At 72.6% G+C, this 57,491-nt stretch carries 45 protein-coding genes and 5 pseudogenes (1 of these 50 running past the window's edge); 28 read left to right on the forward strand and 22 right to left on the reverse strand.

The features are described 5' to 3' along the window. Together thrS and AB0A94_RS18370 are read left to right on the forward strand one after the other, a co-directional pair. A pseudogene (thrS, locus tag AB0A94_RS18365) lies at positions 1-49 on the forward strand (threonine--tRNA ligase) (its annotated part extends 1,175 nt beyond the left edge of the window); the annotation flags it as partial. A gap of 38 nt (positions 50-87) precedes the next feature. After that, positions 88-1,068 carry a nucleoside hydrolase gene (locus AB0A94_RS18370; protein WP_361745459.1) on the forward strand — a complete coding sequence of 327 codons (981 nt, stop codon included), beginning with the start codon at positions 88-90 and terminating at the stop codon, positions 1,066-1,068. Positions 1,069-1,093: 25 nt separating this feature from the next. Here the strand turns inward: AB0A94_RS18370 and AB0A94_RS18375 are convergent, their stop codons facing one another. Beyond that, positions 1,094-1,627, reverse strand: a complete 534-nt coding sequence (locus tag AB0A94_RS18375; protein ID WP_361745460.1) for a copper chaperone PCu(A)C — start codon at positions 1,625-1,627, stop codon at positions 1,094-1,096. Positions 1,628-1,832: 205 nt separating this feature from the next. Between AB0A94_RS18375 and AB0A94_RS18380 the strand changes: the two genes are divergently transcribed. Together AB0A94_RS18380 and AB0A94_RS18385 are read left to right on the forward strand one after the other, a co-directional pair. Beyond that, on the forward strand, positions 1,833-3,518 hold the full coding sequence (locus tag AB0A94_RS18380) for a glycoside hydrolase family 13 protein (protein ID WP_361745570.1): 1,686 nt from the start codon (positions 1,833-1,835) through the stop codon (positions 3,516-3,518). 335 nt (positions 3,519-3,853) lie between these two features. After that, complete coding sequence (locus AB0A94_RS18385; RefSeq protein ID WP_361745462.1) at positions 3,854-4,663, forward strand: Ig-like domain-containing protein; 810 nt, start codon at positions 3,854-3,856, stop codon at positions 4,661-4,663. A 13-nt stretch (positions 4,664-4,676) separates the two neighbouring features. On the opposite strand, the gene AB0A94_RS18390 is transcribed toward AB0A94_RS18385, so the two are convergent. Further along, the gene (locus AB0A94_RS18390) at positions 4,677-5,048 is read right to left on the reverse strand and encodes a DUF6479 family protein (RefSeq protein WP_361745464.1); all 372 of its coding nucleotides are present in this window, start codon (positions 5,046-5,048) and stop codon (positions 4,677-4,679) included. Between the two features lie 623 nt (positions 5,049-5,671). Here AB0A94_RS18390 and AB0A94_RS18395 point away from each other — a divergent pair. The 4 genes and pseudogenes from AB0A94_RS18395 (at position 5,672) to bla (ending at position 8,102) form a co-directional block, all read left to right on the forward strand. Further along, positions 5,672-6,052 (forward strand): MerR family transcriptional regulator, encoded by a 381-nt coding sequence (locus AB0A94_RS18395; protein ID WP_361745466.1) that lies wholly within the window; start codon positions 5,672-5,674, stop codon positions 6,050-6,052. 240 nt (positions 6,053-6,292) lie between these two features. Then, positions 6,293-6,496 carry a cold-shock protein gene (locus AB0A94_RS18400; RefSeq protein WP_003969786.1) on the forward strand — a complete coding sequence of 68 codons (204 nt, stop codon included), beginning with the start codon at positions 6,293-6,295 and terminating at the stop codon, positions 6,494-6,496. 167 nt (positions 6,497-6,663) lie between these two features. Next, positions 6,664-7,101 (forward strand): annotated as a pseudogene (locus tag AB0A94_RS18405) (penicillin-binding transpeptidase domain-containing protein); the annotation flags it as partial. An 80-nt stretch (positions 7,102-7,181) separates the two neighbouring features. Next, complete coding sequence (bla, locus tag AB0A94_RS18410) at positions 7,182-8,102, forward strand: class A beta-lactamase (protein ID WP_361745468.1); 921 nt, start codon at positions 7,182-7,184, stop codon at positions 8,100-8,102. Positions 8,103-8,148: 46 nt separating this feature from the next. On the opposite strand, the gene AB0A94_RS18415 is transcribed toward bla, so the two are convergent. After that, positions 8,149-8,469, reverse strand: coding sequence for an antibiotic biosynthesis monooxygenase (locus AB0A94_RS18415; protein WP_361745470.1), 321 nt, complete (start codon positions 8,467-8,469; stop codon positions 8,149-8,151). Between the two features lie 77 nt (positions 8,470-8,546). Further along, positions 8,547-9,410 (reverse strand): hypothetical protein, encoded by an 864-nt coding sequence (locus AB0A94_RS18420; RefSeq protein WP_361745472.1) that lies wholly within the window; start codon positions 9,408-9,410, stop codon positions 8,547-8,549. A 234-nt stretch (positions 9,411-9,644) separates the two neighbouring features. Between AB0A94_RS18420 and AB0A94_RS18425 the strand changes: the two genes are divergently transcribed. Beyond that, positions 9,645-10,811 carry a substrate-binding domain-containing protein gene (locus tag AB0A94_RS18425; RefSeq protein WP_361745474.1) on the forward strand — a complete coding sequence of 389 codons (1,167 nt, stop codon included), beginning with the start codon at positions 9,645-9,647 and terminating at the stop codon, positions 10,809-10,811. Between the two features lie 65 nt (positions 10,812-10,876). Here the strand turns inward: AB0A94_RS18425 and AB0A94_RS18430 are convergent, their stop codons facing one another. Together AB0A94_RS18430 and AB0A94_RS18435 are read right to left on the reverse strand one after the other, a co-directional pair. After that, positions 10,877-12,454, reverse strand: a complete 1,578-nt coding sequence (locus AB0A94_RS18430; protein ID WP_361745476.1) for a carbohydrate-binding protein — start codon at positions 12,452-12,454, stop codon at positions 10,877-10,879. A gap of 344 nt (positions 12,455-12,798) precedes the next feature. Further along, positions 12,799-15,120, reverse strand: a complete 2,322-nt coding sequence (locus tag AB0A94_RS18435; protein WP_361745478.1) for an esterase-like activity of phytase family protein — start codon at positions 15,118-15,120, stop codon at positions 12,799-12,801. 240 nt (positions 15,121-15,360) lie between these two features. Between AB0A94_RS18435 and AB0A94_RS18440 the strand changes: the two genes are divergently transcribed. The 3 genes and pseudogenes from AB0A94_RS18440 to AB0A94_RS18450 form a co-directional block, all read left to right on the forward strand. Further along, positions 15,361-16,029 carry a DUF998 domain-containing protein gene (locus AB0A94_RS18440; RefSeq protein WP_361745480.1) on the forward strand — a complete coding sequence of 223 codons (669 nt, stop codon included), beginning with the start codon at positions 15,361-15,363 and terminating at the stop codon, positions 16,027-16,029. Between the two features lie 278 nt (positions 16,030-16,307). Continuing rightward, positions 16,308-17,501, forward strand: a pseudogene (locus tag AB0A94_RS18445) (RNA-guided endonuclease TnpB family protein); the annotation flags it as partial. Positions 17,502-17,594: 93 nt separating this feature from the next. Continuing rightward, a pseudogene (locus AB0A94_RS18450) lies at positions 17,595-17,771 on the forward strand (DUF4287 domain-containing protein); the annotation flags it as partial. Positions 17,772-17,800: 29 nt separating this feature from the next. On the opposite strand, the gene AB0A94_RS18455 reads toward AB0A94_RS18450, so the two are convergent. Together AB0A94_RS18455 and AB0A94_RS18460 are read right to left on the reverse strand one after the other, a co-directional pair. Further along, the gene (locus tag AB0A94_RS18455; protein WP_361745482.1) at positions 17,801-18,763 is read right to left on the reverse strand and encodes a sigma-70 family RNA polymerase sigma factor; all 963 of its coding nucleotides are present in this window, start codon (positions 18,761-18,763) and stop codon (positions 17,801-17,803) included. Positions 18,764-18,829: 66 nt separating this feature from the next. Then, positions 18,830-19,891: an acyltransferase gene (locus tag AB0A94_RS18460; protein ID WP_361745484.1), complete on the reverse strand. Its 1,062-nt coding sequence runs from the start codon at positions 19,889-19,891 to the stop codon at positions 18,830-18,832. Positions 19,892-20,156: 265 nt separating this feature from the next. Between AB0A94_RS18460 and sigJ the strand changes: the two genes are divergently transcribed. Both sigJ and AB0A94_RS18470 read left to right on the forward strand, forming a co-directional pair. Continuing rightward, complete coding sequence (gene sigJ / locus AB0A94_RS18465) at positions 20,157-21,101, forward strand: RNA polymerase sigma factor SigJ (RefSeq protein WP_361745486.1); 945 nt, start codon at positions 20,157-20,159, stop codon at positions 21,099-21,101. 100 nt (positions 21,102-21,201) lie between these two features. Then, positions 21,202-22,407, forward strand: a complete 1,206-nt coding sequence (locus tag AB0A94_RS18470; RefSeq protein WP_361745488.1) for an FAD-dependent oxidoreductase — start codon at positions 21,202-21,204, stop codon at positions 22,405-22,407. Positions 22,408-22,707: 300 nt separating this feature from the next. Here AB0A94_RS18470 and AB0A94_RS18475 read toward each other — a convergent pair whose 3' ends face one another. The 3 genes from AB0A94_RS18475 to AB0A94_RS18485 form a co-directional block, all read right to left on the reverse strand. Further along, complete coding sequence (locus tag AB0A94_RS18475; protein ID WP_361745490.1) at positions 22,708-23,058, reverse strand: MerR family transcriptional regulator; 351 nt, start codon at positions 23,056-23,058, stop codon at positions 22,708-22,710. Positions 23,059-23,756: 698 nt separating this feature from the next. Continuing rightward, positions 23,757-25,277: a DEAD/DEAH box helicase gene (locus AB0A94_RS18480; protein WP_361745492.1), complete on the reverse strand. Its 1,521-nt coding sequence runs from the start codon at positions 25,275-25,277 to the stop codon at positions 23,757-23,759. Between the two features lie 232 nt (positions 25,278-25,509). Further along, a complete protein-coding gene (locus AB0A94_RS18485) occupies positions 25,510-25,713 on the reverse strand; it encodes a cold-shock protein (protein WP_123453305.1) in 204 nt (67 codons plus the stop codon). Positions 25,714-26,253: 540 nt separating this feature from the next. Between AB0A94_RS18485 and AB0A94_RS18490 the strand changes: the two genes are divergently transcribed. Next, positions 26,254-26,409: a hypothetical protein gene (locus tag AB0A94_RS18490; RefSeq protein WP_361745576.1), complete on the forward strand. Its 156-nt coding sequence runs from the start codon at positions 26,254-26,256 to the stop codon at positions 26,407-26,409. Between the two features lie 66 nt (positions 26,410-26,475). Here AB0A94_RS18490 and AB0A94_RS18495 read toward each other — a convergent pair whose 3' ends face one another. Continuing rightward, complete coding sequence (locus AB0A94_RS18495; RefSeq protein WP_361745494.1) at positions 26,476-27,249, reverse strand: polysaccharide deacetylase family protein; 774 nt, start codon at positions 27,247-27,249, stop codon at positions 26,476-26,478. A gap of 647 nt (positions 27,250-27,896) precedes the next feature. Between AB0A94_RS18495 and AB0A94_RS18500 the strand changes: the two genes are divergently transcribed. Genes AB0A94_RS18500 through AB0A94_RS18510 form a run of 3 tightly spaced genes read left to right on the forward strand, consistent with a single transcriptional unit; the run spans position 27,897 to position 32,352 of the window. Then, positions 27,897-29,936 carry an FAD-dependent oxidoreductase gene (locus AB0A94_RS18500; RefSeq protein WP_361745496.1) on the forward strand — a complete coding sequence of 680 codons (2,040 nt, stop codon included), beginning with the start codon at positions 27,897-27,899 and terminating at the stop codon, positions 29,934-29,936. Continuing rightward, positions 29,933-31,783: a thiamine pyrophosphate-binding protein gene (locus tag AB0A94_RS18505; protein WP_361745497.1), complete on the forward strand. Its 1,851-nt coding sequence runs from the start codon at positions 29,933-29,935 to the stop codon at positions 31,781-31,783. The genes AB0A94_RS18500 and AB0A94_RS18505 overlap by 4 nt, the downstream gene beginning before the upstream one ends. Positions 31,784-31,842: 59 nt before the next feature. Next, entirely contained in the window at positions 31,843-32,352 is a 510-nt protein-coding gene (locus AB0A94_RS18510) for an inclusion body family protein (protein ID WP_217127261.1), read from the forward strand. A 151-nt stretch (positions 32,353-32,503) separates the two neighbouring features. Here AB0A94_RS18510 and AB0A94_RS18515 read toward each other — a convergent pair whose 3' ends face one another. The 3 genes from AB0A94_RS18515 to AB0A94_RS18525 form a co-directional block, all read right to left on the reverse strand. Continuing rightward, on the reverse strand, positions 32,504-35,782 hold the full coding sequence (locus AB0A94_RS18515) for an FG-GAP-like repeat-containing protein (protein WP_361745499.1): 3,279 nt from the start codon (positions 35,780-35,782) through the stop codon (positions 32,504-32,506). A gap of 344 nt (positions 35,783-36,126) precedes the next feature. Continuing rightward, a complete protein-coding gene (locus AB0A94_RS18520; RefSeq protein ID WP_361745501.1) occupies positions 36,127-36,363 on the reverse strand; it encodes a hypothetical protein in 237 nt (78 codons plus the stop codon). 58 nt (positions 36,364-36,421) lie between these two features. Next, positions 36,422-37,423, reverse strand: coding sequence for a TerC family protein (locus AB0A94_RS18525; RefSeq protein WP_361745503.1), 1,002 nt, complete (start codon positions 37,421-37,423; stop codon positions 36,422-36,424). Positions 37,424-37,538: 115 nt separating this feature from the next. Between AB0A94_RS18525 and AB0A94_RS18530 the strand changes: the two genes are divergently transcribed. Continuing rightward, a complete protein-coding gene (locus tag AB0A94_RS18530; RefSeq protein ID WP_361745505.1) occupies positions 37,539-37,874 on the forward strand; it encodes a PIN domain-containing protein in 336 nt (111 codons plus the stop codon). A 418-nt stretch (positions 37,875-38,292) separates the two neighbouring features. Here the strand turns inward: AB0A94_RS18530 and AB0A94_RS18535 are convergent, their stop codons facing one another. After that, positions 38,293-38,676 (reverse strand): hypothetical protein, encoded by a 384-nt coding sequence (locus AB0A94_RS18535; protein ID WP_361745507.1) that lies wholly within the window; start codon positions 38,674-38,676, stop codon positions 38,293-38,295. 42 nt (positions 38,677-38,718) lie between these two features. Beyond that, positions 38,719-39,624 carry a DUF3152 domain-containing protein gene (locus tag AB0A94_RS18540; RefSeq protein WP_361745509.1) on the reverse strand — a complete coding sequence of 302 codons (906 nt, stop codon included), beginning with the start codon at positions 39,622-39,624 and terminating at the stop codon, positions 38,719-38,721. A gap of 163 nt (positions 39,625-39,787) precedes the next feature. On the opposite strand from AB0A94_RS18540, the gene AB0A94_RS18545 reads away from it, so the two are divergent. The 7 genes and pseudogenes from AB0A94_RS18545 to AB0A94_RS18575 all read left to right on the forward strand — a co-directional run bounded on the left by AB0A94_RS18545 (position 39,788) and on the right by AB0A94_RS18575 (position 50,169). Further along, entirely contained in the window at positions 39,788-40,474 is a 687-nt protein-coding gene (locus AB0A94_RS18545) for a response regulator transcription factor (protein ID WP_004993338.1), read from the forward strand. Continuing rightward, the gene (locus tag AB0A94_RS18550) at positions 40,471-42,102 is read left to right on the forward strand and encodes a HAMP domain-containing sensor histidine kinase (RefSeq protein ID WP_361745511.1); all 1,632 of its coding nucleotides are present in this window, start codon (positions 40,471-40,473) and stop codon (positions 42,100-42,102) included. Before AB0A94_RS18545 ends, AB0A94_RS18550 begins: the two co-directional genes overlap by 4 nt. Then, complete coding sequence (locus AB0A94_RS18555) at positions 42,099-42,686, forward strand: hypothetical protein (protein ID WP_361745513.1); 588 nt, start codon at positions 42,099-42,101, stop codon at positions 42,684-42,686. Before AB0A94_RS18550 ends, AB0A94_RS18555 begins: the two co-directional genes overlap by 4 nt. Before the next feature lie 253 nt (positions 42,687-42,939). After that, positions 42,940-44,589: a helix-turn-helix domain-containing protein gene (locus tag AB0A94_RS18560; RefSeq protein WP_361745514.1), complete on the forward strand. Its 1,650-nt coding sequence runs from the start codon at positions 42,940-42,942 to the stop codon at positions 44,587-44,589. 213 nt (positions 44,590-44,802) lie between these two features. Further along, the gene (locus AB0A94_RS18565) at positions 44,803-46,104 is read left to right on the forward strand and encodes a diaminopimelate decarboxylase (RefSeq protein ID WP_361745516.1); all 1,302 of its coding nucleotides are present in this window, start codon (positions 44,803-44,805) and stop codon (positions 46,102-46,104) included. A 776-nt stretch (positions 46,105-46,880) separates the two neighbouring features. Continuing rightward, the gene (locus tag AB0A94_RS18570; RefSeq protein WP_361745518.1) at positions 46,881-48,851 is read left to right on the forward strand and encodes an Ig-like domain repeat protein; all 1,971 of its coding nucleotides are present in this window, start codon (positions 46,881-46,883) and stop codon (positions 48,849-48,851) included. Positions 48,852-49,506: 655 nt separating this feature from the next. Beyond that, positions 49,507-50,169 (forward strand): annotated as a pseudogene (locus AB0A94_RS18575) (hypothetical protein). Between the two features lie 324 nt (positions 50,170-50,493). Here AB0A94_RS18575 and AB0A94_RS18580 read toward each other — a convergent pair. The 3 genes from AB0A94_RS18580 to AB0A94_RS18590 form a co-directional block, all read right to left on the reverse strand. Further along, positions 50,494-51,579 (reverse strand): alkene reductase, encoded by a 1,086-nt coding sequence (locus AB0A94_RS18580; protein ID WP_361745572.1) that lies wholly within the window; start codon positions 51,577-51,579, stop codon positions 50,494-50,496. Between the two features lie 337 nt (positions 51,580-51,916). Then, complete coding sequence (locus tag AB0A94_RS18585) at positions 51,917-52,396, reverse strand: MarR family transcriptional regulator (protein ID WP_361745520.1); 480 nt, start codon at positions 52,394-52,396, stop codon at positions 51,917-51,919. A 36-nt stretch (positions 52,397-52,432) separates the two neighbouring features. Beyond that, positions 52,433-53,347, reverse strand: coding sequence for an NADP-dependent oxidoreductase (locus AB0A94_RS18590; protein WP_361745521.1), 915 nt, complete (start codon positions 53,345-53,347; stop codon positions 52,433-52,435). A 606-nt stretch (positions 53,348-53,953) separates the two neighbouring features. Between AB0A94_RS18590 and AB0A94_RS18595 the strand changes: the two genes are divergently transcribed. Next, positions 53,954-54,781, forward strand: a complete 828-nt coding sequence (locus AB0A94_RS18595; protein ID WP_361745573.1) for a DUF2182 domain-containing protein — start codon at positions 53,954-53,956, stop codon at positions 54,779-54,781. A 178-nt stretch (positions 54,782-54,959) separates the two neighbouring features. Here the strand turns inward: AB0A94_RS18595 and AB0A94_RS18600 are convergent, their stop codons facing one another. Next, positions 54,960-55,616 (reverse strand): DUF1326 domain-containing protein, encoded by a 657-nt coding sequence (locus tag AB0A94_RS18600; RefSeq protein WP_361745523.1) that lies wholly within the window; start codon positions 55,614-55,616, stop codon positions 54,960-54,962. 228 nt (positions 55,617-55,844) lie between these two features. Further along, on the reverse strand, positions 55,845-56,462 hold the full coding sequence (locus AB0A94_RS18605; RefSeq protein WP_361745525.1) for a TetR/AcrR family transcriptional regulator: 618 nt from the start codon (positions 56,460-56,462) through the stop codon (positions 55,845-55,847). Positions 56,463-56,570: 108 nt separating this feature from the next. Here AB0A94_RS18605 and AB0A94_RS18610 point away from each other — a divergent pair, with 108 nt between their 5' ends. Next, positions 56,571-57,488 (forward strand): alpha/beta fold hydrolase, encoded by a 918-nt coding sequence (locus tag AB0A94_RS18610; RefSeq protein WP_361745527.1) that lies wholly within the window; start codon positions 56,571-56,573, stop codon positions 57,486-57,488. The last annotated feature ends 3 nt before the right edge of the window (positions 57,489-57,491 follow it).

The following is a 57,491-nucleotide window of genomic DNA, read 5'->3' on the forward strand; positions in this document are numbered from 1 at the left end:
CGCGGAGCGGTCGGACCGGCGGGGCACCGCGCTCTGGGACCCCGCGTAGGGTCGGTGGTCACACACCCAGGCGGAAGGAGCCTCGCCGTGACCGACGGACAGCCCGTCCCGGTGATCATCGACTGCGACACCGGGGTCGACGACGCCCTGGCCCTGCTGTTCGCCGTGCGCCACCCGGGGATCGACCTGCGCGCGGTGACCTGCGTGGCCGGGAACACCGACGTGGACGGCGTCGTCCGCAACACGCTGACCGTGCTGGAACAGGCGGGCGCGCCGCAGGTCCCGGTGGCACGGGGCGCGGAGCGCCCGCTGATCGAGGCGGCGCGCTCCGCCCGCCACGTCCACGGCCACGACGGCATGGGCGACCTCGGCCTGCCCGCGCCGCGCCGCACCCCCGCCGGCGTGGACGCCGTGACCCTGCTGCGCCGGGAGATCCTCGCCTCGCCGCGCCCGGTCACGCTCGTGCCCACCGCCCCGCTCACCAACATCGCCCTGCTGCTGCGCACCCACCCCGAGGTCACCCGCAACATCGAGCGGATCGTGTTCATGGGCGGCGCGGCGGCGGTCGGGAACGCCACGCCGGTCGCCGAGTTCAACGTCTGGCACGATCCGGAGGCCGCCGCGATCCTGCTCACCGCCGGAGTGCCGATCACGATGTACGGCCTGGACGTGTTCACCCGGGTCGTCGTCCCGGCGGCGGACGTGCGCCGGCTGCGGGCGAGCGGTGAACCGGGCACCCGGCTGGCCGGCGAGCTGCTCGCGCACCGGCCGGCCGGCCCGGGCAGCCGCCCCGACGACCCCGCCGAGGACGCCGGCGGCCTCGGCGACGCGGGCGCGCTGTGCGCGGTCGCCGACCCGGAGGGCCTGACCACCCACCGGCTCCCCGTCGAGGTCTCCCTGGCCCCGGGCCCGGCCCGGGGCCAGACCGTGGTCGACCGCCGCGTCCGCGCCGGCGAGTCCGAGCTCCACGAGGGCACCCGCGAGCAGCCCCTGGTGGACGTCGGTCTGGACGTGGACGTGGCCCGCTACGTGAAGCTGTATCTGGCGACGGTCGAGCGCGCCTCGTAGGGGTCGTTCACCGGAGGCGGCCGGGTCACTGCTTCGGGCCGGGGCTCTCGTCGTACACGGGCGGCTGCGCCTGGATGCCGAAGGTGGTCGGTCCGGCGTCCTCGAACCGCAGGGTGATCCCGGTGGCGTCGCCGCCCCTGATCACCTGGCGCACGTCCCGCAGGACCAGGTGGTCCTTTCCGGGCTCCAGTTCGACCAGGTCGTTCTCGGGCAGCTCGACGCCGTCGGGCAGAGGCGTGCCGGCGGAGTCGACGACGTCGACGGACGCGGCCATCGGCGAGCTCGTGCCCACCAGCCGGTCGCTGCCGCCGCCCTTGTCGTGGAGCCATAGGTACGCGGGGACGTCGTCGCCCGGCTGCCAGGGACCGCCCGTCGGCTCGGCCAGGTGCGCGTACCGGATCATGAGGTCGCCGACGCGGGCGTTCTGCCCCGGCGCGTCCCGGTCCGGAAGGGAGAAGTCGTCGTCCGCGCCGCATCCGCCGCCCGCCAGGGCGAGGGTGACGGCGAGCACGGCCGCCGCGAGACCGTGCCGGGCGCGCGGTGCGCGGGGAAGAGCCATGATCGCTCCTCTCGCCGGCCGCCGGCCGCCGTCCTCCGGGCCGAGCGGCCCGGAAGGATTCCGGCAAACGGGATCAGAAAGTCATGACGCGCCCGCAGGGAATGGCTCCACGCTGCCGGTGCGTTCGCTTTTACGGTGTTCTGGACAGATTCTCTGCCGGTACCCGCACGCACCCAGAGGAGACCGCGTGACCGACCGCACCGCCATGCCCGACCCCCGGCCGCCGCACCCCGCCCCCGACGCCACGCCCGACCTCTCCTCCAAGGACCCCGACTGGTGGCGGCAGGCCGTCGTCTACCAGGTCTACCCCCGCAGCTTCGCCGACGCCGACGGCGACGGACTCGGTGACCTGCGCGGCATCACCCGGCGCCTCACCCACCTCGCCGCCCTCGGCGTCGACGCCCTGTGGATGAGCCCCTTCTACCCCTCCGAGCTCGCCGACGGCGGCTACGACGTCGCCGACCCGCGCGACGTCGACCCCCGCCTGGGCACCCTCGACGACTTCGACACGCTCGTCGCCGAGGCCCACCGGCTCGGCCTGAAGGTGATCGTCGACATCGTCCCCAACCACAGCTCCGACCAGCACGTCTGGTTCCAGGAGGCGCTGCGCGCCGGTCCCGGCTCCCCGGCCCGCGACCGCTACGTCTTCCGCGACGGCAAGGGGGAGCAGGGCGAGCTGCCGCCCACCGACTGGCAGTCCGTGTTCGGCGGCAGCGCCTGGCAGCGGGTGCCGGACGGACAGTGGTACCTGCACCTGTTCGCCGCCGAGCAGCCCGACCTCAACTGGGGCCACCCGGACGTCCGCGCCGACGTCCGCACCACCCTGCGGTTCTGGGCCGACCGGGGCGTGGACGGCTTCCGCGTGGACGTCGCGCACGCCCTCGCCAAGGACCTGGACGAGCCGCTGCGCGACCTCGGCGCCCCCGAGCTGAGCCGCGAGGGCGCCCTCGCCGACTTCCCGCCCGGCACCCACCCCTTCTACGACCGGGACGAGGTGCACGAGATCTACCGCGACTGGCGCAAGATCCTCGACGCCTACTCACCGCCCCGCATGGCCGTCGCCGAGGCCTGGGTCCCCGGCGCCCGGCGCGCCCTGTACGCCCGCCGGGACGAACTGGGCCAGGCCTTCAACTTCGAGTACCTGCAGGCCGCGTGGGACGCGGAGGAGCTCCGCCAGGTCATCACCGACTCGCTGCGGACCGCGCACGCCGCCGGCGCCTCGGCGACCTGGGTGCTCTCCAACCACGACGTCGTCCGGCACGCCTCCCGCCTGATGCTGCCGCCGGACACGGACGAGAACGCCTGGCTGCTGTCCGGCGGCCACGCCCCCGCCGTCGACCCGGAAGCCGGTCTGCGCCGGGCCCGCGCCGCGACCCTGCTGATGCTGGCGCTCCCCGGCTCGGCCTACCTCTACCAGGGCGAGGAGCTCGGCCTGCCCGAGGTCGCCGACCTGCCCACCGAGGTCCTCCAGGACCCGATCTGGGAACAGACGGGACACGTCCGCAAGGGCCGCGACGGGTGCCGGGTGCCGCTGCCGTGGACGACGACCGGTCCGTCGTACGGCTTCGGGGCGGCCGGTGCCTGGCTGCCGCAGCCGCCGTCCTTCGCCGCGTACGCCGTCGAGGCGCAGGACGGGGCCGAGGGCTCGACCCTGGAGTTGTACCGCGCGGCCCTGCGGACGCGCCGCAAGCTGATCGACGGCGAGGCGCTGAACTGGGCGGAGGAGACCCCGGCGGGGGTCCTGCAGTTCGACCGCGGCGACGGCTGGCGCTGTGTGGCCAACCTGTCCCCCGACCCGGTCTCCCTCCCGGCGGGCGAGGTCCTGCTGACCAGCGCCCCCCTGGAGGACGGCCGCCTCGGCCCGGACACCACGGCCTGGCTCGGCCGCTGACGCGCACACCGCCCCGGGCCCGTCCCGCCGGGCCGGGGCGGGCCCGTGGGGGACCCCGTGGGCGGCTTCCGCCGGAGGGGCCCACGGTGACGTCCGGGACGGTGCCGGCCCGCGGCGGGACCCGGCGGCGGTACGGGGCGACGGGGCGACGGGCTCCGGGGCGGTCGGCCCGGGGCCCGTCGCAGCACGCGGGACGGGCGCCGCCGGGCGGGTCCTGCCGCCGCGCCCCCGTCGGCCGGTCACCCGTACGGTCGTTCAGTACGGGCGGCCCGCGCGGACGCACCGGCAGAATCGGCTCCGGGGATGCCCGTGACGGCCGTACAGGGAGCCCGCCGATGAACAGGTCCAGCAGGACAGCGGCCGCCGCGCTGACGGCGGCCGGGATCCTCGCGGGTGCGTGGCCGGCGAGCGGGGCGCCCACCGCCGCTCACGTCCCGGCGGCACACGACCGGGGCGCTCCGGCGGCACACGACGGAGGCGCTCCGGCGGCGCACGACCGGGTGCTCTGGGGTGCCGTGACGATCCCGCCCGGCAGGGACGGCATCGTCGAGGCCGCCGGACTCGCGGGCCCCGCCCTGGGCGCCGGTTCCACACTGACCCTGACCGCCCCCGCCGGGACCCGGGTGACGGGCGTCCCCCTCGACGTCCCCGGCTACCGGGGCGCGGTGGCCGCCGACGGCCGCAGCGCCGTCTACACCGCCGTCTCGGCGGAGCGGCCCTGGCGGGCGGGCACCTTCCCCTTCGTGCTGGCGGTGCCCGCGGACGCGGTGCCCGGGACCCGACCGGGCGGATGCGTCCTGCGGCTCGCGGACGCGGACGGCACGCTCCGGGCGACCGGCGGCTGCCAGGTGACCGTGGGGCTGGCCGAGCCGGTCCTGACCCGCCCGGAGTCCGGTGTGGCGCTGGGAGCGCGGCCGGTGGTCGCCGGTACCGCCCACCCGGGCGCGCAGATCACCGTCTCCGACCAGGACGGCCACGAGGTGTGCGCCGACACCGCCGGGGCCGACGGCCGCTGGAGCTGCACTCCCGGACCCGCCCTCCCGGCCGGCCCCAACCGGCTCCAGGCCGTCGCCACCCTGAACGGCGTGGGCGCGCCGAGCGAACAGATCCAGATCACCGTGGGGGAGACCGCCCCGCCCCGCTGAGCCGGCGGCCGGGTCACACGTGCCCGGGGCCTCCGCTGCCGAAGGCGCCGCTGGACCCGGGCAGCCAGCGCCTGCGTTTCTGGTCCGCGCCCGTCCTGCTCGCGGAGTGATGGAGCTCGTAGGGCATGAGCCGTGAGCCGGTCCTCGACATGTCCGGCATCTCGTCCGGCTCCCGTATCTCCCGCATCTCGCGGACCGCGCCGCCGTCCGGCAGTCTCGGCTGGTCCTCCGCGGCGGGGCGGGGCTCCTCCTGGTCCATGTACCGCATGCCGACGCGTACGGCCCAGACCAGCGCGCCGGCCACGACCAGTCCGCCGATGAAGGCCGCGAAGACCGCCCACCGGTGCGTACTGGAGGCCAGAACTACAAACGTCGCCGTGTTCATGTTTCCGAGTATGGCCGAAGAAATGAGATAAATCGCCTGGAATGTCCGACCCTCGTCACGCCCGTGGCCCGTCCCGGCGGGCGGTCGCCCCCGTGCCGTGGCAGATTGCGGCCAGAGGAAGGCCGGGACGGGCCGTCGCGTCCCCACGTGTGCAGCTCGGGGCCCGGCCCCGGCCTTCCCACCTCCGCGGCCCCGTCCGACGGCGAGGGCGCCCCGTCGGGGAGTGTTACCCGTCCCGTACGGAGGGGCGAGGGGAGCGGACGCCCGCCGGTGAACAGCCCGCCGCCCGGCCTCCTCCCCGGCGGCGCTCCACCGCCCCTCCCCGGCGACGCCTCACCGGGGCCGGGCCCGGCGGCGTCCTCGGTGACAGGAACCCACTTCGCGCCACGCCGCACCACTTCGCGCCACGCCGCACCTCTCCACTCCACGCCCCGACACGCCGCGCCGCACCGCACCGCGTCCGCCCGCCCGGGACGCGGTGGCCGCGCGGTATCCCGCCGAGGAACGTGCGCAGGACATCTGTCGTCGCCGCGGCAGTTTTTCCGCCGGGCCGACTAGAGTTCCCCGTGGGGAACCCGTCCCCGTGGCGGACCGCGCCCACCGTGGTCCGCGGAAAGGTGCGTATGCCCTCGGAAAGTCAGCCGTCCGCCGACGGCCGGCAGCCGGACCAGGACCGGCTCCCCGTCGCCGACCGGCTCGACGACGACCATTTCCCGGCCTACACCATGGGCAGGGCCGCCGAACTGGTCGGAGCCACACCCGCTTTCCTCCGCGCCCTGGGCGAGGCGCGGCTGATCACCCCGACGCGCTCGGGAGGCGGCCACCGCCGCTACTCGCGCCACCAGCTGAGGCTGGCCGCCCGGGCCCGCGAACTGGTCGACCAGGGCACACCGGTCGACGCCGCGTGCCGCATCATCGGCCTCGAGGACCAGCTGGAACAGGCCGAGCGGGCCAACGAGGAACTGCGTCGGCGCGACGCGGGGGCGGTCCACGGACCCCGGTGAAAATCTGTCCCGGCCGAAACAGGATTTCCGCTCCCGCTGAACAAAATCTCTTTCCCTAAACGCCTTGACGGTGTTTATTCCAGTGATTTTCCTCGCTTGCCGCTGGCCTCTCCCATGCTAGGCTGACGCCAGTTGCAGTTGTGGTTGCCAGTTTGCTACCGGGTCTCCGGGCAGGTGATCATCGCGACGATGAAGGGATTCGTAAAGTGCGAGTCCCAGCACTGTCTCAGGAGAATTGATATGGCCACCGGTACGGTGAAGTGGTTCAACTCGGAAAAGGGCTTCGGCTTCATCGAGCAGGACGGCGGCGGCGCTGACGTGTTCGCCCACTACTCGAACATCGCCACCTCGGGCTTCCGTGAGCTCCAGGAGGGCCAGAAGGTGAGCTTCGACGTCACCCAGGGCCAGAAGGGCCCGCAGGCGGAGAACATCGTCCCCGCCTGACCTGTACGCAGGGATTCAAGAGCAGGGGTTCGCACTTCGGTGCGGGCCCCTGCTCTTTGTTTTCCGCCGCTTCCCGCCCTTTTCTGCCCGCATTTCGCGTGCGCGGGATCAACGTGACCGCAGCCCTTTCGCCCGCAGCGCGTCCACCGCGATCCGCGCGGCCGTGTTCCGTGCCGGTGCCCCGGGACGCGACGGAGAAGGCCGCGTCGATGATCGGGCAGGGACGGGTCCAGGCCAACCCGCTGATCATGGCGTCGGTCACCGCGACGGCCGTGTCCGGCACCTTCCACCAGCCCTCGCTCGTCGCCTGCACCGAGGACGAGACCACCACGACCCCGCTGCCGCCGGAGGTCGTGACCCAGCTGCGCGCACTGATGCGGGCGACCGTCACCGAGGGCACGGCGCGCGTACTGGCCGATCTGCCCGGCGACATCGGCGCCAAGACCGGCACCGCGGAGGTCTCCGAGGAGCAGGACAACAACGGCTGGATGGTCGCCCACCGGGGTGGTGTCGCCGTGGCCTGCGTGGTCGAGGAGGGCGTCACCGGGGGTGGCTCGGCCGGACCGGTGATCCGCTCCCTGCTGTCCGCCGTGCCCGAGTCCTGACCGCACCGTCCTGACCGCACCGTCCTGATCGAACCGTTCCGGCCGCACCGTCCTGACCGCATCGTCCGAAAGGCGATCCCGTGACCGCACATCCCTCCCGCCGCGCGCTCCTGCTGGCCGCGGCCCTCGTCCCCGTGGCGGGATGCGCCACCGGCACCCCGGAGCGCGAGCGCGGCCGGACCGGCCCGTCGGCACCGAGCCGCACCCCCACGCCCTCGCCGGTGGACCCCCGGAGCCTCACCGACCTCGAACGCGAGTACGGCGCCCGTCTGGGGGTGTACGCCCTCGCGACCGGGACCGGTGCCACCGTGATCCACCGCGCCGACGAACGCTTCGCGTTCTGCTCCACCTTCAAGACGCTCGCCGCGGCCGCGGTCCTGGACCGCCACCCGGTCGCCGGCCTGGACCGGCGCGTCACCTACACCCGGGCCGACCTCGTCGCCTACTCCCCGGTGACGGAGAAGCACACCGGGACCGGCATGACCCTCCGTGGCCTCTGCGACGCGGCCGTCCGGTACAGCGACAACACGGCCGCCAACCTGCTGCTGCGCGAGCTCGGCGGCCCGCGTGCACTCACCGCCCACCTGCGCGGACTCGGCGACCGGGTGAGCCGGCTCGACCACGCCGAACCCGAGCTGAACGGCAACCCGCCGGGAGACCCGCGCGACACCACGACCCCCCGGGCCGTCGCCGCCGACTACCGCGCCCTCGTCCTCGGCGACGCCCTGCCGGCCGCGAAGCGGACGCTGCTGACGGACTGGCTGGTCCGCAACACCACCGGCGACCTGCGCGTCCGGGCCGGTGTCCCCCGCGGCTGGAAGGTGGGCGACAAGACCGGCACCGGCGACTGGGGCCGGGCCAACGACGTCGCCGTCCTCTGGCCGCCGAGCGGCGCCCCGCTGGTGATCGCCGTGCTGACCGAACGGCCCGACCGCGAGGCCGCCCCCAGCGACGCCCTGGTCGCCGAGGCGACCCGCCGCGTGCTCGACGTCCTCGTCTGAGCCGGAGGGCGGCGGCTCCTGGCCTCCGAGGGGCGGCCTCGCGGCGTCAGTCCTGCTTGGGCGCGGCCTGCTGGACCACCTCGAAGGACCACAACGTGGCGTCCGTGGCCGCCGGCCGGGACTTCTCGCCCGGGGCCCCGCCGTGGGCGGCCTGGCCGCGGCCGGCCATCCAGCGCTGGAAGTCCTCCTCGGTCCGCCAGCGGGTGTAGACGAGGTAGGTGTCGGTGCCTTCCACCGGACGCAGCAGCTCGAACCACTCGAACCCGTCCGAGCCCTCCACCGCCCCCGCCCGCGCGGCGAACCGCTGCTCCAGCGTCTCGCGCTGCTCCGCCGGGACCGTGAGTACGTTGATCTTGACGACGCTCATGTCCCGATTGTTCCGCAGGGCCGTTCCGGGACGCGCGGCGGGGCACGGCCCGTGCGGACGCGTCACCCGGTGGGAGGTCAGCCGAGGCAGATCACCAGGAGGCAGAGCCGCTCGGAGTCCGGCTCGGTCGCCGGCGGCGTGGACGGCGTGGCGGGGGCGGGCTGGGAGCCGTCACCCTGGTCGGTGCCGCCGTCTCCGTCGCCGCTGCCGGTGGCCGGGGGCGGCGACACCGGCGGCGTGACCGTACCGGAACCAGAATCGGAACCGGAGCTGGAGCCGGAACCCGGGACGGATCCCGGTCCCGATTCCGTGTCCGAGCGCGAGCCGGAGCGGGAGACGGAGTCCGGGGAGGCCGTGCGCGGCTGCGACGGCACCGCCGTGTCCGGGTCGGCGGCGCCGTCCGTGCGGGTGTCCGACGGGGTGGTGGGCGCCGGCGTGGCTTCGGCGGCCGCCCGTCCGCGCCCGTCGTCGGCCGAGGGTGACGGGGCCGTACGGTCCGGGGAGGCGGCCGGGACGTCCGGGTCGTCGTACTGGTCCGCGGGCCCCTCCGCGCCGCCCATGCCCCTGAGATCGGGTGCCGTGGCGGCCTGGGCGCGGTCCGTGCCGCTCCGGTCCATGGAGGCGAGGGTCAGCCCGCCGCCGACGAGGGCCACGGCCGTCGCGACCAGGGCCCGCCGCTGGGTCTTCTTCCAGCGGACCAGCTGGCGCCGCCGCGCCGCCCGTCCCGTGCCCGTGGAGATGGAAGTGGATGTGGAAGTGGATACGGAGGCCGGCCGTGGGGTCGGGGGAGTGACGGCGGCCTCGGGTGCGGCGGTTGTTGCTGGACCGGGGACGGTGCGGCCGCCGATGACGGCGGGCGCGATGTCGGGGGCGTAGGCACCGCAGCCCGGGCAGACCAGGGCACCGTTCAGATGCCGGCGACACGTGGAGCAGTAGTCCATCCGCTGTCTTCCTGAGTTGACGTACCGACTCCGACGCCCGCCGGGGCGACCGGTCCGGAGCAGGGGACAGCCACGCTAACGACGCCCCCGGCCCACTGTGTGCAGCACGTGTGCCGCTCCTGCGCACATTTTCCGCGCGGCCCGCGAGGGTGCCGTGAGCACGCATGCCGCACCACCGCACAACGGACACAGTCACTTGGTCACCACGCTGCACCCGCCCGGAAGGCCCCCCACGTGAACCCCCGTACCACCCCCCGCACCCGCACCACCCCCCGCACCCGCACCACCCCCGTACGCCGCCCCGTCCTGCTCCTGACCGCCGGCCTGTCGGCCCTGTCGCTCACCGCGTGCGGTGTCGTCGGCGAGGTGGGCGGCGACGGCGGGTCCGCGTCGCCGGACAGGAGCTACGACATCACCGTGGGCCTGCTGCTGCCCGACAAGGACACGGCGCGCTTCGAGAAGTTCGACCACCCCCTCATCGAGAGCCGCGTCTCGTCCCTGACCAACGATCAGGGCAGGGTCGTCTACGCCAACGCCGAGGGCAGCAAGGACAAGCAGAGCGAGCAGTTCCGGAGGATGATCGCCGACGAGGTCGACGTGATCGTGGTGGACGCGGTGGACTCCAAGGCCGTCGCGCCGGACGTGGAGAAGGCGAAGGAGGCGGACATACCCGTCATCGCCTACGACCGTCTCGCCGAGGGCCCGGTCGACGCGTACGTCTCCCACGACAACGAGCTCGTCGGCCAGGTGCAGGGCCGCGCCCTCGTGAACGCGCTCGGCGAGAACGCCGAGAACAGCAAGGTCGTCATGCTGAACGGCGCGCCCACCGACCCGAACACGGCGCTGTTCCGGGAGGGCGCGCTCGGCGAACTGGACGGCGAGGTGGACATCGCCAAGTCGTACGACACCAGGAAGTGGCTGCCCGAGGTCGCCGCGGAGCACATGCGCGAGGCGGTGAAGGAGATCGGTGCCGGGAACATCGCCGCCGTCTACTCGGCGAACGACGGCATGGCCGGCGCCGTCATCGAGGTGCTCCAGGACGCGGGCGTCACCGATCTTCCGCCGGTGACCGGGCAGGACGCCGACCTGGCGGCGGTGCGGCGGATCGTGTCGGGCACGCAGTACATGACGGTGTACAAGTCGTTCCTGCTGGAGGCGACGGGGGCCGCGGACATGGCGGTGGCCAAGGTGCAGGAGAGGTCGATCCAGTTCGACGCCCTGGCGCGTGACGTGGTCGACAGCCCGACGCACAAGGACATCCCGGCGATGCTGGTCCCGGTGGTCGCCCTCACCAGGGAGAACATCGAGGCCACGGTGGTCCAGGACGGTGTCTACACCGTCGAGGACATCTGCACGGAGGCGTACGCGGCGGACTGCGCGAAGATCGGCCTGACGTCGTAGGGAGCAGGGAGCAGGAAGCGGCCGGTCCCCCGGAGAACCGGGAGGCCGGCCGCAACCCGACTCCCCTACGGAGTCACCGTGTTGCCGCCGAAGCCGACGACCAGGCGGCCGTCCGAGGCGAAGGACCAGTCCAGCGCGCCGGAGTAGCCGGCGCACCGGGAGCCGTTGGAGCCGGACCAGAACTGGTTCGAGCCGTCGGCGTTGCCCACGATCCTGTCGTTCGACCCGTCGCCGCCGCGGCACGAGGTGTTGTTGCGGAACACCGACGTACCCGCGTCGAAGTTGAAGTTGCGCTCGGCGTTGTCGATGCTGACGTTGTCGGAGACGGTCATCGAACCCGGGTTGCTGTTGTACGTGAACCCGTGCTTGCCGTTGTCGTAGGCGATGCTGCGCCGGACGACGTGGTCGACCTCGATGTCCTCGCCGCCGAGCTTGTAGCCGTTGCGGTCGCCGTTGCCGGCCTGGCCGCCGTTGCTGAGGGTGCCGTTCTCGTAGGCGAGGGAGTCCTCGATGGTCACCGCGCCGATCGCGCCGGTGTCCGACTTGGTGTAGAGGTCCCAGCCGTCGTCGATGTTGTTGTGGGCGACGGCGTAGCGGAAGACGTTGCCGGGCCCCGAGGTGAGCTTGGCGGCGAAGCCGTCGGCGTCCTCGCCGTCGGAGTCGGCGTTGTCGTGCGACTCCGCGCTCAGGATCAGGTTGTTCGACGGCCACTGGTCGCGGGGCGTGTCGGAGGTCATCCGCGAGAGCTGGAGCCCGGTGTCGCGGTTGTGGCGGGTGACCGTGCGCTCGAAGACGTTGTTGCTGCCGCCGACGAAGATGCCGTTGTCCCCGGCGCGTTCGACGACGATCCCCTTGACGTGCCAGTACGACCCGTTCACGGCGAGCCCCCGGTTCGACGAACTCTCGCTCTGCGCCGAGAAGTTCAGGACGGGCGTCTCGCCCGGGTAGGCGACGAGCTCCGTGCGGTCTCCCGAGGTGCCGTTGTTGCCCGCGGGGATGGTGACCGTCTGGGAGTGCTGGTACGTGCCGCCGCGCAGGTAGATCGTGCCGCCGGGGGTGATGCGGTCGATCGCGGAGGTGAGCGTCGTCGGGTCGGACTGGGTGCCGGACGCGCCGGCGCTGCCGCCCGGTGCCACGTAGAGGGCGGAGGCGGGCGGCGGGGTGGTCGTGTCGCCGCTCGTCTCCACGTCGATGTAGTCGATGTTGGGCAGTCCCGCGGACGACGTCGGGCTGAGCCGTACGGTGTTGCCGCCCGAGCGCACCGGCACGGTGAGCGTCTTCGTCGTCCAGCCCGTCCAGCCGCCGGTGGCCTCGAAGGAGGCGGAGGCGACCGTGCTGCCGTTCACCACGATGTCGGCGGCCCGTGCGCTGCCGCTGCCGTTGGCGAAGCGCACCCGGACCGTCGCCGTCTCGGCGGCGGAGGCGTTCACGGTGAACTGGACGTAGCCACCGGTGCCGTTGGTGCCGTTGCAGAAGCCGCTGCCGGAGTATCCGGACCACTCGGTCTCGACGGCGCCGGTGCAGACCGCCGAGGGCCCCTCGGCCTCGTACCGTACGGACGCGGCCTGCGCGGGGTTGCCGGACAATGCGACGAGCGCGCCGGCCAGCAGGCCGGTGCAGGCGAGGGCGGGTCTCAAGTGCATCGTTCGTCTCCAGGTTCGGTCGGCTGGGGGACGGGTTCACCGGTGCGTTCGAGTCCATGAACGGAGAAAGCGCTTTCCGGGACCGTAGGGGCCTGCCGTGGGCACGTCAAGAGCCTTGACGTTGAATCAGATTCACGTCCATGAACGTTCGGGTCGTGGCGTCACGCCCGTGCGGACCGGTGGGATCGCCCGGCCGCGCCGCAGGCGGCTTCCGGCCGACGGAGCGGGCGGTGCGGCGTCTCCCACACGCCGAACGGCCGCCGGCGGGGAAGCCGGCGGCCGCTCGGGCGGTGTGGCGGTGTGACGATGTGGCGGTGTGCCGTGCGAGGGGCGGGGCGGGTCGGTCAGCCGCGTCCGAACACCCGGCGGCTGCTGCCGAGGTCCAGGAAGACCGTCTCGCCGCTGGAGTCGCTCAGGCCGTCATTGTCGGTGACGGCGTAGACCCGGCCGTTGCCGGTCACGGTGAGCCCTTCGAGCTTCTCCTGGGTCCAGCCCTTCGTGGCCCGCAGGTCGGGCAGCACGTCGTGGGCGAGCCGCTTCTCCAGGACGGGCAGCGTGCCCGCCGGGGCGGCGGTCTCCGGCAGGTCGACCGTGTAGATCCGCTTGACCGCCGCGGCCGGGCCGTTCAGCTTGTCCCGCTCGATGACGGCGAGCCTGCCGCCGACCACCGTGATCTCGGACAGGCCGATCCAGTCACCGGCCGTCGTGGTGGTGCCGAGCCGGTAGCCGTACCAGCTCCAGGTGCCGGCCCGGACGTCGTAACGGCCGAGCCGGACGACACCCGCCGGGTCCGTCCTCGCCTCGCGCTGGAGCGCGGCCCAGACGATCTCGTGACCGCGGGTGTCGGTGGTGGCGGTGACGCCCTCGAAGCCCTGCGAGCCGAGGTTCGCGGCGACGTCCGACGGCAGCGGGACGACCTGCCGGGTGACGCCGGAGCGGTCCAGGCGGACCAGCTGGTTCCCGGCACCCGTCCTGCCCTCCACGGCCAGCCAGAAGCCGCCCTGCGGACGGGCGAAGATCCCCTCGGCGTCGTAGCCGGCCGGATTGCCGTCGGCGTCCTTGACGGTCAGCTCCCGCTCGATGACGGCCGGTTGGTGGCCCGCGTCGACGGTGAGGACGCGGGTGGTGTCGTAGGCGGCGTCGGTGACCGTGTACAGCTCGTCGGAGCGGCCCGGCACCGCCGACAGGGCGCCGAGCGCGCCCCAGCCGATCGGCGTGCCCGCGGAGTCCGCGGCCGAGACGAGGGACGGCTGGGCGGGCGTGCCCCTGCCCAGCCGGAACAGGCTCACCGTGGCCCGCACGCCCGCCTCGGCGTCGTCCACCTCGCTGGAGACCGCGAGCAGGCCGCGCGACGGGACCGGCAGCAGCCCCTCGGGGCCGTTGGTGGTCGGCAGCAACTGCCTGAACACCGGCCGGGTGGCCTCGCTGATGTCGTAGACGGCGACGAAGTTGCCGCGCTCGGAGCCGACGAAGGCGTACCGCACGCCGTCGTACGTGGCGATCGCCAGGCCCTCCGGTTCGGCGCCCTTGTTCTCGGAGCGGCCCTCGTCGAGCAGTCCGTGGCGGGCGGCGAGGTGCTCGAAGGTGTTGCCCGCGTCCCAGACGACCTTCCCGGTGCGGCTGTCGAAGACGCTCCAGCCGCGCGTGCCGCCCTTCCAGTCGCCCTCGTTGGCGGTGGCCAGGTAGCGGTCGTCGATCCAGCCGACCGCGTCCGGTTCGCGGGGCACGTCGGTGATCGAGCCGGTCTGGTCGATCACGCCGTCCTCGACGGTGTCGATCCCGTCGACGGAGGCGGTCCCGGCGCCGAACGCCTTGGTGATCCGCCCGGTGGGCAGGTCGACGAGGACGACGCCGTTGTTCTCCTGGAGGGTCACGGCGAGCTGTCCGCGGCCGTTGACGGAGACGTACTCCGGCTCCGGGTCGGTGGGCGCGGCGATCCCGGCGGCGGTCAGCGCGGGCAGCGCGGACCCGTCGGCCCGCGTCAGCGCGACCTCGCGGAGGTTCCACTTCGCGGGCGAGGACCCCTTCAGGTCGACGATCCGCACGAACCCGGCGGGCGCCTGCGGCAGGTCGCCCTCCTCACCGCCCTCCGGGACGGCCTCCTCGTCGCGCTCGTTCTCGACGGCGACGGCGGCGTACCGCTTGTCCTTGCTCAGCGCGATCGAGTCGGGCTGCCCGCCGAGGTCGTGGCTGGCCACCCGGGTGCGGGTGCGCAGCGAGACGACGTCGAGGCGGCCGGAGGGCTCGGTGTGGGAGGCGCTGGTGTTCACCACGACCAGCACGTACTCCCCGACGACCGTCACGGACGTCGGCTCGTCCTCGGCGTTGCCCAGCGAGGCCAGGGACAGCGTGCCCAGGCCCTCGGGCCGGCCGGGGTCGCTGATGTCGAGGAAGCCGATCCGCTTGGCGGCGGCGTCGGTGTAGACGAGCGTACGGCCGTCCTCGCTGGTCGCGGAGATCTCGGCGACGGTCTCGGCGGCGGCGTCCGCACCGGCCGGACGGTTCTGGAAGACCGGGTAGGTCGCGGTGCGTTCGAACGCCACCGGCCGGTGCCGGCCGTGGTCCGCGCCCTTCCCCTGACCCGCGTGCGCCACGCCCGAGCCCGCCAGGGCGCCCGCGGTCACGGCCAGGGCCGCGAGCGCGGCGTGGGTTCTCTTCGGGAGCATCGTTCCTCCGGTGTGATCCACTGCGGAGCCGGATCGTCGCACCCACGGGCCAGTGCCGGCGGGCGCGCCGGTGAACAGCGGACGAAGATCGCGTACTCCGTCGGCGATCCGGCGGGGCGGCTGGTATCGCCTCGACACCGCCCGAAGCATTGTGACGCAGCACACATGATCCGGAGCAGTGACTCCGCCCCTTTCCGTCGGTCGTACACACGACAACCCCGACGCGAGGAAGGCCCGGCCATGACCCACACGCTCCGCGCACCCCACCCCGTCGTCCCCGCCTCGCCCACAGCACGTCCGGCGGCACGGTGGGCCGTGGCCGGTGGGGTGCTGGCGGGCCCGCTGTTCCTCACGGCCGGTCTCGCCCAGGGCTTCGCGCGGGAGGGCTTCGACTTCACCCGTCACGCGATCAGCCAGCTCGCCCTCGGCGGGGCGGGCTGGATCCAGACCGTGAACTTCCTGCTCGCCGGTGCCTTACTCGTCGCCGGGGCGGCCGGTCTGCGCCGGCTGCTGGACGGCGGCGCGGGCGCGACCTGGGGTCCCGTGCTGGTCGGTGTGTGCGGTGCCTCGTTCTGGGCCGCCGCGGCCTTCCCCGCCGACGCCGGTGCGGGCTTCCCCGCCGGCTCCCCCGACACGACCACGCTGAGCGGACACGGAGCCGCCCACATGGCCGCCGGGATGGTCGGCTACCTCGCCCTGTGCGCCGCGTTCGTCGTCCTGGCCCGCCCGCTCGCCGGCCGCGGCCACCGCGGCTGGGCCGTCGCCTCCCGTGTCGCGCCCGTCGCCGTGCTCGCCGGATTCGCCGCCTCCGCCGCCTCCGTCCTGGCGTTCACCGCGGGCGCGGGCCTCGGTCTGCTCTGGCTGGCGGCACTGACGGCCCGGCTGGCCACCACCCCGGCGAACCGCTAACCGGTTGCCGCATCCAGCCGGCCGCCACACAGTCGACCGACCTCATCAGGATTTTCCGATACGAGAAAGGGAGCACCCCATGACCGACGCGGTGAAGGGCCCTGTCAGTTACCGGGATTCATTCGCAGTGCGTCGGGCTTCAGCCCGGTGGTGAAGCGAATCGTGTGACTGCGTCGCGGTGGCGTTCCGGCGGAGCCGGACAGTGCGGCCGCCGAGGGTGAGGTGGGGAACGGACGTTCCCGACGACATCTGGTGTGGCTCGTTCGTGCGATCTCCGCATGCAGCTTCGATACGCCTTCAGGCTGTACCCGCAGCCCGGTCAGCGCGCCGCGTTGGCGAGGGCGTTCGGGTGCGCCCGTGTCGTGTTCAACGACGCGGTGCGCGCTCGTGAGGACGCCCGTGGGGCCGGGGAGCCGTTCCCGAAGGCCGCCGAGCTGTCCCGGAAGCTGATCACCGAGGCGAAGCGGACAACCGGGCGGTCCTGGCTGGGTGAGGTTTCCGTGGTGGTGCTCCAGCAGTCCCTGCGGGACGCCGAGACCGCGTACCGCAACTTCTTCGCCTCCCTCGACGGCACCCGCAAGGGACCGAAGGTGGGAGCACCACGTTTCAAGTCCCGCAAGGACACGCGGCAGTCGATCAGGTTCACCGCCAACGCCCGCTGGAGCATCACCGGCAGCGGCCGGCTGAGCCTGCCGAAGATCGGCGCGGTGAAGGTGAAGTGGTCCCGCACCCTGCCCGCCACCCCCTCCTCCGTCACCGTCGTCAAGGACGCGGCCGGGCGGTACTTCGCCTCCTTCGTCATCGACACCGACCCCACCACCGACGCCCCCCGGATGCCGGAGACCGACCGCACCCTCGGCATCGACCTCGGACTGACACACTTCGCCGTCCTGTCCGACGGCACGAAGATCGACTCCCCGCGCTTCTTGCGGCGCGCGGAGAAGAAGCTGAAGAAGACCCAGCGGGAGCTGTCCCGCAAACAGAAGGGATCGAAGAACCGGGCCAAGGCCCGCCTGAAGGTCGCCCGCGCACACGCGAAGGTCACCGACGCGCGCCGCGAGTTCCACCACCAGCTCTCCACCAGGCTGATCTCCGAGAACCAAGGGATCGCCGTGGAGGACCTGTCGGTGGCGGGACTGGCCCGCACCAGGCTGGCCAAGTCCGTGCACGACGCCGGGTGGGCATCGTTCACCAGCATGCTGGAATACAAAGCGCAACGGTACGGCCGCACCTTCGTGAAGGTGGGACGGTTCGAGCCCACCAGCCAGGTGTGCTCCACCTGCGGGCACCGCGACGGCCCCAAACCCCTCCACGTACGGGAATGGACCTGCAGCGCCTGCGGCACCGTCCACGACCGGGACCACAACGCCGCGATCAACGTCAAGACGGCCGCCGGACTGGCGGTATCGGCCTGCGGAGCGCCGGTAGGACCAGGAGCGATCCCGGCACAGCGCGAAGAAACAGGAAGCCATGGAAGCCCGCCCGATACCCGTGCCGCGGAGCGGCACAGCACCGAGCGAGCAGGCCAGAATCTCCCTCCTTCAGGAGGGAGGGCAAGTCAATTCCCCTCCATCGAGAAGAAGTACGGCCGGCCCGTCGCCGAGTGGAAGGAGCTCATCCGCTCCTCCCCGCTCACCCGGCACATGGAACTCGTCACCTGGCTCAAGACCGAGCACGGACTGGGCCACGGCCACGCCAACGCCCTGGTCGCTCACACGCTGGCCGAGGACAGCGGCAGGTGACCGGGCTCTGACCGGGCGCGGGCGGCGGGTCAGGTGCCGGCGTCCAAGCGGTCCGGCAGGCCGAAGAGCGGGAAGAGCCGCCCGGTGTCACGGAAGGCCGTGATGCCCGTGACGCGGTCGCCGGAGAACTCGACGACCTGCAGGGCCCAGGGCTCGTAGCCGGTCCGGTCCGCACGGGGACGGTACTGGCCGAACGCGGGGGAGCCGTTGGCCACCACCGGGACCAGACGGGACCCGCGGCATCCGACCGCCGGCCCGGTCAGCCAGGCCCGGATGTCGGGAACCCCGCGCATCCAGTGGGTGTACGGCGGCAGGCACAGGGTGGCGTCGACATGGAGGAGCATGTTCAGCTCCTCCATGTCGTAGCGGGAGAAGGCCGTGGCGTACCGCTCGGCCAGCAGGCGCACGGCGTCGGACGGCCGGGGGAGCGGCCCGCCGGCACCCTCGCGGCGGGCGGCCAGCGTGGCGCGGGCCCGCTGCAGCGCGCTGTTGACCGAGGTGACGGTGGAACCGTGCAGCTCGGCGACCTCGCGGGCGGAGAAACCCAGCACGTCCCGCAGGATGAGCGTGGCCCGCTGCTTGGGCGGCAGGTGCTGGAGCGAGGCGACGAACGCCAGCCGCACCGACTCGCCGACCGCCACCTCCGCGCCGGGGTCACCGCCCGGGCAGGGCTCGACCCAGAGGACGGATTCCGCCGGGGCGCCGGGCGGCGCGGCGCCGTCGGCCGGACCGGAGAGGTCCATCGGCAGCGCCCGGCGCCTGCCCGAGGCGAGGGCGTTCAGGCACACGTTGGTGGCGATGCGGTACACCCACGACCGCAGGGCCGACCGCCCCTCGAAGCGCTCGAAGCTCCGCCAGGCCCGGACCAGCGTCTCCTGCACGGCGTCCTCGGCCTCGGTGAACGAGCCCAGCATCCGGTAGCAGTAGCCGGTCAGCTCGCCCCGGAACTCCTCGAGCTCCTCCGCCGCCGTCTCCGGCCCGGTGACTCCCATGCGATGCCCTCCCCCTGAAAAGCCCTCGGTGCGGCTCGACGCCACCTGCCCCGGCCCCCGGCCACCTTAAGCCGCGGGCCGCCGGGCCCGGCGCAGGAACGGTGCCTCGATGACGTAGTACGACAGCAGGGCCAGCAGGACGGTCAGCACCGCCGTGGCCGGCAGGAGTCCGTCCCGCATGCCGAGGGAGGCCAGCAGCCGTACGACCGGGTAGTGCCACAGGTAGATGCCGTAGCTCAGGTTGCGGCCCACCCAGGTCAGCGGCGTGAGCGAGAGCAGCCGGGAGAGTCCTTCGCCGGGGCGCAGTTCGAGCGCCGCGACCAAGGTGGTGGACAGGGCGGCCACCAGCAGGAACCCGACGGTGTACCAGCCGACCGTCCACGGGCCGGCGTCGGCGGTCACCGGCATCCGCCAGGCCACCAGCGCCAGCAGGCCCAGCGCCGGCCAGGCCAGCCGGCCCGCCCAGGTGCGCAGCACGGCCAGCCGGGGGTCGTCGGCGCGCAGCCGCGCCAGGACCACGGCGAGGAGGGCGCCGGCCAGCAGCTGGTCGGCGCGGGTGTCGGTGCCGTTGTAGATGCGGTGGGCCGCGTCCGGGTGCCACAGGACGCAGCGCCACAGCACGGGCAGCGCGCACAGGGCCGCCGTGCAGAGCAGCACCGTGCGCGCCCGGGCGTACCGCAGCAGCACCAGCAGCACGGGCGGCCAGAGCAGGTAGAACTGCTCCTCCACGCCCAGCGACCAGGTGTGCGCGAGCGGCCCCATCAGGTCGTCGTACGGCCCGGGATCCGCGGCCCGTACGACGTTGGCCAGGAAGAGCGCCGACAGGCCCGCCGCCGGCAGGGAGCCGTCGAAGCCCCACAGCGAGGTGGTCACCGACAGGGCCGCGCAGACCGCGCACAGGGCCAGCAGCGCGGGGACGAGCCGCAGCCAGCGCCGCCGGTAGAAGGGGAGCAGGGCGATGCCGCCGGTGCGGGCGTGCTCGGCGAGCAGCAGCCGGGTGATGACGAAGCCGCTGAGGGTGAAGAAGACGTCCACGGCGATCGAGCCGCCCGGCAGCACGTCCGGTGCCACGTGGTAGGCGAGCACCAGGGCGACCGCCACCGTCCGCAGCCCGTCCAGGCCGCTCACCCGTCCGCCGCGCGCCGCCGCGGACGGGAAGCCCCGCCCTCGCGGCGGGGCGGGTCTGCCGGAGCCGTGGGGCTCCGCTCTTCCCGTGTCGAGTCCTGAGTCCTCCGCTGTCGCCGAGCCCGCTTCCTGAGCCATGAACGAGATCGCTTCCCGTCTGCCGACTGCATGGGGGTGACCCGGTGCGCCTGTCCCGAAACCGCGGACGCATGCCTCCGCGCGCCCGCCCGGGCGGCCCGGTCACCCGGGTGGGGGCTACGATCCGGGCATGGCGCTGAGCGTTCGGGACGTGGATCGGTTCGAGGCCTTCCGGCCGCGGCTGGAGGCCATCGGCTACCGCCTCCTCGGCTCCGCGAGCGAGGCCGAGGACGCCGTGCAGGAGACGTTCCTGCGCTGGCAGGCCGCCGACACCGGCCGCATCGAGGTCCCCGAGGCCTGGCTGACGAAGGTGCTCACCAACCTGTGCCTCAACCAGCTCGCCTCGGCCCGCGCCCGGCGCGAGACCTACGTGGGCGAGTGGCTCCCCGAGCCGCTGCTGGCCGGCGACCGGATGCTCGGCCCCGCCGACACCGCCGAACAGCGCGAGTCGGTCTCGTACGCCGTCCTCACCCTGCTGGAACGCCTCACCCCCAACGAGCGGGCGGTGTACGTGCTGCGGGAGGCCTTCGACTACCCGCACCGGGAGATCGCCGCGATCCTCGACCTCACCGAGGCCGCCAGCCAGCAGATCCTCCACCGGGCCAAGAAGCACGTCGCCGAGGGCAAGGCGCGCACCGAGATCGACGAGGCCGCCGCCCGGCGGGTCGTCGACGAGTTCCTCGCGGCCGCCACCAGCGGCCGGACCGAGCCGCTCGTCCGGCTGCTCACCCAGGACGCCGTCTCGATCGGCGACGGCGGCGGGAAGGTCCCGGCCCGCGCCAAGGCGTTCGAGGGCGCGCTCGCGGTCGCGACGTTCATGCGCGGCCTGTTCAAGCCGGCCAAGGCCAAGCGCGACATCGTGGGCGGTTCGCCCGGCCTGCACGCCACGACCGCCAACGGCGACCCCGCCCTCGTGGCGGTCCTCGACGGCCGGGTCGTCGGCATCATGTGCTTCGAGGTCACCCCCGAGGGCATCACCGCGATCCGCAACCAGGTCAACCCCGACAAGCTGGAGCGCGCGACCCGGCTCTGGGCGGCCGCCGACCACGGAGACCCCCTGCTCACCGTCTTCTGACCCGCGTGTGACGCGCGACACATCCCGCTCCTGTCAGGAAACGGCGGGCCGCCCGGTTCAAGGGGCGACCCGCCGAAGAGCCGACGACAGGAGCAGGGAAATGCAGCACCGCATCATCGTCCTCGGAGCCGGATACGCCGGAGCCGTCGCCGCCGGCCGCCTGGCCAGGCGGCTGCGCCGCGAGGACGTCGCCATCACCCTCGTCAACGCCGAGCCCGACTTCGTCGAGCGCGTCCGGATGCACCAGCTCGCGGTGGGCCAGGAGCTCAGGCCCCGTCCCTTCAGCGAGATGTTCGCGGGCACCGGCGTGGAACTGCGGCAGGCGAGGGTGACCGGCGTGGACGTCGGCCGCAGGACCGTCACCGTCACCGTCACCGACGGCGGCGGCGGAACGGACCAACTGGTGTACGACACCCTCGTGTACGCCCTCGGCAGTGGCTGGAACCACCAGGACGTCCCCGGCGCCGCCGAGCACGCCCACGAGATCGCCGGCCGTCCCGGGGCCCTCCGCCTGCGCGAACGCCTGGCCGGTCTGGGCGCGGGGGAGTCCGTGGTCGTGGTCGGCGGCGGACTCACCGGACTGGAGGCGGCGACGGAGATCGCCGAGGCCCGCCCGGACCTCGACGTCTCCCTCGCGGCCCGCGGCGAGCTCGGCGACTGGCTCTCCGCCAAGGGCCGCCGGCACCTGCGGAAGGTCTTCGACAAGCTCGGCATCACCGTGCACGAGCAGGCGTCCGTCACCGCCGTCGCGGCCGACCGGGTCACCACCGCCGACGGCCGCTCCCTCCCGGCCGCGGTCACCCTGTGGACCACCGGCTTCGCCGTCCACCCGATCGCGCGGGCGACCGCCCTGGAGACCACCGGCACGGGCCAGATCGTGGTCGACGGCACCATGCGTTCGGTCTCCCACCCGGACGTGTACGCCATCGGCGACGCGGCCATGGTGAGGGGTCCCGGCGACAAGCCGCTGCGGATGTCCTGCGCCTCGGGCACCCCCACCGCCTGGCAGGCCGCCGACTCCATCGCGGCCCGCCTGACCGGCGGCAAGCTCCCGAACGCGCCGCTGCGCTACTTCAACCAGTGCATCTCGCTGGGTCGCAAGGAGGGCCTGATCCAGTACGTCACCGCCGACGACCGCGCCGTCGACGCGGCCCTGACCGGACGCCTCGCCGCCCGCTACAAGGAGCTGGTCTGCAAGGCCGCGGCCTGGGGCGTGGCCAACCCGACCCTCGGCATCCCGACCCGCGCCCGCGGCGTGCTCCGCGAGCCGGCCGCCCCGGACCCGACGGCCAGGGCCGCGGCCTGACGCGCACCCGGCCGCGCGCGTGGGACGCCCCGTGCGGAAGCCCGCTGACGTGGGCGGCGACGACAACGCGGCGCCGCCCGGGCCGGCACATCGGTGTCCGCCTCCCGGACACCGGCTGCCCGGGCTCGCGGAGCGGGTTCGCGCCGCCGGCGGACGCGTGCCGCCCTGGAACCGGCCGCGGGGCCCGCGCCTCACGTCCGGGCAGGGAACCCCGGTCATGACGGCGCTCACGTACGAGGCCCGTCCGGACGCCCACGCGCGGTGGAGCACCGTGCGCGGGAGCCGCCCGCGCCCACGTGGTCAGCTCGGACCGGCACCGGCACCGTGGGACGCCTCGCCCGCGGCACGTCGGTACTCGGCGTTGATGCGCTGGGCTTCCTCGAGCTGGTCCTCGAGGATGACGATGCGGCAGGCCGCCTCGATCGGGGTCCCCCTGTCGACGAGCTCGCGGGCGCGGGCGGCGATCCGCAGCTGGTAGCGGGAGTACCGGCGGTGTCCGCCCTCCGAGCGCAGCGGAGTGATCAGGCGGGCCTCACCGATGGCCCGGAGGAAGCCGGGGGTGGTACCGAGCATTTCGGCGGCCCGGCCCATGGTGTACGCGGGGTAGTCGTCGTCGTCCAGACGATCGCTGAGTGGAGTGTCTGCTGGCATGTCACCTCGTTGTACAACGCGTCGAGGGGCCCTGGTGCCGTACGGCACCAGGGCCCCGAAGGAAATTGAACACCATCGGTCGGCCCTCATGCTGTGCCGACCTTCTGTTTCCGCTACCCGGCCCGGTGGGGGCGGGGGTGCGGGGATCGCGGTTGCGTGACCAAAGACCACCATCCGTTCCGGGGTCCTGCGGTACCCGGACCGAAAGCTTCTCGGTGCCGGGCGATCCTGATGGCGTCTGCTCCTCCGTCCTTTCCTCCGGACCAACCACTTGATGAACGGGTGCTGCGGTACTGCTACCCGCCAGTTCGTGTCTGCCGGGTCTTGCTCGACCGTGTCAACAAGAAGAAGACTAACCACACTGCGCCGCAATGTCTACTCTGACAAAGATAGATTTTGGCGCGCTGGTGCCGCAGATACCCTGTGGTCAGCGACGGCGGGGAACATGTCGTCGTGGACGGCGAGGCGGCGGAACGACGACGAGGGCCCTGCCGACGCGCGTCGGCAGGGCCCTCGTGTCTCCTGGTGGCGGTCTTCCGCCTGTCCTCACACCTCCCGGAAGGGGGTGCCCCCGGCGGTGCCGGTGCGTCCGGAGCGGGGTGCGGCCTCGGGGGAGGGAGTGCCTCCGAGGCGCCGCGTCCGAGCGGGTGTCATGGGTGCCTCCTGCCGACGGGGGTGGACGTGCGATCGTTGCGACTCTAGGCGGCCGGGCCGAAGTCGGGCCGCCGCTGTGTCCTGCGGCCCCCTTCACCGGCGGGCCGGCCCTGGCCGGCGCGGCCCCGGCGGCCCCGGCGGCTCCGGGAGGGGGAGGACGCGCCGCGGGGACGTTCCACCGCCGGCGCGGCGATGACGACCGGGACGCCGGAAGGGGCCTGGGCGCCCGTGATGCGGCTCAGCTCCGCCTCGCCCGACCGGACCTGGGTGACCCGGGGGGTGATGCCCGCCGAAGCCATCAGCCGGTTCATGTCGCGGCGCTGGTCGGGGGTCACCAGGGTGACGACGCTGCCGGACTCCCCGGCGCGGGCCGTACGGCCGCCGCGGTGCAGGTAGTCCTTGTGGTCGGTGGGCGGGTCCACGTTGACGACCAGGTCGAGGTTGTCGACGTGGATGCCGCGCGCCGCGACGTTGGTCGCCACCAGCACCGTCACGTCCCCGCTCTTGAACTGGGCCAGGGTCCGCGTGCGCTGCGGCTGGGTCTTGCCGCCGTGCAGGGCCGCGGCGCGGACACCGCTGCTCAGGAGGTGCTTGGTCAGCCGGTTCACCGCGTGCTTGGTGTCGAGGAACATGATCACCCGGCCGTCCCGCGCCGCGATCTCGGTGGTCGTCCGGTGCTTGTCCTCGTCGTGCACGTGGAGTATGTGGTGCTCCATCGTGGTGACGGCGCCCGCCGACGGGTCGACGGAGTGGACCACCGGGTCCGTCAGGTAGCGGCGGACCAGGCGGTCGACGTTGCGGTCCAGGGTGGCCGAGAAGAGCATCCGCTGCCCGTCGGGGCGCACCTGGTCGAGCAGGGCGGTGACCTGGGGCATGAAGCCCATGTCGGTCATCTGGTCGGCCTCGTCGAGGACCGTGATGCCGACGTCGTCCAGCAGGCAGTCGCCCCGGTCGATCAGGTCCTTGAGCCGTCCGGGCGTCGCGACGACGACTTCGGCCCCGGCGCGCAGCGCACCGGCCTGCCGGCCGATGGACATCCCGCCGACGACGGTGGCCGGCCGCAGGCCCACGGAGCGGGCGTACGGGGTGAGCGCGTCGGTGACCTGCTGGGCGAGCTCGCGGGTGGGGACGAGGACGAGGGCGAGCGGCCGCCGCGGCTCGGCCCGCTGTCCCGCCGTCCGGGCCAGTACCGCGAGACCGAAGGCGAGGGTCTTGCCCGAGCCCGTGCGGCCCCGGCCGAGTACGTCACGGCCGGCCAGGGAGTTCGGCAGCGTCGCCGCCTGGATCGGGAACGGCACGGTCACGCCTTCGCGGCCGAGCGTGTCCAGCAGCCGGGCGGGCATGTCGAGATCGGCGAACGACTCGACGGCGGGCAGCGCGGGCGTGATCGTCTTCGGCGGCGCGAACTCGCCCTGTACGGGCCGTCCGGCCGGTCGGTTTCCCTGACCCTTGGAACGACGCGGACCACCGGAGCGAGAGGCGCCGGAGCGGGGGGCGCCGGAGCGGGGCGCGCCGGAGTCTCCTCCGGAACGGTCATAGGTGCGGGACGTGCGGGCACGCTTCATGCGGAACCTTCCTTGATGAGGCACGTACCAAGGAATTCCCGCAGCACATGAGCGGCGCAGAGAATCTCGAGACGAGCCGGATTCGATGGGGGCGGCATCGGGCCGACGGAAAGAACGTCACCGGTCGGTGAAGTGGTGGAGCCTTTCCGCCGTGCGCCCTGAAATGCAGCGAGCCGGGGCCCGCACCCCAGAGGTGCGGGCCCCAGCTGCGAAGTACGCGTCGCCGCCGGTGTCAGGCGGAAACGATGTTCTCGGCCGTCGGGCCCTTCTGGCCCTGCGCGATGTCGAACGACACCTTCTGGCCTTCCTGCAGCTCGCGGAAGCCCTGGGCGGCGATGTTCGAGTAGTGGGCGAAGACGTCGGGGCCGCCGCCGTCCTGCTCGATGAAGCCGAAGCCCTTTTCCGCGTTGAACCACTTCACGGTGCCGGTAGCCATGTCATTTCTCCTTCGGAGGCGGTATCGGGAATTCACCTTGTGTGAATTCCGTGTCGCCGTGATGATTAACCCGTCGGAAATGAACCTTCTGGCAACCACACCTGCAACTGGTAACGACAGTAGCACGGTGCGATCGGCCCTGCGTGGCCGATAATTTCGATCCGGTCGGCGGTCGGGGAATACGTGCCGTGCCCCGCACCTGTTTCTCATGTCGCGGACACAGATATTGCTCTCCGTGAAGCGCTGGCTTCCCGCCGTGCGCCTCCGCCCGCACCCCTGTGACCTCCGCCGACGACGGAGGTGCCGCCGTCGGCGGCATCGGCGGAGCGCCCGACGGCGAACGCGCCGAATCCCCACTGCCGCGACGAAGGTCACATCCGCCGCGCCGGTGCGACGGCCGGGACCACGGTCACCGCGAAGACGCGCGGGGCGGGCGCGTCTCGGTGCGGACGGTGCACACGTCCCGAAAGGGCGACCAGGGGCTTCCGTGTCGTGGCGAATTCTTGTTGAACTCTAAATATCCCCCTATGGGGAGAGGTTGTGAAGACCGGCGCGTGCGCCCCTGACCGCCGGACAGCCCCGGAGGCCATGGGCGCCGTGGTGAACCACCGCCGCATCGTCGACGGGCGCCACGCCCTCGACCCCGCCCGGTGGCGCGCCGCCGACTGGGAGTACCGGGCCCTCGGCCGCCCGTGACGGGGCGGTCGTGACGGGGCGGTGCGGGAGAGCGGGCGCACCGGCCCCGGCGGCCGGTCGCGGGGTTCAGCGCACCGGGAAGCCGAAGGAGTAGCCCTGCTCCTTGAGCCAGGGCAGGACGCGGCCCAGGGCCTCGACGGTCTGGGCGCGGTCGCCTCCCGCGTCGTGGAAGAGGACCGTCGGCCCGCCTGAGATCTCCCGCTGGACGGTGGCGACGATGGCGTCGGCGCCCGGCTGCTCGAAGTCCTTGGTGTCCACGTTCCAGCCCAGCGGGCGCATGCCCCGGGAGGCGGCCAGTTCGCGGCTGTAGGGGGTGAAGGCCCCGCCGGGTGCCCGGTAGTACATCGACCGTACGCCCCCGGACGCCTCGATGATCATGCGTTCGGCGTCGAGGATCTCCTTCTTCTGGTAGGCCTCGGGCTTCTTGTCCATCGTGACGTCGTGCGACACCGTGTGGTTGCACAGCCGGTGCCCGGCCGCGACGATCTCCTTCACGAGGCCCGGATGGGCCTGCGCCTGGATCCCCGTCACGCAGAACGTGGCCTTCACCCCGTACTCCTCCAGCAGGTCGAGCACCTGGGGGGTCCACGCGGGGTCGGGACCGTCGTCGATGGTGATGTTGACGCCGCGCGCCCCCTGGTCCGAGGCGTGCACGATGCTCTTGTCGACCGGCTCGGCGGCACCGCCCGGCGTGGCGGGCGCGGTCGCCTTCGGTGACGGGTCGCCCACCACGTCGGCCTGCGCGGTCCACACCGAGGCACCGACGGCGAGCACCGTCACCCCGAGCGCCGCCCCGACCAGCTTGCCGTACCAGCCGCGCCCGCCACCGTGCCGTGCCATGTCCGCCCCGCCCTCACGTAGTCGCTGTCTTCCCCCGGCCGTCCCGGCCACCCGACAAGACGGGGGACGGTGTCCACGGGATGCGTCCGTTACCGATCACGGACAATGCCGGGGGAGTTCGCGGACAACTCGACGGGCGGCGGGCCCGGGGAGGTGCTCGGACCAGGTCCGGCCGGATCCGCCACGGGTGCGCGGCCGCGGTCCCGGTGCCGTCGGCGAGGACGCCGACCACGCGGTGGTGAACCGGCGAGGCGCAGGCGGTCGTGGCGGACGCGCGCGTGGCGGCGGAGGTGAGCAGGCCGCCCGCGGTGGCGAGCAGCGGTATCGGTCGTGCGGCGGTCGTGCGGCGCTCGTGCGGTTGTGCGGAGGCGACGGCCCGGCGGGGAAAAGTCGCCGTTCCGGTGCCCTTTTCACCTCGGCCGGCCGACGGGGCCACCACCATCGAGACACCAGGATCTCCGCACCCCATCAGTGAATTATCGATTCGGCTTCGTTTCTTTTTTCTCATCCGTCCCGGGTGAATCTGTCGTCCGGCAAGAAAAGTCCGAGCAAGTCGAATTCACGTCAAGCGGCCCGATCAGCGCTTTTTGGACTTTGTTTCCCGGAGGAAGCGGGAAACCGTTTCTCCATCTCTACGATCGCAAGCTATGACCGACATTCCACGGGAAAACTCCGCCACCCGTGCGCGCTGGCAGACCTGTCTCCGACTTGCCCGCGAACTCCTCCTCGTCGGCCCGGACGACAAGGACCTCAAGCTCGACTACCTCCACACCCTGATCGACACGGGCCACCTCGGCCCCACCCACCACCCGCGCAAGAGGATCCTGATCGTCGGCGCCGGCATCACCGGCCTCGTCACCGCCCGTCTGCTCAAGGACGCCGGCCACGACGTCACCGTCCTCGAGGCCAACACCGGCCGCGTCGGCGGACGCATCAAGACCTTCCGCGCCACCGAGCACGACCAGCCCTTCGCCGATCCCGCCCAGTACGCCGAGGCGGGCGCCATGCGGCTGCCCGACTTCCACCCGCTCGTCCTCGCCCTCGTCGACAAGCTCGGGCTCGGCCGCCGCCAGTTCTACAACGTGGACGTGGACCCCTCCACCGGCAGCGGCCCCGACGTCCCCGTCCCCCCGGTCACCTACACCTCCTTCACCGGCCGGACCTGGACCTACGGCGACGACAGCCCCGACTTCCGCGAACCCGACAAGCGCGGCAACTCCTGGATCCGCGCCAACCGCGTCCAGGTGCGACGGTCCGACTACGCCACCGGTCCCGAACGGATCAACGAGGAATTCCACCTCACCGACGACGAGGTCCGCTCCCCCGTCGTGAAAATGGTCGACGACGCGCTGGAGAGCGTCCGCGACTACTACTCCGACGTCGTCGACGGAAAACGCGTCGACAAACCCTTCGCCGAGTGGATCGAGGGCTGGGCCCGGGTCATCCGGGACTTCGACGGCTACTCGATGGGCGGCTTCCTGCGCGACCACGCCGGACTCAGCGACGAGGCGGTCGAGGCCGTCGGAACGCTGGAGAACATGTCCTCCCGGCTGCACCTCTCCTTCTTCCACAGCTTCCTCAGCCGCAGCGACATCAACCCCGGCGTCCGCTACTGGGAGATCCCCGGCGGCAGTTGGCGCCTGCCGGACGCCCTCCACCAGGGCCTGCTCGACGAGGTGCGGCTCGGCCACCGCATGATCCGCCTCGAATACCACGATCCCAGCCGCGACGCCGACCCCGAGGGCACCGGCGCCGTCGGTCCCGACGGCTGGGGCGTGGCCGTGCAGACCGTCGCCGAGGACGACCCCCAGGCACCGCCGCGGCTGTGGACCGCGGACCTGGCGATCGTCACCGTCCCGTTCTCCGCGCTGCGCTTCGTGGAGATCGTCCCCTCGATGTCGTACAAGAAGCGCCGCGCGATCATCGAGACGCACTACGACCAGGCCACCAAGGTGCTGCTGGAGTTCAGCCACCGGTGGTGGGAGTTCACCGAGGAAGACTGGCGCGACGAGCTGGAGGACATCGCGCCGGGCCTGTACGCGTACTACCGGCACGGCGGCGACGCGGACACCGCGCCCCGCGTCACCCTTCCCGACCCGGCCGCCGGCCTGCTCGGCGCCGCGGTCAAGGACAACGGCGTCACCGAGGAGATGCGGCGGATCGACAGCACCCTGCCGCTGCGCGGCCCCGCCGTCCGCCCCGCCACCCACTGCTTCGGCGGGGGCTCCGCCGCCGACAACCCCAACCGGTTCATGTACTACCCCTCGCACCGGGTCGAGGGCAGCACCGGCGGCGTCGTCCTCGCCTCGTACTGCTGGTCCGACGACGCCGCCCGCTGGGACTCCATGCCCGACGCCGAGCGCTACGTCTACGCCCTGCGCAACCTCCAGGCCCTGCACGGCCGCCGCATCGAGGTGTTCTTCACCGGCCGGGGCGCCACCCAGAGCTGGGCCCGCGACCCGTACGCCTTCGGCGAGGCCGCCATCTACACCGCCCACCAGATGACCAGCTTCCACCTGGACGTCTCCCGGCCCGAGGGCCCCGTGCACTTCGCCGGGGAGCACACCTCCCTCAAGCACGCCTGGATCGAGGGAGCCCTGGAGAGCGCCGTCCGCGCCGCCGTCGCCGTCCACCGGGCCGCGCCGGTCACCACCCCGGGCCCGGACCGGGAGGAGCACACGTCGTGATCGCTTTCGACCCCGGGTGCACGGTCGCCCGCTACCTCGCCCTGCGCCTGGCCGAGCTGGGCATCACCCACCTCTTCGGCGTCCCCGGCAACCACCTCGGCCCGTTCCTGACCGCCCTGCGCGCCGAGGGCGACATCGAGTGGGTCGGCACCCCCACCGAGGGCGGTGCCGGACAGGCCGCCGACGCCTACGCCCGCATCCACGGCATCGGCGCCGCCGCCGTCACCTACAGCGTCGGCGCGTTCAACCTGCTCAACGCCTGCGGCGGCGCCTACGTCGAGCAGGTCCCGCTCGTCGCCGTCAACGCCTCCCCGCCCTACGAGCAGTGGCAGAACCAGCGCGCCCTCGGCCTGCTCACCTCCCACATGAGCCCGCGCACGGAGAGCAACCTGGACGTCTACCGGCAGGTCACCGTGGACGCGCAGGCCATCTCCCACCCGGGCCTCGCCCCCGGCCAGATCGACGCCGCGCTCACCGCCTGCCTGACCGAACGCCGGCCGGTCTACCTGGAGGTCATGGAGGACCTGTGGGACGAGCCCTGTCCCGCACCCGAGGCGCCGATCGTCCCCCGCGAACGGCCGCTCGGCGCCCGCGGCCGCACGATGCTGGACAACGCCGTCCACGCGATCCTCACCCTGATCGAGGAGCACCCGGGACCGGACGGCAGGCCCCGCCCGATCGTGTGGGCCGGCGAGGAGACCGACCGGTTCCGCCTCGGCGGGCAGCTCACCGACCTGGTGGAGGCCACCGGGGTGCCGTACTGCACCACCGTCGGCGCCAAGGCCGTCCTCGACGAGGACCAGCCGCAGTTCCACGGCGTCTACAACGGCCACGCCAGCCACCCGGACGTGCACCGGATCTTCAAGGAGTGGGCCACCTGCCGGATCGGACTCGGCGCCTGGTCCACGTCGAAGAACCTCGGCGGCGAGCAGTCCGTCGGCACCGACTGGGTGATGGCCGCGCACGGCGGCGTCAGCGTCGGCACCTCCTACTTCCCCGACGTCCAGCTCGAGCACCTGCTGCCCGCCCTCCAGGACGCGCTGGTCAAGGCCTACGGCTCCGGCGGGCTGACCGCCGACTACTACGCCGAGGCCCACGCCCACGCCCGCGCCCACCACGGAGTGCCCGGACAGCACCCCGTCACCCTGGAGCACCACCGGGCCGCACTCAGCCTCCCCGGCTCGCCGTCCCGCACGCCCGAACACCTCACCTACGACGGCGTGTTCGACCGGATCAACCACTTCCTGGGCGAGGAGACCCGGGAGGACTGGACGGTCGTCTCCGACGCCGCGTTCTCCCTCATCGGCTCGATGAACCTGTCACTGCCCGCGGGCGGGTTCCTGTCCCAGGTCAGCTGGCTGTCCATCGGCTGGTCGGTCGGCGCGGCCACCGGCGCCGCGCTCGCCCCCGAACGCGCGCCCGCCCGTCCGATGGTGTTCGTCGGCGACGGCGCCTTCCAGGAGACCTGCCAGGAGATCTCCACCCACACCCGGCTCGGGCTGCGGTCGGTGGTGTTCGTCATGGACAACGGGCACTTCTACGGCATCGAGCAGATGCTGGTCCACCCGTCCTACTACGCCGGCCCCGACCACCCGGAGCCGGACTTCTACAACGTCCTCCACCCGTGGCACCACGACCGCCTCGCCGCCGTCTTCGCCGGCGAGGACACCCCGGCGCACGGGGTCCGGGTCACGGACACCGCCGAACTGGACGCCCTGCTGACCCGTCTCACCGACCCCGCCGACCCGGTCAACGCCGGACCGCTGCTGGTCCGTGTCCGCCTGCACCGGCACGACTACCCGCGGGCGATGGCGTACAAGGTGCCGAAGCCCGGCACGACCGCCTGACGGGCCGCCGGCCCGCCGGGGAGCACGAGGACACGACTCGTATCCGAAAGGGGCACGACATGGCTGAACTCAACGTGCTGATCGCGTTCGACGCGGCCACGATCGTCGAGCGGAACCCGAGCGCGTCGCGGAACCCCGACGCGCCGACCTACGCCGACGAGAGCCTGATCTACATGACGACGCGCCAGGACCACATCATCGGCACGTCGGGCGCCGAGCTGAACCTCCGGGCCGAACCCGGGGACAGCGTCAAGTGGCGGGAGACGACGCTGTCGCTCGGCAGCGACTACAAGGCACTCCTGTACCGGTACGTGAGCAGCGACAACGACCACGTGCTCATCAGGACCCCGGAGATCGAGGTCGTCGACGGCGTCTACCCGATGCCGCAGGAGGGGAGCGAGGGCACGCCGGCGTTCACGACCCAGGAGTACGAGGACCACTACTGGCGGACGACGGTCAAGCGGACCGGCAAGGTCGTCTACCACTTCTACTTCCAGATCCTGGACCGCCACCGCAACCTGCAGGGGTACTTCCAGTGGGACCCCTTCATCACCATCGAGCGCCCCTGAGGACCTGACGCCCCCGGGGGCCGGGGGCGACGCCGGGGCGGCGGCCGACGCTCAGCGGAAGCCGTCCCGCCCCGGCGGTCGCCGTTCGCCGGGACACGGCCGGGGCCCGGCCCCGGGGTGTCCGCGGCCGGACCCCCCCCGGGGCCGGTGCTCAGACGACGGCCCGGTACCCCTTCCAGCCCGTCGCGATCTTCGTGCGGCCGCCGAACGAGCCCTTGCCGTCACCGCTGTTGCGGTACAGGTTGCCGTTGGTGTCGCGCGAGACGAGGTCCGTCCTGCCGTCGCCGGTGATGTCGCCGACCGCGACGACGGCGTTGTAGGAGGCGCCCCAGTTCGAGAAGACCTTCACACGGGCCTTGAACGTGCCCTTGCCGGTGCCGGTGTACCGGTACAGGTTGTTCGACTTGTCCTGGGCGAGCAGGTCGCCGATGCCGTCGCCGTCGAGGTCACCGGCCCCGACGACCTTCTTGTACGTCTTCCAGTTGTCGTAGAGCTTCGCGCGCGCCGACAGCTTGCCCGTGCTGGTGCCCTTGTACAGGTAGACCGTGCCGGTGGAGGCGTTCCGGGCGATCAGGTCCGGGCGGCCGTCACCGCTCACGTCACCCGGCGCGGTCAGCACGTCGTACTGGTTCCATCCGGAGGTGCCGAGCGAGGTGTACGGCGTCGCGGGCGTCGCCGCCTTGCCGCAGGCCGGGCGGTGTGCGCGCAGGGCGCCGCTGCTCAGCCGGACCAGCACGTCGTTGCAGCGGTCGCCGTCGAGGTCGCCGAACGGCACGAACGTCGCGGTGGTGGGCCAGCCGGTGCCGGAGACCTTGGCGCCCAGCGTGCCCGTACCGGTGCCGCGCTGGACGGTGAGGGTGCCGGAGGAGTTGAGGGTCAGGACGTCACCGATCCCGTCCTTGCCCGCGTGATCGCGCGGTGCCGCCGCTCCGGCCGTCACCGCGACGCTGCCGGAGAGGCTGAGGGCGGCGCCCTGGCCGTCGGCGGGCTGGGCGGTGAGCGTCCAGGTGTAGGTGCCGTTGGTGACCGGGCGGCCCGCGGAGTTCTTGCCGTCCCAGGCGGCCGTGAGCAGACCACGGGCCTCGGAGCCGGACAGGGTGCGTACGGTGGCGCCGGACGCCTTGTGGCGGACGGTCACCTTCCAGGACGCGGCGGGCTTCGACAGCCACCAGGTGCCGGACCAGCTCGCGGCCCCGGACGTGACCGTGGAGTCGATGGCCGACAGGGCGGACGCCGGAACGCCGGTCGGCACGAGGTGGACGCGCTGCTCGCGGTCGGCATAGGCGACGCCGCCACCGAAGCGGTCCACCGTCCAGTTCAGGCCGACCCTGAGGCTGTCCCGGCCGATGTCGGTCCAGTCGGCCAGCTTGCGGCTCGGCAGTTCCGTGTGGTCGCCGCCGGCCGGCAGCCCGTTGTGCAGGTCGATGAGGTTCAGCCCGCTGCCCGACTGGGTGCCGCCGACCCGCTCGACGAGATAGCCGTCCCCGAGGAGGACCCTGCTCGCCGGGGCGGTGGCGGTGCGCTTGGCCGTACGGTCGTAGACGCCCGAGCCCTGCACGGTGCCCCAGGCGTCCACACAGGTCCAGTACACCCAGCGGCCCACGGCCTGGAGGTCGGAGGGGGTGCAGCCGTTGCGGGTGGTGAAGGACTCCACGGCGGTGCCGGACGGGAGCCGGGTGGCCGTGACCTTCCCTCCCGTGGCCGCGCCGCTCCACAGCGTGTTGCCCCAGACGGCCGCGGCGACCCGCTCCCGGTTCTGCAGGACCTTGCCCGCCGAACCGCCGGCGAACTCACCGACGTACTGCCGGCCGGAGGAGGCGCCGTCGACGATCGCGTACCGTCCGGAGAGGTCCTCGAGCTGCGGGGCGGAGTCGCCCGTGTCGAGGGTCGGGCCCCAGTTCCCGGCGCCGTTGGCGCGCAGCATGGTCAGGCCGGACTCGGTGGAGTCGCGGCGGCCGTGGTGGCCGGTGCCGTCGGCGAACATCCGGATGCAGTGGCCGGTACCGGCGGTGCAGTTGCCGTCCGACCCGCTGACCAGCCCGTCCACCGTGCTCCTGGCCACGCCCGGGGTGCCGCCCGTGGTGAACCAGGTGCTGCGGTAGGCGCCGATGACGGTGTTCGGCTCGTAGAGCGTGCTGTTGTCGGCCGTGGTGAGGATGCCGCTGCCGAGCGAGAGCCCGTTGATCCGCGCGGGCATCGGCTGTACGGCGGTCACCCGGTCACGGGTGACGGAACCGTCGGCGCCCCGGGCCACGCGGTACACGCCCCAGTCGAGGTCGCCCTGTCCGACGTACCGTTCCGCCCCGGCCACGAGGACGGAGCCGTCCGGTGCCTGGACGATCCGCTGGGCGGCCGGGTCCATGACCTCGGTCATGTCGGTGTCCGTGCCGTCGGTCGTGAGGGCCCACAGCGGCTGGCCCCGGTACTTGTTGTCGCCGGGCGACACCGGCTCGACGCCGAGCAGCGCGTCGCCGACGATCCCGTAGGCGGCCTGGTGGCTCAGGGAGCCGGTGTCGAAGGTGCGGGGTGCCGCGGTCAGGTCGTCACGGTCGTACAGGTCGGCCTTGGCGCGCCCGCCGCGCAGCCGCAGCACCGAGTCGGGGCCCAGCCGGAAGCCGGTCACCTCCCAGCCGTCGTCGGGGGAGACCCGGTCGGGCAGCGGGCTGAACACGCCGGTGGACAGGTCGACGACGCCCCAGTGGCCCCAGCCGTCCTCGCCGGTTTCGTAGCGCAGGACGACGGACCGGGCGTCGCCGTCCTCGACGACGACGTTGCCCGCGCCGTCCGGCAGCCCGGTCACGGGCGTCCGTCCGACCCCGCCCCCGTCCTGGACCCGCCACAGCTGGTAGGCGTTCGGGTTTCCGCTGACACCGCTGGTGCTGGTGAGGACGGTGGAGCCGAAGGTGCCCCGGTAGGTGTGGTACTCGGGCACCGGCACCACGGCGGTGCCGCCGGAAGTGCCCGCGCCCTGGAGGAGGGTGACCCGGGAGTCCTCCTCCGAGTGGAGGGCGACGGTGTCGGACCCGTCGCCGTAGTAGCCGGGCTGGAAGGAGGCGGACTCCTGGAAGTAACCGCTGTCGATGTCGTACTGGACCGGGACGTCCAGCCGCTGCTCCAGCGCGGTTGTGGTTCCGGTGGCGTAGTCGGTCCACAGGAGCCGGTCGTCGCCCTCCTGGGCCCAGAGGAAGCCGCTGGTGCCCGCGTTGAGGATCTGTGTGGCCCTGGGAATGGCGCGCGGGGCGGCGGGCAGCACGGAATCGGCGGCCGACTGCGGCGCGGCCGCCGCCGGGTGCGGCACGGCGACGAGCGGGAGGCCGAGGGCCAGCGCCGTCGCCAGGACGGCCGCGGTACGTGCCGCCGGCGGACCGGGGTGTGCTGGACGGGAACCGAGAACGGGTCTGCGGCCGTGTCGGCCGGGTCGGATCACCATTCCTCCTGGAAGGCAAGAAGAAGGCATGGCGGGACGTGGCGACGCCCTGGTGTCCCCCGGCCCCCCGACCGCTCCCCCCCACGCGCGTGAAGGGGAGCCTAACAGCATGCTCATGACCGTCTGTCGCGGTTTTCCGTCCGGGAACGTGCCGCACCGAGCGGCGGTCGCGCGGCGCTTCCCGGTGCGCCCGGCACCGGCGGAGACCCCTGGCCGGCACCGTTCGGTGTGTCCGCGGCGAGCTGTGACGGGTCCAGGACCCACGCCTGCTCACCGGCCGGGAACGGGCCCGTGGGAGACGGGTACGGCACGCCGGCCGGCCGTTGAGGTCCGGTCACCCCTTCGGTTCAGTCGCGCTGCCGGCCGGTGGGCGTCCGCCGGGTCTCGCCGCGTACGGAAGGGACCGACAGCTGTTCGGGTACGTGGTCGGGGCACTTCGGGTTGTGGCAGGGACCGGCGGTCCATACGGGGACGTAGACCCCCATCGTCTTGTGCCGTTCCAGGGCGGCGTTCACGGGGTGTCCGCACGAGCGGCACACGTGCTCGGCCCGGGACGGCGTCGGCTGCTCTTTCGCCTTGGACATAACGCAACGTTACCGCTCTTTTGGTTGCTTTTGGGTTTCCCTTGGTGATCGGACCCGGTCACCGCTCCCGGGTACGGCCCTCGGGCGGACCGGCGTCGGCCGCCGGCGGCGCGTCCTCGTGGCCGGTGGGCGGGGGCCGCAGCAGGCTGAGGGCGATGGAGACGCTCAGGACGGTGGCGATGACGGCGAGGCTGAGCGGAGAGGGGATCTCGGGCACGGCGGGGCTGACGATCTCGTGGGACGCCTGGAGGACGAGCTTGACGCCGATGAAGGCGAGGATGAGCGCCAGGCCCTTGCTCAGGTACTGGAACCGGTCCAGCAGGCCCGCGAGCATGAAGTAGAGGGCGCGCAGACCCAGGATGGCGAAGGCGTTGCTGGTGTAGACGATGAAGGCGTCGCTGCTGACGGCCAGGACGGCGGGCACGCTGTCGACGGCGAAGACGAGGTCGGCGGCCTCGATCGCGACGACGACGGCGAGCAGCGGGGTGGCGACGCGCCTGCCGGCCTCCTTGACGAAGAAATGGGCCCCGGCGTAGTCGTCCCGCACGGGGACGACCTTGCGGAGCAGGCGTACGGCGATGCTCCTGCCGGGGTCGAAGCTGTCTTCCTCCTCCTTGAGGATCTTGTAGGTGCTGTAGAAGAGGACGGCGGCGAAGGCGAACAGGACGGCGGTGAAGCGGCTGACCACGGCGACGCCAGCGGCGAGGAAGACGCCCCGGAAGACCAGGGCGCCGAGGACGCCGAGGAACAGGACGTGGTGCTGGTAGGCGCGCGGGACCCGGAAGTAGCCGAAGATCAGCGCGAAGACGAAGAGGTTGTCGACCGAGAGGCTCTTCTCCAGCAGCCACGCGGTGGTGTACTCCACTCCGGCGGTCGTCCCGACCACGAGGAAGACCACGGCGCCGAAGGTGACCGCCAGTCCCACCCAGACCCCGCTCCAGGCGGCGGCCTCCCGGAACCCGATGACGTGGGCCTGCCGGTGCGCGAGCAGATCGACCGTCAGGGACACCAGTACGGTGACGGCGAAGACCATCCACAGCCACAGCGGAACGTCGTGCACGGGTCCGGCCCTTCGAGCGTGGTCGACCGGCGGTCTCCCTCCGAGTCTGGTGCATGGGGCGGCGGGTGTCTCCTCGGCGCACCCCCCGGCACCGCGCCAGGCCGGCCTCCTGGTCATGTCCCCGCTCCTGCTGGCGGAACTCGACCACGTCGCCACGCGCGAACTCGGACGCGAAGCCGCCGTCAGCGCGGTCGACGACCTCCGCCGCTGGATGAGCCGGGGCCGGGTCGTCATGCCGGAGATCACGGAGGACCACCTGGGCGCCGCCCAGTCCGTCCGGGTCCGCCACGGCGCGCTGGACCTGGACCTGGCCGATGCCGTGAACGTGGCGCTGGCCGCCGACTACGACACCGACGCGATCCTCACCCTGGACCGCCGTGACTTCCGTGCCGTACGCCCTCTGGGCCGGCACAAGGCGTTTCGGGTCCTGCCCGACGACCTGACGCTGTGACGAGGGGCTCCGGGACCGCGGTGCTCCGGCGCGGGGAGAGACCGGGGGAGGGGCATGGCGACCGCACAGGGCGGTGCTCACCGTCTCCTTCTCCTTCTCGGGGCTGGTGCCGACCGCCTCGGCGTGACGCGGCTCGTCGGTCACGTGTCTCACCGCGGTCGGTCGCCGTGCGCTGCTCCGGACCCGGTCCGGGCCCGCTCCGGCGGAAAGGCCGGTGCGGGCGTCCCGTCCCCACGGAGCCCGCACCGGCTGTCCCTGCCCGCCCCGCCCGGCCCGCCCGCGGGGCACGACTACGCGCGCAGGGCGTGCACCGGCGGTTCGGAGTCGAAGGTCCGGCCCACGCCGGTGAGTCGGATGACCGTGTCCGTGTCCGCGCCGGACACGACGGGGGACGGCGGACCGGTCATCGGCGGACCGCTCACCACCCGATCACCACCTGGTCGCCGGGCTTCAGGGCGGCACCGGACGACGGGGTGACCTCCACCTGACCGTCCGCGGAGAGCCCGGCCTCGACGGCGGCGTCCACCACCTCGCCGCCGCACACGACCTGCACCCGGGCCTTCCCGCCTGCGGACGTGTGCAGCGCGGCGAGGGGCACCGCCAGCACCTCGCCCTCCGACGAGCCCACCTCGATGGTGACCTTCGCGGATTCGGCGGCGTTCTTTGCCGGCGTCCCCGCCGGCACGGAGATCCGCACCGGTACGGGAGCCGAGGCGCCGTCGCTCCCGCCGTCCGAGGTCTCCCGCTGCTTGCCGGCGTCGGCCGGGTCGTCCTTCGGCACGTCGTCGCCGAGTGCCACCACGTCGCCGTCCGCCGTGACGGCCGGCCCCGGGACCGGCGCCGGTCATACGGGCGGTCCGGTGACGAGGTCACCGTTCTCGTCGTAGGGCCAGGCGTTGGCGACGCAGCCGTGCAGGCCCTTGATCTGCTGCATCATCACGGGGGCCGGTCGCCCGGCGCCCCCGCAGGTCACGTGCGAATGACCGAGGAAGTGCCCCACCTCGTGGTTGATGATCAGCGCCCGGTAGTCATGGATCGGCCCGTCGAAGTTGGGCGAGCCCTTGACCCAGCGCTTGAGGTTCACCACCACCCCTCCGGGAACCTCGCAGTTGTACTCGCCTCCGGTGTCCTGCTGGATGCCCGCCCAGCACAGGGCGTCCGCCGTCGCCGGTGTCGCGATCCTTATCGTGATGTCGTGCGGCGATCCCGCGCCCACCAGCTGGAACGCGTTGTCCGGGTCGTGGGTCCAGCCCCGCGGGGCGGCGAGTATCTCGGCGATCTCGTTCGCCGCCTGGGACGGCGAGACGTCGAGGCCGGTCTCGACCTGCACGACGTAGCGCACCGGGCGGGAACCGCTGCCCACCGTCTCCCCACTGGCCTGCGCGGTGACGAACGTCCCGCTGCCCGTCGGGGGGACGTCGATCTCGGTCCGGCTCGCGGAGGGAGAGGGGGAGGGGGAGGAGGAAGGGGAGGCGGAGGGGGTCGGTGTGGGAGTGGGGGTGACGTGCGTGCTCCGCGGGTGCGGCGCACCGCTCGACGCGTCGCTCCGCCCGCCTCCCAGGAGGTACGCCGTCGAACCCAGCAGGCCGACGGCCACCAGCAGGCCGATCAGCAGGCTCCGGCCCCGGCGGCGCGGCCGTCCCCGGCGATGGGCGGACCGGCGTCGGCGACCGGCTCGGTGACCGGCGCGGTGACCGGCCGCGGTGCTGCCGGTGGCGGGTGCGGACTGCCGCTCTCGTGCCGAATGCATGGCAGCTCAATCTGGTGATCCCAGATGATCCCCATGAGCCGGCGCTGTCACGGAAAGATAACGGCGCCCGCGTTCCCCGGCCCGTGTGATCGTTGTGTAACGGCGGTCGGAGGGGGGCCTTCCTCGGGACGGTCGTCTCGTCCGGTCTGCTTACACTGCCGAAATGCCACGGGTCCTGATCGTCGAAGACGACCTAGATGTCCGCAGGGCCGTCCAACTGGGTCTGCGGCATCAGGGGCATGAGGTCTTCGCCGTGGAGACGGGGGAGGAAGGGCTGGAACAGCTCCTCCCCTTCCGGCCGGACGTCGTCGTGCTCGATCTCATGCTGCCCGGCATGTCCGGCCTGGACGTGTGCCGCCGGATCAGGGACCGCGACCAGGTGCCGATCATCATGGTGACGGCCCGGGGAGACGACGTCGACGTGGTCGTGGGACTGGAGACCGGTGCGGACGACTACGTGGTGAAGCCCGTGCAGGCCCGGGTGCTCGACGCACGGATACGGGCCGTGCTGCGCAGACAGGACGCGTCGCTGCCGGACGGCACCCGTCCCCGGGCGGAGACGCACGGCGAGCTGGTCGTCGACCGTGCCGGGCTCGTGGTGACGCACCGCGGCGAACCCGTCGCCCTCGCCCCCTCCGAACTGCGGCTGCTGCTGACCCTGTCGGCCTCGCCCGGCCAGGTGTTCAGCCGCCAGCAGCTGCTGGAAGCGGTCTGGGAACACAGCTACCACGGCGACATACGGCTCGTGGACGCCTGTGTGAAGCGACTGCGCAACAAGCTCGGCGAGGGCAGGAATCCCCGTTACGTGCAGACCGTACGCGGATTCGGTTACCGCTTCGGCACCTCATGAGCGACCGGGCGCCCGCGCGGACACGGAGGACCGTACGGACACGGAAGACCGCCGGGGAGCGGAGAACCGCATCCGAGGTCCCCACGGCTGAAGAGCTCCCCGCCGCCGTACCGGGTGCCGGCCCCCGGCGGTTCCTCCGGGCGGCCCTGGCACGCATCCCGCTCCCCCTGCGCGGTCTGCGCCCCCGCCTGCTGACGTCCTTCGTCCTGGTGGCCATGGCCAGCTCCCTGGGCACCGGGGCCCTCGCCTTCCGCGAGGCGCGCACGGGGGTGCTCCAGCAGAGCCAGGACTCCGTCATCAACCGGTTCCGTACGAGCGTCGACGCCGTCGCGCCCTCCATCCCCTTCGCCCCGGACCGGGCGGACCTCCAGTCCGCGGTGGACCAGGTGCTGGACGCGAACCGTTCGTCGGGCTGGCGGATCATGGCCACGTACGGTGGCCACCGCGCCTATGCGCCGAGCGCCGGTTTCGTCGAGCTGAGCCCCGAAATGCTCCGGTCCGTCCGGGACCGACGTGTCGCGGTGTTCCAGCGGGTGAACGTCGACGGGCGTCCTCGTCTCGTCGTCGGCATGCCCGTCACGTACACCTGGGGCGAGGGCCTGGAGACCAGGCTCTCCGGGCTCGTGATGTACCTGGAGGTCCCGCAGACCACCGAAGAGGGGTACGTCGAGGCCATGGTCCACGGCATCGAGCGGGCCACCCTGGTGGCCCTGTGCCTCGCCGTCGTCCTGGCGCTGCTCGCCGCGAGCGGCGTACTGCGTCCCGTACGGGCGCTGCGCCGGGCGACGCGCCGGATGGCCGCGGGGCATCTCGACGTCCGGCTGGACGTCACCGGCTCCGACGAACTGGCCGATCTCTCCCAGGCCTTCAACGAGACGGCGGCCGAACTGGAGCGGACCGTAAGGGAGCTGCGCCGCCTGGAGGCCCAGGGGCGCCGCTTCGTGGCGGACGTCTCCCACGAGCTGCGCACGCCGCTGGCGGCGATGTCGGCGGTCACCGACGTGCTGGACCTGGAGGGGGAAGGGGAGAGCGGTGAGGCGCTGCGGCTCATCAGCGAGGGAACGAACCGGCTGAGCGGACTGGTGAACGACCTGATGGAGATCTCCCGTTTCGACGCGGGGGCGGCCGAACTCAACCGGGACGAGATCGACCTGGCCGAGTCCGTACGGCGCACCGTCGCCTCCCGGTGGCGGCAGGAGCAGGTGGAGACCCGGCTGCCCGGACCGGGTGAGCTCCGCGCGCGCGTCGATCCGCGCAGACTCGACGTGGTGACGGCCAATCTGATCGGCAACGCGCTGCGGCACGGAGCGCCGCCCGTGCGGCTGACCATGGGGGTACGGGTGGACGGGGCGGGCATGGCGTGGGCCGTCATCGAGGTGACCGACAACGGACCGGGGATCGCCGAGGAGGCCATGCCGCACATCTTCGAGCGGTTCTACAAGGCGAGCACCTCACGGGCCAGGAGCGAGAGCAGCGGCCTTGGTCTGGCCATCACGGCGGAGAACGTGCGCCTGCACGGGGGGCGCATCCGGGCGGCGAACCTGCCCCGGGGCGGCGCGGTGTTCACGGTCGAACTCCCGCTGCACCGCGACGACACCGACACCGAGGCCGACGGGGGCACCCGGTGAGGGGCTCGCGGACGGCAGCGCTGCTGTCCGGGCTCACGGCCGCGGCCGCGGTCGCGCTCACGGCGTGCGGAGTCCCCCCGTCCGGTGTCATCGAGGCCGGTGCGCCGGCGAGCGGCATGGTCTCCCCCAGTGCGACACCACCCTCGACGCCCGCCACCATCTCCCTCTTCTTCCTGCGCGACGGGGAGTTGGTGCCCCATCCCCACCGGGTCGACGACGCCGGGAACCTCAAGGCCGTCGTAAGCCTGCTGTTCGAGGCGTCGGCCGCGAACGAGGCCCCGGCGGCCACCACGGAGCTGCCCCGCCTGACGGACGCGCCACGGGTGGCGATCGACGGCGACGGCATCCTCTCCGTCCGGCTCCCCGGTGAGACGGCACCACTGAGCCGTCTGGCCATGCTCCAGCTGACGTGCACGGTGAACCACGCGGCCTCACTGGCCCCCACCACCGTCCCCCGCGCCGACGCGGAAGCCGACGGCGACACCGCGCGCCGTTCCGCCGCGCCCAGCAGCCTCCATGTGTTCGGGGACGGATGGGCGATGACGCAGTCGGACCACGCGTGCCCCGTCGTGTCCCCTTCGTAGGAGCAGCCGGAAGCACCGACCCCGTGGGAGCCCTCCGGCTGACCACCGGACGGCCCCATCCAGGACGGCCCCCACCCAGGACGGCCCCCACCCAGGACGGCCCCCGCCCAGGACCGGAACCGGCCTTCCGGCCACGGCCCCCGCCCGACCGCGCGGTGGCGGGCCGGCCGGCCGCTTCCGGGCATATGCCTCACCCTTTCCTGTGAGGCCTCCTACACTCAGCGTCACGTGACGCACCGAAGTGGGGGGCCGGATGGCGCTGAACGAGAGGGCGGGGCAGGGGGACACCGCCGCGGCGGGACCGACGCTGGAAAGCCTGCTGTCGGTCATGGGGGCCGGTGCGCTGGAGCCGTACCTGGCTCCCCGCGGCCTGGGGGTCGTGGTCGAGGGAGTCACCGTGCTGGACCCGCTGGAGGCGGGGCCGACCCGGGGGCAGGTGGTGCTGGCCGTGGGCGTCGATCCGCACTCGGCCGCCGCCGTCGACGTCGTGCGCGAGGCCGCCGGATCGGGCGCGGCCGCGGTGGTCTTCGGGCCGGGAAGGCCGGGGCGGCCCCCGGAGTCGCTGCGGGCGGCCGTCGAGGACGCCGGTACGGCGGTGCTCTTCCGGACGGCGTGGTGCGGCTGGACCGAGCTGGTCGGCGCACTGCGGGCCGGTCTGGTCCTGTCCGGGGTCCCCGCCGATCCGGCGGTGGCGGCCGTGCTGCCGGGCGACCTGAACGGGCTGGCCGACGCGGTGGCGGTCCTGGTGGGCGGCGCGGTGACGATCGAGGACGTGGAGTCCCGGGTCCTGGCGTACTCGTCCACGAAGGAGGACGTGGACGAGTTGCGCCGGCTGACGATCCTCGGCCGCCGGGTGCCGGAGTGGCGCGTGGCCGCCATGCGGGAGGCCGGGTTCTTCCAGGCGTTGTGGGGCTCGGGGGACGTCATCCACCGGCCGGCGCACGGGGAGAATCCCGAACGCCTGGTGGTGGCGGTCCGGGCGGGCGGGGAGATCCTGGGATCGATCTGGGTGGCGGCCGCGGGCGGTGACCTCCCGCCGCACGCCTCCGACACGCTGCGGTCGGCGGCGCGGGCGGCCGCCGCGCACCTGCTGCACCACCGGTCGCACCGCACGCACGCCCGGCTGGTCGAGGACACGGCCCGTGCGCTGCTCGACGGACGGGGATCCGCCGAGGTGCTGACCGAACGCACCGGGATACCGGCGCACGGGCACTGCGCGGTCCTGGCGGTACGCCCCGGAGCCTCCTGCAAGGGGGAGGAGACCGGGAGGCTGTGCGCCCTGCTGTCCGTGTGCTGCGGCGCGAACGGCCTCACGTCGGTGGTGGTGCCGGTCGACCAGGGGGCCCTGGTCCTGGTGGGCGCGCTGCACCAGGACGTGCGGCGGGCCGTCGAACAGGTCGCGCGTCTGGGGAGGTCACTGGTGCGGCAGGTGGCCGACGTGTTCGGGCCGGAGACCAGGATCGGTCTGGGCACGGTGGTCGACACCCTGGCGGCCCTGCCCGAGTCCCGCCGGTCGGCGGACCTGGCACTGAGGGCCCTGCTCTCGGCGGGAGAGCACCGCACCGTCGCCTCCGCGGACGAGGTGGCCGAGTCGATCGCCCTGAACCAGATGCTGGACACGCTGACGGGACCGGCCCCGGCGCCGGAGACACCGGTGGCACGCCTGGTGGCGTTCGACGCCGGGAACGGCGGGGGCACCCTGGTGCGGACCCTGCGGGTGTACCTGGACCACTTCGGCCATGTGCCGGACACCGCGCGGGCGCTGGGGGTGCACGCGAACAGCCTGAGGCACCGGATCAGCCGGATCACCGAGGTGTCCGGGCTCGACCTGCGCAGTCCGGACGCCCGGCTCCTCGCCCAGCTGCAACTGCGCCTCCTCGAGCGCGGGGGCCGGGAGGCGTGAGCACTCGGGCGCCGCCACGAGGAAGGGGCGGTTCCGTCGTGCCCGGCCACGAAGGCGGCCGCGCCACGTCCGCGGTTTCGCTCCACGGTGAGAACCGCGCGGCGGAACACCGGGACTCCCGACGAAGACACCCGCACCGCCGCGCCGGGAGTCTGGTGGTCCGCCCCACGGCCGTCGTGCGGCGGTGAGACCCCGGTTCAGGGAGGGTGCACGATGAGTGGTTCCGACAAGGCCGACCGGCGCGAGCGGATTCTGCGGGCAGCCGTACAGCAGGGACTCCTGGAACCCGAGACGGCCGTACTGGCCGGGTTCGTCGACCTCGACGGCGTCAACGAGACCGTCACGTCCCTGCGGAGCGCGTTCCCCGACTCCCTCCGGGTGCTGCACGCGTTCGCGGCCAAGGCGAACTGCCTGGTTCCGGTACTCGAGGAACTGCGCCTGAGCGGCATGGGCTGCGAGGTCGCCAGTGCGGGCGAACTCGCCCAGGCGCTGGAGGCGGGCTTCGCACCCGCGCACATCGTGTTCGACTCCCCCGCCAAGACGCGGGCCGAACTGGCCCGGGCCCTGAGCCTGGGGATCGCGGTGAACGCGGACAGCTTCCAGGAACTGGCGCGGCTGGACGAGATCCTGGCGGCCCGCCGTTCCGACTCGCGGATCGGCGTGCGCGTCAACCCCCAGGTCGGCGCCGGCTCGATCACCGCCATGAGCACCGCCACCGCGACCTCGAAGTTCGGCATTCCCCTGGAGGACGAGGGCAACCGGCGACGACTGCTCCAGGCGTACCGGGACCGCCCCTGGCTGACCTGGGTGCACACGCACGTCGGCTCGCAGGGCTGCCCCCTGGACCTGATCGCCCGGGGCATCGCGAAGGCGGTGGACCTCGCCGAGGAGATCAACGCCCACCTCGGCCGCCGGCAGGTCACCGGCATCGACATCGGGGGCGGACTGCCGGTCAACTTCGACAGCGACGAGACGACGCCCGGCTTCGACACCTACGTGGACCACCTGCGCGCACACGCGCCGGCCCTGTTCTCGGGCGAGTACGAGATCGTCACCGAGTTCGGCCGCTCCGTGCTGGCCAAGAACGGGTTCATGGCCGCGTACGTCGAGTACACCAAGACCGTCGGCGGGCGTCCCGTTGCGATCACCCACGCCGGAGCACAGGTCGCCACGCGGACGGTGTTCGCCCCCGACGCGTGGCCCCTGCGGATCGAGGCCCACGACCCCCGCGGCCGGGCCAAGCACGGCCGGCCCGTACGGCAGGACGTCGCGGGCCCGTGCTGCTTCGCCGGTGACCTGCTGGCCCGCGACCGGGCGCTGCCCCTCCTCGACGTCGGCGACCTCGTCGTCGTCCCGGACACCGGCGCCTACTACTTCTCCACGCCCTTCCACTACAACAGCCTGCCCGAACCCGCCGTGCACGGCGCCCGCGTCGACGCCGAGGGCCGGGTCACCTTCCGGCCGCTGCGCCCCGCACAGGCCGCCCACCCGGTCCCGGCCCTCGCCGGACGGTGACCCCGGCTCTCCCGCGTACCCCGCCAGAACCCCGGGCACAGCCACTCGGGCCGGCGCGACCGTGCCCGGCTGCCCGGGGAGAACCACCACACCGAGGAAGGCAGGTGCAACCGCCATGAAAGTACGGCGCGCCCGGTCAGGGTGCTCCACGGAGAAAGCGGCACCCCCGGGCCGACGGAGGATCACCGGACGACGGCTGTCCGCCGCGGGGGCGCGCTGCGGCCGGGCGACGTGTGACGCCGCGCGGTGGATCTCGCGCCGCCGCCGCATCGCGGCCGACCAGTTCCTCCGGGGCGCGTGCTACGGAGCGGGCACGGCCGTGGTGGGTCTGCTGGCGGTGTGGGCGCAGACCCGCTGACGGCGAGGAAGTCCCGGACCGACGGTCCGGGACTTCCTCCGCCGGTTCGGGCGCGAGGAGCGACCTCGCGCTCCCCGCCCGGGAAGCCGAACGGAACGGAGGACGGGCCGGGGGGTCGGGCCGGCGGGCGGAATGGATGACGGAACGGATGACGGGTCGGGGCGGCCGAGGAGACCGCTGAACTCGCTTCGCCGTCACACGAGTCGAGGCACCTTCCCGGGCCGCTGATGCCGGACACCGGTCTGCCGCCTCCGCATTCTCGTCAAGTCGCCTTAACAGGTTCCTCAGTTGTCACTCGCATGTCATACGCTGCATCTCCGGCAGCGTTCGAACACCCGTCGTCGGGTGAGGGGGAACACGCGGCCGTTCGTTCTCGTCCGGTGAACACCGGGCTTCTTCTGTGGGGGTTCACATCACTGTGCGCAGGCGCAGCATCACGATCGCGACGGCACTCGCGGTCGTCCTCGGTTCCGCCGCCCTGGTAGGGGGCGCGGCGGGTACGGCGGCGGCCGACTCCGCGAAGGTCCTTCCGGTGAAGTCGGTCGGCGACATCGTCGTGGACGGTGCCCACCAGCGGGTCTACGTCTCCGATCCGACCGGCGGCACGATCGTCGTCACCGACTACAGCGGCACCGTGAAGGCGACACTGACCGACCTTTCCGGCGTGACCGGCCTGGCGCTGTCCGCCGACTCCGGGCAGGTGTACGCGGCCGTGAAGAACGGCAACCGGATCGTCTCGGTGGAGACGAGCACGTACACCCAGACCGCGAGCTACCCGGTGGGCGCGGCTCCCGGCGATCTGGAGGTGGTGGACGGCCGGATCTGGTTCGCCCACGGCACGGACTTCGGCTCGCTGGACACCTCCGGCCCCGAACCCGTCGTCCACCTCGCCCAGCGGGGCGACATCGGCTTCTCCGGCGCCTTCGGGATGTTCCTGGCGTCCGACCCGGCCGTCCCGGGCGTCCTGGTGGCCGGCAACGGTGGCGACCTCGCCGTCTACGACGTCTCGGCCGACGGGGCCGCGCTGCGGGTCAAGGGCTCCATGGACACCGCCGTGAAGCAGCTGGACCTGACGCCCGACGGCAAGCAGGTCCTCACCTCGTGGGGCGACCCGGGGTACGGCTACGGCCTCGGCTCCTACTCGACCGCCGACCTCACCGAGCAGTCGGGCTACCCCATCGACGCCTACCCGAACGCCGTGCGGGTCGCGCCCGACGGCAGCGTCGCGGGCGGCAGCGACTCCTCGTACGACCCCGACGTCCACATCCACCGCCCCGGCGACCCGGTGCCGGTGCGGGAGTACGACTTCCCCAACACCGGCAACAGCAGCGGAGCGGACCTCCTCGTGGACGGAGCGCTCGCCTGGGCGCCGGACTCGAGCCGGGTCTTCGCCGTCTCCGTGAACACCTACGGCACCCACACCCTGCGTGCCCTGACCGACCCCACCAAGGAACTGCCCGCCCTCAAGGTGTCGGCCCCCGCCAAGTCGGAACGGGCCAAGAAGCTGACCGTCACCGGCAAGCTGACCTCCAGGACGCCCCTCCCCGCCGGCACCGGCCTCAAGGTGACCCGTACGGACGTCGAGTCGCCGAAGGGCAAGGCGCTGGCCGCCGTCACGACGAAGGCGGACGGCAGCTTCTCCTTCACGGACACCCCGCCCGCCGGCGGCAAGGTCACCTACAAGGTCTCCTACGCGGGCGATGCCACGCACGCCCCGGCCTCCGGCTCGGACACGGTGGACGTCTCGCGCAAGGCGACCGTGCTGAGCCTGAACAACAACGGCAAGCTGTACTCGTACGGCAAGAAGGTCACCTTCACCGCACACCTCGGCACGACGTACAAGAACCGCACCGTCTCGATCTACGCGGACCCCTTCGGCTCCGACAAGCCGAAGAAGCTGCTGAAGACGGGCAAGGTCAACTCCAAGGGCGACCTGTCGGCGACCGTCACCATGACCCGCGACACCACCGTCTCCGCGGTCTTCGGCGGAGACGCCCGCTACGCCTCGAAGACCGTGAAGTCCACGGGGTACGCCCGGGCGAAGGTCTCCACCTCCGTCTCCAAGCACTACAAGACGGGCAAGATCGGCTCCACGACGTACCACTACTTCCGCAAGAACACCGATCCGGTGTTCACCACCACCATGAACTACTACGAGGGCCGCAAGCAGCGCTTCCAGCTCCAGGTCTACTACCAGGGCGCCTGGCACGACTCCACCCCCGAGTACTTCGCCCTGGGCACCGACGGCAAGTCGGCCGTGCGCCTGGAGGCACCGGGCGAGTCCGGCATCCGCGCCCGCATGCGCTCGTCGTACATCAACGGCTCCTCCGGCGACAGCGTCAACTCCACGACGCACGGCGCCTGGAAGTACTTCACCTTCACCAAGTAGCCCGCTCCGTCCGCCGGTACGGCCCCGGACCCCATCGGGCCGTACCGGTGACGGCGGCGGCGACGCGTGCGACGTCCCGGACGTGGTGCGGAAGGAGCACTCTCCGGGTCCGGACGGTGGCGGCCCGCGCGGGCGTGGTCGGGACCGGGCCCCGTTCCATCGACTCCCGGCTGCACCAAGCCCACCGCCCGCGGCCCCGGTTCCAGCTCGTCGACGTGTCCCGCCGGACGAGCCGGGAGGCCTGGGAGACGCCCACACCGGCCACCCGCCGCGGTGCCGAATTCCAAGGACCGGGCTGCGTTTTCTTGTTTCTGAACAAGCGAAAAGGGTTCGCGAGCAGGTTGGTGAACCCTCACGTAATTCGAGGTTGGATCACTGCCGGAACTCGCGCACCACCGTTTACCTTGGCGCGGTTACGCCAAGTGGCGCAGCCGCTGCCGAAGTGCCCGGGGAGGGGCGCCGACCGCAGTCGTGGGGGGCGGGAGATACGGGAGGGGCCGGCTGTGCGTCGGGGAAATCGACCGGCGCGTGTGAAGCGGCTTGTGCTCTGTGTGTCGTCGATCTTCAGGGAAACGGCTGGAAACCCGTCGTGGGCCCACCGTCTCGCCGTGCCCAGAATCCGTTCCATGAAGGGTGAGGAAAAGCTGTGAGACGCATGACCCCCGTCCTCTTGTCCCTCAGTGCCCTGCTGGTGGCCTCCGCCTGGGCCGCACCCGCGGCCGGAGCGGCCCCGCAGGCCGACCGGCCGGCGACCGTCCCCAGCGGGTGGGAGAAGGTCGACGCCACCGAACTGACGCACATCGCCCAGGACACGGACGCCCGGCGGGCGCCGCTCGCCGCCGGCGACGACGTCTCCGCCCAGGCCGAGGAGCCCGAGCTGCTGGCCGTGCAGTCGCTCCGCAACGAGAAGTTCGTCGCCACGGAGAAGACGTACCCCGCCCCCGACACCGGTGTGCTCCGGGCCCGTTCCGATGCGTACAACGGTTCCTGAGAGGGCTTCGCCTTCGAGTGGGACGAGACCACCAGTACGTACGCGCTGAAGTCCCTGGCCAACAACCTCTACGTGGCGGTCGAGAAGAACTTCACCGGCAGCGCGCAGAACGAGCTGCGCGCCCGCTCCACCAGCGTGGGCGGCTGGGAGCGGTTCGTCCTCTACTACAACGAGAGCCTGGACCGCTGGGCGCTCCAGTCCACGCTGAACGGCCTCTTCGTCACCATGGAGAACAGCTACACCGGCTCGCTCCAGTACGTCCTGCGCGCCCGCTCCGGTGAGATCTCCGGCTGGGAAGAGTTCAACCTCTACACCCTCGAGGCCTGACACCCGCACGTCCGGCACAAGCGGTAGCGAGACCGCCGGGCGGATCGTCCCCGTGAGGTGCGCGCGGACGGGGACCAGGACGAACGACAAGAAGGCCCGGGTCTCCGACCCGGGCCTTCTCCCTGGAGCGGGTGACGAGAACCGAGCTCGTCCCGCGCTCGCCCTGCGGCCGGTCCGGATCCGGCCGCCCCGCCGGGTCCTCGTCGCGGGGCGGAGCGGATACGTGGACACCAGCGGTGTGCCCGTCGCGTGCCGGTCGGCCTGCACGGTCCGGCCGGTGGTCTCCGGGCCTGGCGACACCGCCTCGGCCACCAGCGGTACGTGCTACGGCGTGTCCCGCAGGTACGGGTAGTCGGTGTAGCCGTGGTGGTCGCCGCCGTAGAAGGTGGAGGGGTCGGGGGTGTTGTAGGGGCCGTGGTCGGCCAGGCGGGTGGGCAGGTCGGGGTTGGCGAGGAACAGCGCGCCGAAGGCGACCATGTCGGTGGTGTCCTCCTGGACGAGGGTGAGGGCGTCGGGGCCGGTGGGCTCGGGGTGGGTGAACGGGTTGAGGACGAACGTGGCGGGCCAGTTCTTGCGCAGGCGTGCGGTCAGGGACCGGTCGGCGCCTTCGATCATGTGCAGGTAGGCGAGGCCCAGCTCTCCGAGCCGGTCGACCAGGGTGGTGTAGGTGTCCTCCACGTCCGCCGTGTCCGTCTCGGCGATGTCGTTGTAGGGGTTGGCGGGGGAGATGCGGAAGCCGGTGCGGTGGCCGCCGATCGCTTCCGCGACCGCGGCGGCTGTCTCCAGGGCGAAGCGGACCCGGCCGGTGACGTCGCCGCCCCAGTCGTCGGTGCGCCGGTTGGTGTTGGGCGCGAGGAACTGGTGGATCAGGTAGCCGTTCGCGCCGTGGATCTCCACGCCGTCGAAGCCGGCGGCGATCGCGTTGCGCGCCGCGTCGGTGAAGTCGGCGATGGTGCGGGTGATGCCGTCGGCGTCCAGTTCGTGCGGGGTGACGAAGTCCATCGGTCCTCGGTGGGTGAACACCTGGCCCTTCGCCGCGACGGGTGAGGGGGCGACGGGGTGCAGGCCGTCGGGAAGCAGGCTCGGGTGGCCGATGCGCCCGGTGTGCATGAGCTGCGCGAAGATCACCCCGCCCTCGGCGTGGACGGCATCGGTGACCTTGCGCCAGGCATCCACCTGGTCCGCGGAGTGCAGGCCCGGGGTGTCGGGGTATCCCTGGCCGACGGCGGAGGGCTGTATCCCCTCGGTGACGATGAGACCGGCGCTCGCTCGCTGGCTGTAGTAGGTCGCCATCAGATCGGTCGCGGTGGCGCCCGGCCCGTAGGCCCGGCTGCGGGTCATCGGCGCCATCACGATGCGGTTGGACAGCGACTGGCCGGCCATCTCGATCGGGGCGAACGCGTTCGGCATGGAGATCTCCCAGTTGTCGTGACGGGTCGGAGGAGAAGAGGAGGCCGCGGCGCGGTCGTCGTACCACGGGCGGTTCTCGTACACGGGCGTGCACGGGCGTACACGGGCCGAGTCGGCGGGAGCCGCGGCTGTGGGGCGCCGGCGGGTCCACGGCGAGCCGGCGTGCCAGGACGGGCGTCCCTCGGTCATCGCGGCGGGTGTGCCAGGCAGCCGTGGCGTCGGCACGTCCGTGGAGACGTCCTGTCGCCCCGGGCGGCGAGGGCTGCCCTCGGGCCCCCTCGCCGTGTGCGGGGGTGGAGCGGTCGGCCCGGCGAGTGAGCCGCTCGGCCGGGCGGGATCACCCGGCAGGCGCCTGCCGGCCGTGGTCCCTGATCGACGTTTCGATCAAACGGGCCCACGTGGTGAACATCTCGACCTGTTCGGGGGTCAGATCGCGCACCGAGATCTGCTCCAGGGTGCGCCACATGTCGGTGATCGGCTCCCGCAGGGCGCGCCCGGCATCGGTGAGGTGGACCACCATGACCCGCCGGTCGTGGGGGGCGGGCTCCCGGGTGAGCAGCCCCGCGTCCTGCATGCGGCGCAGCGACTTGGAGACGGTGGAGTGGTCGAGGCCCACCTGCTCCAGCAACTCGGCCTGGGTCTGGCCGTCGCGGTCGAAGAGCTGCATCAGCAGCAGTTCCTGGCCCGGGTGCAGGTTCATGGCACGCAGCATGGCGGCGGCATGGCCGCGGTGGGCGCGGGCCAGCTGGAAGACGGCGTAGCTCAATCGCCCCTCGCCCGCCGCGGTCGGCGGCTGGGATGACGTGGAACCGGACATTGCTGCTCCCTCGGCCACAAGAGTGGCGGTGATCGTTCAGTTGACGGTGAGGACGATCTTGCCCCGGTTGTGGCCGGCGTCGCTGGCCTGCTGCGCCTGGGCGGCTTGTGCCAGCGGGTAGGTGGCGCCGATCGTGGTCACCAGCGTGCCGTCGGCCGCCTGCCGAGCCAGTTCGGCGAGGCGGGCGGCGGAGCGGCGCTGGGGCCCCTCGGCGAAGACGACGCCGAGTTCGCGGGCGCGGAAGTCGGCGGTGGTGACGATCCGGTCGGTGCCGCCGCGCAGGGTGATGGAGTCCTCCAGCGCGCCCTTGCCGGCCGCGTCGAAGACGGCGTCCACCCCTTCGGGGGCGAGCGCGCGGACCCGCTCGACGAGGTCGTCCCCGTAGACCAGCGCGGTGGCGCCGAGCGAGGTGACGTAGTCCTGGTTGGCCGGCCCGGCGGTGCCGATGACGCGGGCGCCGCGGGCGACGGCGAGCTGGACGGCGACGGTGCCGAGGGCGCCCGAGGCGCCGTGGATCAGCAGCGTCTCACCTGCGCCGACGCCGAGCAGGTCCAGCACGCGTTCGGCGCCGTCGCTCGCCACGGGCAGTGCGGCGGCGTGGGTCCAGTCCAGACCGGCCGGCTTGGGGGCGAGGACCGCGGCTGAGGCCAGGGCGTACTGGGCGTAGGAACCGGTGTCGGACCAGCCCAGGACCTCGTCCCCCACCTTCAGGTGGTCGACGTCCTCGCCGACGGCGTCGACCACACCGGCGATCTCGCCGCCGGGCACGGCGGGCAGCGTGGTGGGGAATATGGCCTCCATGACACCGGAGCGGATCTTGCCGTCCACCGGGTTCACACCGACGGCGTGCACCCGCACGCGGACCTGGCCGGGGCCGGGCTCGGGGGTCGCGATCTCCGCCTCGTGCAGGACCTCGGTGCCGCCGAACGTATCGAAAACGATGGCCTTCATGGCTGCTCTCTCCTGACGTGGGGTTCGGTGCGCCGCCCACTTTCGTGGCCAGCCACATAAAAGTAACACCGATTGTGTGGCTAGCCAAGTAAATGCTCGGCGAAGGTCCCCGTGAGTGATCCGTCCGCCGTCACGACGCGCGCCGACAGGCCGTCCGGGTGTCCGGCGACCCCGCGGGGCCGGGGGCTCGCGGCGGCCCGGACCCGGTCGTGGATCCAGCCGGGGAGCACCTTCGCGCATGCACCGGCTCCCGGCCGGAACCCGTTGGCCGCCTCAGGCCGGCGGCCGCTGTTCCCACGGGACGGCCGGCGCCCGGCCGCGTGGTTCGCGTGCCGGGTTCTTGTCCGCGCCGGAGGAGCGCCTGACCGGTGACCGCGGCGCCGCACTCGAAGTCCCGGTCGCGGTGGGGGGAGGGCCGGCCCCTGCGTCTCGGCTGCGGGCGGCAGGGACCGCGGGGAGTCCGTCATGGTGCTGCGCGTCGTGCTCTCCCGTCGGCGTACCCGGCCGGGGCCACCGTTCGGCGTACCCGGCCGGGGCCACCGCACGCGGGGTCGCACCGCGGCGGGATGAGTGCTGTCATGGAACCAGCCGCAGGAGTGCATGCCGATGCGTCACAGCCGGATCTCCGCTCTCGCGTCCGCCCGATCGCCCGCGCCGACCGGAGCGGGCGGAGGATTGCTGCCGACCCGGGACCTCGCCGCCGCCTGGTTCCTGATCGTCCTGGTCGCCGTGCCCGCCTGGGTGCTGACGATCGGGCAGGCCCGGGGCATGGGGGTCGAGCCCGGCACGATGGGGATGGCGTTGCCGCTGTTCCTGCTGCTGTGGCTGACGATGACGGCGGCCATGATGCTGCCGTCGATGGCGCCGGTGGCCGTCACGTGGGTGCGCGGGATCGGCCGGCAGTCCTCCGGCTGGACGCGGACCGTGCGCACCGTCGGGTTCGTGGGCGGTTATCTGCTGGTGTGGACCGCCTTCGGCCTGCTCGCCTACGCGGCCCTGGCCCTCACCGGAGGCCTGGTGGACGGCCGTCCGACCGCCGGACGCTGGATCGGCGCCGCGGCCTTCCTGCTCGCGGGCCTGTACCAGCTCGGCCCTCTCCAGAACGTCTGTCTGCGGCACTGCCGCGACCCCATGGGCCACCTGGTGCGCTACGCCGGGTTCCGGCCGCCGGCCCGCGACCTTCGGGTGGGCGTCCACCACGGCACCTACTGCGTCGGCTGCTGCGCGGGACTGATGATCGTCCTGGTCCCGCTCGGAGTGATGAACGTGGCGGCGATGGCCGGGCTGGCCGTGGTGGTCTTCGTGGAGAAGCTGTGGTCCCGTGGGCCGCTGCTCGCCCGGGGCGTCGGCGTCGCGTTTCTCGTACTCGCCGTGCTCGCGCCGTTCCAGGACTGGCTGCTGCCCGGTCTGCGGGCGACGACGGACGGTATGTGACTCGGGCCTCTCGAGGAGGACGCGTCCGCCAGGCGGTCGCCGGTGACCGAGGAAGCCCGCGCTGTGGGGGTTCGCCTTGAAGCCGGCCCATCGGGCCCACGGGCCCGCCCCTGCGACGACGCGTCCTGGCGACGACGCGTCCTGGCGACGACGCGTCCTGGCGACGACGCGTCCTGTCTCAGCCGGGACCGCTCCAGTCGAACGGGAAGTGTTTGCTCGACTTCCCCGAGCGCTCCCAGGAGAAGCCGAACGCGTCGGCGCGGTCGGCGGTGGCCCGTCCCCAGGTGGCGACCTGGCCCGGTCCGACCTCGGCGCCCGGGGCGTTGTGGACCTGGACGCGTGCGCCGTCCGGCGTCGTCGGGCCGGTGAGCGCCTCGGCGGTGGCCGTGACCCGGCCGGGAACCTCGGCCCGCCAGGCGGCGAGGTCCTCGTCGACCTCGACGTGGACGGGGGCGAAGTCCATGCCGCGCATCTCGGGGTGGAACATCTCCCCGAACTGCGCGGGCCACCCGCCCGCCTCACCGCCGAAGATGGCCCCGAGCGCGGCGCGCTGCCGATCGTCGGCCCGCTCGTCGAGGAAGAGCGCCGCGTACGAGTCGGAGTGCGTGCCGGCCCAGGCGTTGCCGACGAAGGAGCCGAGCATCAGGACGTTGAGATCGTCGAGCCGCACATCGCCGAAGCTGCCTTCCCGGATGTGCCAGACCAGCACGCCCTCGCAGTCGCCGTAGGTCGGCGGCTGGGCGAACGTACAGGGGCACGGTATGGCGCACTTGCACACGTCGAACCAATCACCGGCCAGACGCCAGCGTGTGCCGGTGGTGACGTGATCTGTCATCCCGCTTCCCTCCTGCCGAGCTCGAGGAGGAGCTCAATCGGAGTGGCGAGACCGCGTGGCCCGAGCCCGCGCCCGGACGACGGGGCGGCCTCCCTTCCAGCTTGCACCCCGCGTCCCGGTACGGGAACCGAGGACGCCGACAAACCGGGCCGGGTCCGTGAGGAGACGCTCACGCGGGGTGCGCCGCCACCGGGCACTCGGGAAGCAGGACCGCGAACGGCTCTTGCGTCAGCCGGCCGCGTCGACCGTGCGGAAGATGCGGTCGAGATGGTCGTTCAGGACCGCGGCGGCGGACTCGGGACTGCGCTGACCGACGAGGATGCCGGTGCCGAGCCCCGCGGACATCGCGAGCAGGCCGGCCGCCGCCAACTGCGCGTCCACGCCGGGCCGCAGCAGATCCGCCGCCTGTGCCCGCCGGAGGATGTCCGCCACGGCACCTTCGGCGGCGTCAGGGTTCCTGATGAAGGGCTGCGCCGCGAGCGTCCGGTCGGTCACGGCCAGAACGGCGTACGAGGTGTAGAGGTGGTGGAAGGTGCGGCTCTCCTCGTCGGTCGGCAGCGCCGTCATCAACAGCGCCTCGATCGTCGCGCGCGGCCCCGGAGCGTCCCCGGCGGCTCGGATGCGGGCGGAGAGCCGCTCCCCGAACTTCCCGGTCAGGTGCTCCAGCCCGAAGAGCAGCAACTTCTCCTTGGTCTCGAAGTAGTACTGCACCAGCCGCAGGGACACGCCCGCCTCGGCTGCCACATCGCGCATCCCCACGGCATGCAGCCCGCGTCGCCCGGCGACCCGGACGAGCGCCTCCGCCATCTCGGTGCGCCGTTCCGCATGGTCCACACGCCTGGGCATCGGCTGGTTCTCCGCTCATCGTCCGCTGCGCCCTCGCGGGGCCTCTTGATGGTACAGCCGTATCAACATCGTGGTACGTTCGTACCACGAAACCGAGACCTTCCGGAGGTGGCCGTGTCCGAGACCGCTGCCCGCACCCAGGCCGACGTCGGCCGCTATGTGAGCGATGCGTGGCGCGACCGCTACTTCGCCGCGTGTGACGCCGTCTACGCGCTGGGGGCGCCCGTCCTCGCGGAGCAGGATGTGGAGACCTCGTTCGGCACCACCCACGTGTACCGCTACGGGCCCACCGACCCCGCGGCCCGGTCCCGCACCCCCATCGTCCTGGTGCACGGAGCGGGCTCCTGCTCCGCCATGTGGTACCCGAACACCCCCGCCCTCAGCGCCGACCGCCCCGTCTACGCCGTTGACACCCCGGGTGACCCCGGCCGCAGCGTGCAGCGAGAACCGATCCACCAGCCCGAACGGGCCGCGCAGTGGCTGGACGAGACGCTCGACGGGCTCGGGCTCGAACGCGTTCACCTCGTCGGCACCTCTTACGGAGGCTGGCTCGCCCTGAACCAGGCGCACCGCAGGCCCGAACGCCTCGCCTCGGTCACCCTGCTCGACCCGGGCGGTCTGGAGAAGGTGGGGCTGCGCTTCTTCGTCTGGATCTTCGCCGGCCTCTTCGCGACGTTCGCGCCCAAGGCGCTGCGCCCGCGGCTGGCGGCCTGGCTGGAACAGCCGGTCCTGGTCATGCCCGAGCTGCGCACGATGATCAGGACGGCCGTCCGCGCCTACCGCATCCGTCGTCCGGCACCGCTTCCCCTGTCCGAGGCGGAACTGTCCACCATCCGTACGCCCCTCTACCTGGTGCTCGGCAAGCGCAGCCTCCTGCTGCACCCCGAGCGTCAGAGGGAACGCGTTCCACGCCTGGTACCCGGCGCCCGTGCCGAGATCATCACCGGCACCGGGCACGGACCTCAGATCGACCACGCGGAGGAGATGAACCGCAGGATGCTGGACTTCATGGCCTCCGTCGACTGACGA

The organism is Streptomyces sp. NPDC044984, assembly GCF_040646935.1.
GTDB lineage: Bacteria > Actinomycetota > Actinomycetes > Streptomycetales > Streptomycetaceae > Streptomyces.

Coding starts and splice junctions, on each gene's coding strand:
- AB0A94_RS18375 (WP_361745460.1), bottom strand. CDS start 1,627: ATGGCTCTTCCCCGCGCACCGCGCGCCCGGCACGGTCTCGCGGCGGCC.
- AB0A94_RS18380 (WP_361745570.1), top strand. CDS start 1,833: ATGCCCGACCCCCGGCCGCCGCACCCCGCCCCCGACGCCACGCCCGAC.
- AB0A94_RS18385 (WP_361745462.1), top strand. CDS start 3,854: ATGAACAGGTCCAGCAGGACAGCGGCCGCCGCGCTGACGGCGGCCGGG.
- AB0A94_RS18390 (WP_361745464.1), bottom strand. CDS start 5,048: ATGAACACGGCGACGTTTGTAGTTCTGGCCTCCAGTACGCACCGGTGG.
- AB0A94_RS18395 (WP_361745466.1), top strand. CDS start 5,672: ATGCCCTCGGAAAGTCAGCCGTCCGCCGACGGCCGGCAGCCGGACCAG.
- AB0A94_RS18400 (WP_003969786.1), top strand. CDS start 6,293: ATGGCCACCGGTACGGTGAAGTGGTTCAACTCGGAAAAGGGCTTCGGC.
- AB0A94_RS18415 (WP_361745470.1), bottom strand. CDS start 8,469: ATGAGCGTCGTCAAGATCAACGTACTCACGGTCCCGGCGGAGCAGCGC.
- AB0A94_RS18420 (WP_361745472.1), bottom strand. CDS start 9,410: ATGGACTACTGCTCCACGTGTCGCCGGCATCTGAACGGTGCCCTGGTC.
- AB0A94_RS18430 (WP_361745476.1), bottom strand. CDS start 12,454: ATGCACTTGAGACCCGCCCTCGCCTGCACCGGCCTGCTGGCCGGCGCG.
- AB0A94_RS18435 (WP_361745478.1), bottom strand. CDS start 15,120: ATGCTCCCGAAGAGAACCCACGCCGCGCTCGCGGCCCTGGCCGTGACC.
- AB0A94_RS18440 (WP_361745480.1), top strand. CDS start 15,361: ATGACCCACACGCTCCGCGCACCCCACCCCGTCGTCCCCGCCTCGCCC.
- AB0A94_RS18455 (WP_361745482.1), bottom strand. CDS start 18,763: ATGGGAGTCACCGGGCCGGAGACGGCGGCGGAGGAGCTCGAGGAGTTC.
- sigJ (WP_361745486.1), top strand. CDS start 20,157: ATGGCGCTGAGCGTTCGGGACGTGGATCGGTTCGAGGCCTTCCGGCCG.
- AB0A94_RS18470 (WP_361745488.1), top strand. CDS start 21,202: ATGCAGCACCGCATCATCGTCCTCGGAGCCGGATACGCCGGAGCCGTC.
- AB0A94_RS18475 (WP_361745490.1), bottom strand. CDS start 23,058: ATGCCAGCAGACACTCCACTCAGCGATCGTCTGGACGACGACGACTAC.
- AB0A94_RS18480 (WP_361745492.1), bottom strand. CDS start 25,277: ATGAAGCGTGCCCGCACGTCCCGCACCTATGACCGTTCCGGAGGAGAC.
- AB0A94_RS18485 (WP_123453305.1), bottom strand. CDS start 25,713: ATGGCTACCGGCACCGTGAAGTGGTTCAACGCGGAAAAGGGCTTCGGC.
- AB0A94_RS18495 (WP_361745494.1), bottom strand. CDS start 27,249: ATGGCACGGCACGGTGGCGGGCGCGGCTGGTACGGCAAGCTGGTCGGG.
- AB0A94_RS18500 (WP_361745496.1), top strand. CDS start 27,897: ATGACCGACATTCCACGGGAAAACTCCGCCACCCGTGCGCGCTGGCAG.
- AB0A94_RS18510 (WP_217127261.1), top strand. CDS start 31,843: ATGGCTGAACTCAACGTGCTGATCGCGTTCGACGCGGCCACGATCGTC.
- AB0A94_RS18515 (WP_361745499.1), bottom strand. CDS start 35,782: ATGGTGATCCGACCCGGCCGACACGGCCGCAGACCCGTTCTCGGTTCC.
- AB0A94_RS18520 (WP_361745501.1), bottom strand. CDS start 36,363: ATGTCCAAGGCGAAAGAGCAGCCGACGCCGTCCCGGGCCGAGCACGTG.
- AB0A94_RS18530 (WP_361745505.1), top strand. CDS start 37,539: ATGTCCCCGCTCCTGCTGGCGGAACTCGACCACGTCGCCACGCGCGAA.
- AB0A94_RS18540 (WP_361745509.1), bottom strand. CDS start 39,624: ATGCATTCGGCACGAGAGCGGCAGTCCGCACCCGCCACCGGCAGCACC.
- AB0A94_RS18545 (WP_004993338.1), top strand. CDS start 39,788: ATGCCACGGGTCCTGATCGTCGAAGACGACCTAGATGTCCGCAGGGCC.
- AB0A94_RS18550 (WP_361745511.1), top strand. CDS start 40,471: ATGAGCGACCGGGCGCCCGCGCGGACACGGAGGACCGTACGGACACGG.
- AB0A94_RS18560 (WP_361745514.1), top strand. CDS start 42,940: ATGGCGCTGAACGAGAGGGCGGGGCAGGGGGACACCGCCGCGGCGGGA.
- AB0A94_RS18565 (WP_361745516.1), top strand. CDS start 44,803: ATGAGTGGTTCCGACAAGGCCGACCGGCGCGAGCGGATTCTGCGGGCA.
- AB0A94_RS18580 (WP_361745572.1), bottom strand. CDS start 51,579: ATGCCGAACGCGTTCGCCCCGATCGAGATGGCCGGCCAGTCGCTGTCC.
- AB0A94_RS18585 (WP_361745520.1), bottom strand. CDS start 52,396: ATGTCCGGTTCCACGTCATCCCAGCCGCCGACCGCGGCGGGCGAGGGG.
- AB0A94_RS18590 (WP_361745521.1), bottom strand. CDS start 53,347: ATGAAGGCCATCGTTTTCGATACGTTCGGCGGCACCGAGGTCCTGCAC.
- AB0A94_RS18595 (WP_361745573.1), top strand. CDS start 53,954: ATGCGTCACAGCCGGATCTCCGCTCTCGCGTCCGCCCGATCGCCCGCG.
- AB0A94_RS18600 (WP_361745523.1), bottom strand. CDS start 55,616: ATGACAGATCACGTCACCACCGGCACACGCTGGCGTCTGGCCGGTGAT.
- AB0A94_RS18605 (WP_361745525.1), bottom strand. CDS start 56,462: ATGCCCAGGCGTGTGGACCATGCGGAACGGCGCACCGAGATGGCGGAG.